The sequence below is a fragment of the Mariprofundus erugo genome (assembly GCF_005818865.1).
In the GTDB taxonomy this organism is placed as follows: Bacteria; Pseudomonadota; Zetaproteobacteria; order Mariprofundales; family Mariprofundaceae; genus Mariprofundus; species Mariprofundus erugo.
In genome coordinates, this window is record NZ_VBRY01000003.1 from 173,015 (window position 1) to 229,979 (window position 56,965).

Here is a 56,965-nt window from a genome sequence, read left to right on the forward strand (position 1 = left end):
GATCGGTACGTTCGGTTTCAGCTGCTGAATCCTGTGTGCGGTTTCAGGTCCGCTGATGCCCGGCATGACGACATCGAGAATAATCAGTGCAACCTCCCCGGCACGACTGCGAAAGAGGGTGAGCGCCTGCTCACTGTCGGTGGCCGTGATGATGCGGTAGCCCAGACGTTTAAGTACGTTGCCGGTGGCATGGCAGACACTCTCTTCATCATCCACCAGCAGAATCAGTTCCCCGTTGCCTCTCGGCGTTGAGTGAGGCCGGAATTGAGTCTGCGGAATCTCCAGCGGGTGGTGATCAATCAGTGGCAGGTAGACATGAAACCTGCTGCCATGGCCTGAAATACTCTCCACTTCGACGGTTCCGCCATGCCCCTGGACGATGCTGTACAGGGTGGAGAGGCCGAGCCCGGTACCTTTGCCGACCTCTTTGGTGGTAAAAAACGGGTCGAAGATGCGTTCGATATGGCTTGCCTCGATGCCACAGCCATTATCCTCCACAGACAGTTTGGCAAAGGCTTCGGCCCGCAGCTCCTGATGGGTCTGCATAAAGTGCCGGTCAGGAATAAACGGTTGCAGGCGTATCGTGATTTCGGGGTTGCTGCATCCCTGCAGTGCATCACGGGCATTGCCCAGCAGATTCATGGTAATTTGCTGCATTTGCGTGGTGTCCCCGAGAATCAATAGCGGCGTATCACAATATTCGCGTTGCAGGGTGATATTTTCGGGGATTGCCAGCAGGCGACTGGCAACCACCTGGCGCAGGAATGCGTTCAGCTCCAGCGGTTGCTTGTTCACATGCCCCTTGCGTGCGAAGGTCAGCAGTTGCGCCACCAGATCTGCCGCCCGCAGCCCCAGTTGCTCGGCCATCTCCAGATCTGTGGCCACCTCAGGTAGTTCGGTCACCTCTGTACGAGCCAGATAGATGCAGCCCAGGATGCCCGAAAGCAGATTATTGAAGTCGTGGGCAATGCCTCCGACCAGGGTGCCCAGTGCTTCTATTTTTTGCATCTGCCGCAGTTCAGCTTCGAGTTTCTTTTGTTCACTGACATCATCGAGAATAGCCAGAACCCATTGCTGCTCATCGCTGCCGGAGATCAGGTTGGAGGAGATCCTTAATGTGCGCAGCTGCCCCGATTTGGTGGTGATTTCGATTTCCGCACCGCGCAATGACCCTCCGGCAAGGATATTAAGCATTCTTTGATGGGCGCGCTCCTGCTGCTCCGGGTCGATATAGACACTTTGATACCAGCCATGGGTATTGATCTCCTCCAAGGTATAACCGGTGATCTCTTCGGCACGCCGGTTCCATATGGAGAATTCGGTGTAGGGAAAGGTTTCTGTTTTGCGCCAGAGGCAAATGCCCTCGCCGGCCGAGGCGATCAGGGTATGCTGGAATTCGATATGATTGCGCAGCGCCTGCTCGTTACGCTTGCGGCCACTGATATCGTGAAAGATGCCCTGCACATATTTTTTGCCGCCAATGGTGACCAGCGAACCACTGATGCTGACCGGAATGTCGTGGCCGTTACGGTGGCGGATGATGATGTCATCCTGAATCAGCCTGTCCTGATGCATGAACTCGAGGTATTTCTGCCGGTAGTGCTCGGCCAGTTCCGGCGGGTGCAGCTGTGACTGATGCATGCCGACCAGCTCGGGCAGGGGAATGCCGGTCAGCTTTTCCGCCTGCTTGTTGGCGGCAATAAACAGGCCCGTTTCTGCTTCCGCAATGATAATGGCGTCGATATGGGCATCAAACAAGGCCTCGACAAGTTCAGCGCCGACGATGTTATGTTCACTCGACTGATGCAGGCTCATCGTCAATCGACTCCTGATCCGGGCATGATTTCACCATCCAAGCATGCCATGATCGACAGGGCGTTGGCAACCGTCGCTCAGCCGGGCCGATGACCACTGAGCCTGTCGGGCAAGGTATGGATGGATGGCAGGTGGTAATCCCAGTAACCCCCGGTATCCTGTGTGATCCAGACGGTTTTGCAGCCGAGTTCGCGGGCGATTTTGAGGTTATCTTCCATATCATCGACCACCAGCGTTCGCTCCGGCCGGCAGCCTTCAGCCCGGATCAGCATGGCCAGCGTCTCCCGGTCGGGTTTAGGGATATAGTGGTTAAAACGGATGTCGTAAATCGCGGCAAAGTGGTGGGCAACGCCCAGGATGTCGAGTATGCGCTCGGCATGCTCAAGGATGCCGTTGGTGTGGATCACCTTGCGGCCGGGGAGCCTTGCCAGCGCAGCATCGAGCGCCGGATCGGGTTTCAGAATTTCATGCGCGTCAATGTCATGCACATCATGCAGAAAAGCCTCCGCCTCCATGCCATGGTGCAGCATCATGCCGCGCAGGGTGGTGCCGTACTCTTTCCAGTATTTCACCCGTAAGCGATCCGCCTCTTCGGGCTCCACCTCAAGCTCTTTGGCGACAAATGCCGTCATGCGCTTGTCCATGCGGGCAAAGACACCGTTATCAGCGGCATAGAGTGTATTGTCGAGGTCAATGACGGCGAGTTCAAATGGCATGCATCGATCCTATCAGAAAGATTCGTCTGAATATGCTTTTGATGCATGGGCTGAGTGGATGAAGTCCACATAATCACCCGATCCGATCCTGAGCAAACCGGCAACATCACGGTTGAACAGATAGACCCAGGCGGTCACCGGCGGGGCATCATGCAATATAACCGGAATCGCTTTTCTGATGTACTCACGGGGTTCCGCATGCGCGGGCGTGCACCCCTCATAGTCGTCGAGCAAGGCAAGCAGCTGAGGATCAGCCAGGCGATAGAGCTCACCATAAACGCGTTCATCACGATGTACCGACTCAATGGCGCCGGGGTAGTCGCCGAGATCATACAGGCGCCCTGTCATCGTACCTTCACCAACATAGTGGCAGTGCCGGGCCAGAAGATCATGCATCGGCGTCGCCAGCGCTTTGCGCAGTGTGCCGTAAACAAATATGTATTCGATGGCCATGGAACTCTCCTTTGCAGCGCCGCGTCCGGTGAGCCGGGCAGCATTGGTGGCCGTGGTGATGTTGTCAAATGATGAACCCCTTGCCTGTGTGGGGTGGCGGCGGGTCTGCTTCTTCTGCACCCTTGCGGTTATGCAAACGCTCCGATTTGATAATCGATTTACCCGCCTGTTGCCGGCGGATGCCGAAACGGAGAATGATCGCAGGCAGGTGTATCGTGCCTGTTATTCACGCGTGCAGCCGACAGCGGTTTCTGCGCCGGAACTGATTGCCTGGGCACCTGCTGTCGCCGCTCGCCTGGGCTTATCCGATGCGGATTGTATGTCGGATCTGTTTGTGCAGGTGTTTTCAGGTAATCGTCTGTTGCCGGGCATGGAGCCCCATGCCACCTGTTATGGCGGCCACCAGTTTGGCAGCTGGGCCGGCCAGCTGGGCGACGGGCGGGCGATTAATCTCGGTGAGCTGGTTAACGATGCCGGCGAGCACTGGATGTTGCAGTTGAAAGGGGCGGGCCCTACACCTTACTCACGCAATGCTGATGGTCTGGCGGTATTGCGCTCATCGATACGCGAGTTTCTCTGCAGCGAGGCGATGCATCATCTGGGCATACCGACGACCCGGGCTCTGAGCATGGTTGCGACCGGCGAACAGGTGATGCGGGATATGTTTTACGATGGTCGACCGGCGCTTGAACCGGGGGCTGTGGTATGCCGTGTGGCGCCTTCATTCTTACGCTTTGGCAGTCTGCAGATATTTGCTGCCCGCAAGGATCCGGAAACACTGAAGCAGCTGCTTGATTTTACCATCCGTCACGACTTTCCCCATCTGGGTGAGCCGGGCAAGGCATGCTATCTGCAGTGGTTTGCCGAGGTGTGTCAGCGTACGGCGGATCTGATCGTGGCATGGATGCGGGTCGGTTTTGTGCACGGGGTGATGAATACCGATAACATGTCGGTGCTGGGACTTACGATCGATTATGGCCCGTATGGCTGGCTGGAGGGGTTTGATCCGGACTGGACGCCCAATACCACAGATCGCCAGATGCACCGCTACTGTTTCGGCAAACAGGCGGCGATGGCCGGCTGGAACCTTGCCCGCCTGGGAGAGGCGATTCTGCCGCTGATCGGTGATGTCGGGCTGTTGCAGGCGCAGCTGGATCAGTACACCGCGTACTATCGCTCGCAATGGCAGGCGATGATGGCCGGCAAACTTGGTCTGATCGCATTTCGCGCGCCGGAGGATGATGCGCTGGTGGATGAATTACAGCGCATATTGCAGCTGACCGAGACCGATATGACGATCTTCTATCGCAAGCTGGCGGATCTGGATGACCATATAAATCCTGATGACTGCAGCGATACCATGCTGATGCAGCCGTTGCTGGATGCCTGGTATGCGCCGCAGCAGATCACGGCTGATATCAAAGGGCAGATTGGCAGCTGGCTGCGCCGTTATATCAGGCGACTGCAGCAGGACGGACGTAGTCATGAGCTCCGGCGTGCCGCCATGAACCGCTCGAATCCCAAATATGTGCTGCGAAACTATCTGGCCCAGGTGGCGATTGACCGGGCGGAGGCCGGCGATTACAGCGAGATTCACCGCCTGCAGGCTTTGCTGTTGCGGCCGTATGATGAGCAGCCTGAATGTGAAGCCTATGCCGCCAGACGACCGGAGTGGGCGAGAGAGCGGGCGGGCTGTTCGATGTTGTCCTGCAGCTCGTAAGCGAATAGCAATCCCCTTATGCCAGCCACCAGTACCGCACCGACTCCCTCCTATGTGACGCTGCCAAAGCAGGAGCGTCCCTATCCATCGTTGCTTGATTATCTCGACCGGCATTTCCCCTTTGTCGCGCGTGATGTCTGGCAGCATCGTCTGCAGAGCGGCAAAATCACCGATGAGACCGGAGCGGTGGTCGGGCTGGATACACCGTACCGCATCAATGCCCGCTTGCGATATTTCCGCGAAATCAGCCATGAGTATCCGATTCCGTTTCAGGAGAAGATCCTGTTTCAGAACGATGTCATTCTTGTCGCCGACAAACCCCATTTTTTGCCGGTGACGCCGTCGGGAAACTATGTCAACGAATGCCTTTTGCACCGGCTGAAACGGCGGACCGGGCTTGAGCATCTGGTGCCGGTGCACCGCCTGGATCGGGAGACGGCAGGCCTGGTGCTGTTTACCGTTGATGAAGCGCAGCGTCGGCCGTGGTTTGATCTCTTCCGTTACGGCGGGATTGAGAAAACGTATGAAGCGATTGCCGCGCGACCAGCCGTGGCCGGGCCGCGTGAGTGGCTGATCGAGAGCCGGATCGAGCGCGGCGAGCCCTGGCTGCGGTTCAGAAATGTGGAGGGTGAGATCAATGCACGCTCGCGGATTCGTCTGATTGAAGAGAGGGGGGAGCTGGCCAGATACGAGCTTGAGCCGATTACCGGCAAAACCCATCAGTTGCGCTTGCATATGGGGCTTCTCGGTGCGCATATGGTCGGAGATCGTTTCTACCCTGATTTTCAGCCGCCTGAGGATCCTCCGAACTATGAGAATCCGCTGCAGCTGTTGGCAAAACACCTGGCCTTTACTGATCCTGTGACCGGCGAGCCGATGTCATTTACCAGCGAGTTGCAGCTCAACTGGTAAACCACCCGACAGGGGCGTGTGTGTTTTGCGGCCGCGTTTAGTCGCGGTTTTGGGCTGCCGGCAGCGTGCGCTGCAGCAGCAGATAGCCGGTGATGCCGGAGAGAAGCGAGCCGAGAATAATGCCGAGGCGCTCATCAAAGATCTGACTGACTCCGGTCTCCTCAAAGGCGAGCGACCCGATAAACAGACTCATCGTGAAACCGATGCCGCACAGGACGGCTGTGGCATACAATGAAGGCCATGACATGCCTTTGGGAAGGGCGGTAATACCGCTTTTGATGGCCAGCCAGCAGAAGGTGAAAACACCGATCTGTTTGCCGAGAAACAGCCCCAGGGCAATGCCGAGCGGTACGCTGTGCAGCAGTTGCTCACTCCCTATGCCTGCAAAACTGATACCGGCATTGGCGAAAGCAAACAGGGGCAGAATGAAGAATGCGACAGCGGCATGCAGGTCGTGCTCCATATCTTTCAGCGGGGAATAGTCAGGGTTTTCTTTTGATCGCATGGGAATAAACATGGCCAGTACCACGCCGGCGAGGGTGGCATGTACACCTGATTTCAGCATGGCGACCCACATGATCATACCGACCATGATATATAACGCTTTGGATGTGACATTGAGCCGGTTCAGCACGGCAAGAACGGGAATGCAACAGGCAAACACTGTCAGGGCGATCATGGAAATATGGGCCGTATAGAAAATGGCGATGATGATGATGGCACCGATATCATCGAAAATAGCCAGTGAGGTCAGAAAAATCTTGATGGCTGTGGGGACCCGTGAGCCGAGCAGTGCGAGTACTCCCAGCGCAAAGGCAATATCTGTTGCCGCAGGTATTGCCCACCCCTGCAGGGCGACACTGTCATCGCGGTTGAACAGGATGTAGATCAGCGCCGGAATGGCCATGCCGCCAAGAGCTCCGGCGGCTGGTAGCAGAATGTTACGCCTGTCTGACAGCTCCCCTTCGATGAGCTCCCGTTTCAGCTCCAGTCCGACAAGGAAAAAGAAGATGGCCATCAGACCATCATTGATCCATAGCAGCAGTGGCTTGGCAATTTCCAGTGCGCCGAAGCGGATGCCCACGGGCAGATCCAGCAGCAGGGTGTACCAGCTTTGCAGGGGGGAGTTGGCAATCAGCAGTGCACATATGGCTGCAAACATCAGAATCATGCCGCCGGCCGCTTCAAGTTTCAGGAAACCGGCAAAAAAAGAGGGGAGGGTGGTGGGCTCGGATGGTCTGCTCATAGTAAAAACTATGGCGCGACCGGATGATAAAGTCACGGGTTAAGGAGATGCTGATTTATTGCCATCCTGGCAAAAATCAGTTCGCAAAGACAAAAGCGTGGTTTTGTCTTTGCTTACAAATCAGGCGCTTACGCGTCTGATTTGGCGAGCCGTCCATGGCTCGCTCGGAAACGCCGAATTAATCAGCGCTTCCTTAAGGGGGGGGCTGGCCGGTGGTTTGCGGATGCGTTGGCGGTGAGTATATCGCGGGGAGCTATGTTGAGGACTTTCGCCATCAGCCATAGCATGGCAAGAGGCAGCAGCAAGACCTGAATGACAAACATGGCAAGCCATGCCGTCATCAGCTGCAGCAGGGCGGTGATGATCCCTTCCGCCTGGGCTACAAGGTCGGCAAACAGTTGTCGGATTCTGTCGATGCTGTCGGCGGCACTGCTTGTCATGGATGAGAAAAATCCCTGCTGCTGTTGCGGGGGAAGTTGGCTGATCTCGTGGTAGCTTGCAGAAACGATGCCCAGTTTTCCAACGGCATCATCCATGATCGGTTGTAGCCAGCCTGTGTAGATGGCAGCGCTGATCAGCGCGGTGACGGGCAGCATAAAACGCAGTAGCAGCAACACCAGACAGATTTTTATCGCCGTCGCCATCAGTGAAGGGGGCGCCTTGATCCAGAGCAGGGGGATCATGATCAGCAGTACGGCGGCAATACCTTTGAGGGCGATGGCAGAGGCAATGGCGAAACCGATTTTTTGAATGCCGAGCGAGGCGATGGCTGCTACGAGCAATGAGGAGAGTCGCTCGGTCATGTCATCAATCGGATCAAGCAGCTGACCGGCGGCAATGCTGACCCCGACGCCCGCCGGGGCGAGCTCGAGCCGGGATTCCTTGGCGACCGAGACGACCGCATTGAGCCCCCGGGTTGTGGCATAGGCAATGGTGGCACTCTGCATGGCGGTGCTGAAATAGCTGTTGGCCATACGATCTGCGACAGGGATGCTGACCATCGAGGTGGCGAAGAACAGCCCGCTGAGCAGGGCCAACATCAGGCTGCGTATCAGTTTTGTCTGCAGCATCGGGGCTCTCCGCCTGGCAGTTTTTCTTCAGTGTTGGGGATGGGATCTGTCGGCTGCTGTTGCATCATAGATGTTGATAACGTTTTTTTGTCTGTGCCTGTTCAACCTCTGTCAGCGTTAGCAGATAGAGCGGTGAGTGAGGATCGATGGCGATGGCCTGTCTGATCATGGCGAGTGCATCGCTGTGACGGCCCTGATCAAGGTAGGTCTGGGCCAGGTTGTTGAATGCGCATGCCGCATCCGGGTGTGTTTTTGTCAGCTGCAGATAGGTGTTGGCAGCCTGTTCAAGCTCGCCCAGGGCATACAGGCAGTTGGCGCTGCCCATGCCGGCTCCCAGGCTCTCCGGCCACCGGCTGATTGCGGCCTGATACGAGCGCAGTGCGGCACGCAGGAATCCGTGCGCTTCAATGCCACTGACTGCGGTGAGATATGACTTTTCATCGGCCGTGGCAGGGAGATCACCGGCAGCGAGGACGACCATGGCCCAGCTTCCACCACGCTGCCAGGTTCGTTCGAAGGTCGACATCGGCATGCTGTAGTTTGCGATCTCCCCGGAGTGCAGAATGATGGTGTCCTGATCCGGTCGCAGGCCGGTGATCAGAGCGTAATGCCAGCGTGGTGCGATGGTCAGGCCGAGGTTCTGCAGGACGATGACCGGATGGCCTGCGGCTACCTCCTGCAATAAATCGTCAAGCTCAGGTTTGAGCTGATAAGCGAGCAGGCCAAAGCGGCGCGGTGTGGCAAGCATCTCCACCTGCAAACTCCCCTTCAGGCCGGGAGTAAACAGTGCAGATTCCAGCTGGTCTGGCGCGATTTCGACGCCGGCATGAACCATGGCCATCGCCATGGTAGCCGGGCCGCACTGATAGTTCTGCTGGCTGTAAAATGGTACATCGATGGTCGTGGATGAGATGGTGCTTGCCGACGCCGTTCGCGGGCTGTCGGCGATCTGTTTTGCACCGCACCCGCTGATCAGGAGGCCGAGCATACATACCGTTGTCAGCAGTCGAGCAGGATTGTTCGCCCATTCACGATGCTGGCCGCTTGTAACCTGCACCTTCCTGGCCAACACCAGCATCTGTCTAGTGGCGCACATGACTATGTACAAAAGGAAATACGTCGGTGAAGCCGAGGATGTCTGTGACCAGCAGGACGACAAAGATGAATACCGCTGCACCAATCACCGCACCGACGAAGCCACCGGCTGGCAGCGTATCAATTTTGCCAGCAAGCATGGCAACCTCGCGATCATCGAGTCGGGCGACGCGCGCTTTTGCGGCCTCCGCCTCAATGCCCTGCTGTTGAAGCTCCTGTTGTACCTCTGCCCGGTTCAGGAAGTCGATGACCTTTGCCCTGTTTGATGCAGCCTGACTGCTCTCAATGACACTTGCCGTCGGTACCATGGCGGCATATGCAGCCGGGATGCCGGTATTGACGCTGATGATGCTCAGCGCGAGCAGTGATATCAGTATCTTGTGAAAAAATTTTGTCATCACGTTCTCCTTGTCGCCACTGTTGATGTCGTTGTGCGATGCAGTGGATGCAGGACGGGATGCTGATGGTCATGGGTTGATCCGGCTGTGATGCAGGTAACATGGCGAGGAGTCCGTTCGGCCGCCGCTTGTCTCCTTGCCGGTTATGGATGGCGCTGCCGTTGCCAGGTGCGTTTGCGGTGCGTCACAGCAGTGCTTTTTTGTGTGCGGATCCCTGCAGATCACCCGCCGGGGGCGGGGAATGCGATTACAGCCAGAGCTCGTGGCTGCCGGTGGTTTCCTCTGGCGGCAGAGGGCCCTTGACCCCGTTGTGACGGGCCTGATTCCGGCGGCTCAGTTTGTAGGCGGAAATTTGATGAATATGTTTGCGTAACTCTGTTTCAAATTCATCGAGGACTCCCCCTCCCTGCTTGACCAGCTGGGCCTCATGGGCGAGCAGGGCGGAGAGTTCGGTAATGCTTTTCGCGACTGCCCCGGAGTTGTGGCCATGGTCGTGGGCTGCATACTGAATCTGGGCCACTGTTTCCGATACCAGCGCAAAGGCTTCAATGATATGATCCATGCTGGCACGGCATTGAGCCGCGACGACGCCGGCCTGATCGGCAAGGCCGACATGGCTGTTGATGGCATCGGCAACGGTTTTGGTTTCGCGTTGCAGGTGCAGGATTTTGCTGTTGATTTCCGTGGCGGCCTGAGAGGTCTGGGCCGACAGCTCCTTGACCTCCTGAGCGACAATGACGAAGCCAAGCCCTGCCTCGCCGGCACGGACTGCCTCAATGGTGGCATTCATTGCCAGCATTTGGGTTTTACGGGCAATGCGTTGAATGGAGTTAACGATTTTATCGATCTCGATTGAGAAGCCGGTCAGCCCTTCGGCTTCTGCCAGCGTTGCCAGTGCAGAGTGTTGCAATTCCTGCAGCAGCCGGACGGCGTCATTGACGCTGCTGACACCTTCGTTCTGGGCGATGTCGGATGTTTGCACGGCCAGCTCTGCGGCCCTGTCCGAGTTGGAAACGATTTGAGCGTTACCGTTAAGCATGGCATCGGTGGCCTCTTCGATGGCAACGGCACGCTTGTTGGCCTGTTGGATATCAACCGAGATGACAGAAAGGGCTTCGGTGACCTCATGTGTTGCTGCACCTGCGTGCTCTGCCCCTTCGAGGGCCTCATGCAGAATGTCCTCGATCAGTTCTCCCAGCAGATTAATGGACTCTGCCAGTTCACCTTTGGTTTGTACGCGGGCGGAGAAATCGCCACTGAGGAATTTTCTTATCACTCCGAGTACGGCCTGACTGTCTTCTGCAGTTTTTTCCATGCAAGCCCCCCCTGAGTGATCGATTGATTACCTTATAGCATTAAAAATGCCAGTTGGCATGTTGATTGTCATGCTTTCAACAATGTGTTGGCGGCTATCTGGTCTCAGACATTCGCCTCCTCCTGGTACATATCGGCATCATGCTGCTTTTGTTGAATGATGGCAATGAAGGTCGGGGCCGGCTGGTGGCGCAGGCGGCGGGGGCATTTTAGCCGGTGTCGGGGATGCTGATTTGATTGCACTGGCGTATTTCTCGCATAATCTTGTGGCATGTCTGCACATAATCTTCCTGAAGCTGTATTGCTGGATCGCGATGGCGTGATCAATTTTGATTCGCCTGATTATATTCTTTCTGCCGGGCAGTGGCAGCCGATTCCCGGTTCACTGGCAGCGATCTCCCGCCTGCATGCGGCAGGTATCAGGGTGGCCATTGTCAGCAATCAATCGGGGCTTGGCAGAGGGATGATGGATCAGGCTGCATTCAATGCCATTCATGCAAAGATGATGCTGGCGATCGAGCAGGCCGGCGGTTTTATTGCTCATGTTGCCTACTGTGTACACGGGCCTGATGACGATTGTATGTGTCGCAAGCCGCGTCCGGGTATGGTGCTGGACACACTTGCGGCATTGGGGCTCTCATCCCGGCCCGGGCATGCTCTTTTTATCGGTGACTCGATCCGTGATGTTGAAGCCGCCGATGCTGCCGGTGTGCCGGCCATGCTGGTGCGCAGTGGTTATGGCAACGCCGAAACCATTCTTGCCAAAGCACGCCTGCTGCAGCCGTTGATTGAAGATTACGCCAATCTGGCAGAGGCCGTGGATATGATGCTGGCAGGGAGAGCGTGATGCTGGTGATTCGTTCAGCCCTGTTCAATCTCTGTTTTATGACGCTGACGCCGCTGTTTTCACTGTTGGTCATTCTGTTTCGCCCGTTCGGTTTTTCGGCCGCATGGTTCTGGGCCCGAATGTGGTCGCAGTCGATATTCGCACTGCTCAGGCTTCTGTGCGGCATTCGCATCGAGATTGAAGGGCGGGAGCATTTTCCTGATCACCCCTGTGTGGTGGTGGCCAAGCATCAGTCGGCGGCGGAAACGGTGGCCATGCCGCTGCTCGTTCCTCCCTATACCTGGGTACTCAAGAGAGAGCTGTTCAATATTCCGTTTTTTGGCTGGGCGCTGGCTCTGATGGGAACGATCGGCATTCGCCGTGGCTCTCCGCGCGAGGCTATCAAACAGGTGATGCAGGATGGCGGCAAACGACTCGAGAGCGGTTTCTGGGTGGTGATTTTTCCTGAAGGTACCCGCTCCTCGGTTGGTACGACCGGTCAATATCAGCCTGGCGGGGTGATTCTGGCCCAGAAGGCCGGGGTGGGTATTTTGCCGATGGCGCATAATGCCGGTGCATTGTGGCCCAAGCGCGGCTTTATCAAAAAGCCGGGTACCATCACCTTTCGTTTTCTGCCCTATATTCCGGCTGACGAGGTGGTGGCGGCCCGGCGCAATGACCTGATGCAGCAGCTACAGACAGATATTGAGGCACACACACGCGAGCTTGGCGGCTAGGGAAGAAGCGCTGATGTGTCGGCGCTTCCGAGCGAGCCATGGACGTCAATAAATCAGCATCTCCCCGGGGAAGCGCTGATGAAGCTGGCTAGAAAACCTCAGCTCTTTACCGGCTTATCCTGCGCCTGGCTCTCTTCAATCCCTGTTTCGGAGCCTGTTTCAACCGCGGCATCATTGTTGGCGATGCTGTCATCAGCGGAGAGAGGCTCTGTTGCCGGTTCAGCCTCGATGCCGGTTTCCGAACCGCTGTCGATGCAATCATCAGCAGCCTCTGAGGTGGCTGTCACATCGTCAGGCATCTCCTCTTCAGTCGCTTCTTCCTTGCGGGCGCAGGTGCCGGGCTTCAGTTCTGCATCATCCGGCCAGTCGGCAAAGGGAAACGGGCGGGTTTCGCTGTTGAATGTAAGGTAGCGCAGAATCTGGTAGACAAATGTGGCCAGCTGTCCGCCGAAGGAGATCAGGCGCGGGTTGGTGCTGCCGGTGATCAGCAGCCAGAGGAACTGGGCGACAACAACGATCAGCAGTACAAAACGTGATACCGTATAGATGATGCCGAACAGAGCCATAAACAGCAGGCGCATCCAGACGCCGGTATTGGTCACATGTTCTTTAAGTTCTTCATTCATGATTTACTCTCCATCTCGTTAACGTCAGTCGCGGCATGCGCTGACATGCCGTGATGATTGCATGGATGATAGCAAGAAAAAAGGCGACCGGATGAACAGTCGCCTTTTTATCTTACCGGATCATCGTATGATCAGTCTTTGCCGTTGAAACGTGCGATCGACTCGGTGATCTCTTTCTTGGCCATTTCGGCATCGCCCCAGCCGGTGACCTTCACCCATTTGTTCTTCTCAAGATCTTTGTAGTGCTCGAAAAAGTGCTGGATCTGGTCGATCAGGAATTTCGGAAGATCTTCAGGACCTTTGACATTGCAGTAGACTGGTTTGAGCTTGGAAACAGGAACGGCCAGAACTTTTGCATCCATACCTGCTTCATCTTCCATCTGCAGTACGCCGATCGGACGGCACTTGATGACGCAGCCCGGGATCAGGGCGAACTGGGAAACGACCAGTACATCGACCGGGTCACCGTCGTCGGAAAGTGTGTTCGGTACAAAGCCGTAGTTGCACGGATAGTGCATGGCGGTGTGCATGAAGCGGTCAACAAAAATCGCCCCGGATTCCTTGTCCAGCTCGTATTTGATCGGGTCGCCGTGCTGCGGTACCTCGATCACAACATTGATATCCTCAGGCGCGTTATCGCCTGCCGGAATTTTACTAATATCCATTGATTCCCCCTGTTTAAGTTTGCGATCGACATTGTAGGCACGATCATTGCATGTACAAGCAACAAAAAAAATCGCCGCTGGTTGCCGGGTGATGCCCTGCAAACGGATGCAGGATTGCTTCTGTGGCAGCACAGGTTCAGGCTGCTGGAAGTAAAAGGGAGCTGCAATGGAATCGTTAATCTCAAACAGTTACGTCTTCTGGGGCTTGCTGGCGCTGCTGTTATTGCTGGCGGAAGCGGCGACGTTTACATCGGTCGCCTTTGTTTTCTCCATTGCTGCGGCGATTGTCTTTCTCTCTCTCTTTGTCGCGGATGCGCCGCAGTCGCTGGCCGGTCAGCTGTTGTTATTTGCCGTGGCCGGTGTGGTCCTGTTGTATCCGATTCGGCGTTTTCAGAAAAGAACGGCAACCGCCCCGACGACCGGTGATGTGGCGGCCTCCATTGAAGGGGCTCCCGGCGGTGTCATCAGACATGCCGATGAGGGAGGCTGCAGCGGGCGGGTGCTGCTCGATCATGCCTTTCTCGGCGGGCGTGAGTGGATGTTTGAATCAGAAACGGTTGTGCAGCCGGGGCAGCGTGTTCGTATTGCCGATGTGCATGGAAATATTTTGAAAGTAGATCTTCACAGAGGAGAATCATAATGGATGAAACCCTTTCTGCCGGCACACTCCTGATGCTGTTTATCGGAGCCATTCTTGCCATGGCTGTGGGCATGGGGGTGCGCATTGTCCCCCAGGGCAGCAACTATGTGGTGCAGCGGCTGGGCAAATACCTGAAGACGCTGCCGCCGGGGCTGAATTTTATTATTCCGTTTGTGGATGATGTGGCGGCAAGGGTGACGACTAAGGAGATTGTGCTGGATATTCCGGGGCAGGAGGTGATTACCCGTGATAATGCCGTGATTATTGCCAATGCCGTGGCCTTTATTCAGGTCACCAAGCCGGACCAGGCCATCTATGGTGTTGAAAACTATGAGCAGGCCATTGTGAATATCATTCAGACCACCCTGCGCAGCATTATTGGTGGCACAGCCCTTGATGATGCGCTCTCTTCACGGGAGGAGATTCGCGTCAAGCTCAAGGACGGTATCGCGGATAATATCACTGATTGGGGTATTACCCTGAAAAACGTCGAGATTCAGGATATCAAGCCGTCGGTGACGATGCAGCAGGCGATGGAGGCTCAGGCGGCAGCAGAGCGGTTGCGTCGTGCGACAGTCACCAAGGCGGAGGGTGAAAAAGCGGCCGCTATTCTTGAGGCGCAGGGGCGCATGGAGGCATCCAAGCTTGATGCCGAGGCTCAGGTGATACTTTCCAATGCCTCAAAAGTGGCGATCGAAAATGTGAGTGGTGCGATTCAGGGGCAGGAGCTGCCGGCCATGTATCTGCTGGGGCAGAAATATATCGAGGCGATCGGTGATGTGGCGGCATCGGATAATGCCAAAACCATGATTATACCGGCCGATCTTCCAGCGGCCATTCGCGGCATGCTGGGGAAATAGGTCCGGGCGGATGTCGTCCGTACAGGCGCGGCCATTCACGGCCGGCACGGAAGCGCCGGCTTAATCAGCGTTTCCATGGTTTTTCGCATTGGTTAAGGGCAGAAGAATATCTACGCGGGTTCCATGGCCCGGTGTGCTGTTGATGCTGATTTTTCCGGCCAGTGAGTGAACAACGCCGTGAACCAGTGATAAGCCGAGCCCGACGCCCTCTCCCTGTGGTTTGGTGGTGAAAAAGGGATCGAAAACAGAGGCGAGGTTCTCCGGCGAAATACCACAACCATTATCCTCGATGGTCAGGCTGGCGTATTGCAGGGTATCTGCCGTGGTCGCAGCAAGCGACAGGCGGATATTACCTGCAGTCTTGTCGGCTATGGCATCGATGGCATTGCTCAGCAGGTGCTGCAGCATGGCCTCAAGCTTGTTGTAATCGGCCTCCAGATACAGTGGCGCGGGAGTCACGTCGAGGCTAAGCGTGATGTTGTCAGGGCGGGGGATGGCGGTGGCCTGCCGATTGATCAGCTCATTAAGGATGAGGCCGCTTTTTTCGAAAATATCGACCTGGGCAAAGGTCATCAGATGTTTGACGAGCCCTGCTGCACGCTGGCATGAGTGGTCAATGGTATGAAGTCTTGCCTGCAGCTCCGGCCGGTCGGCCAGTTTACTGCGTATCAGGTAGGTCGCGCCGATGATGCCGGTGAGGATGTTGTTGAATTCGTGTCCGATGCCGCCGGCGATGGTAACCATGGCGGCGGTTTTTTCCTGCTCGGCTTTTGCTTCGAGCGAACGTATTTCAGCCAGACGGTGCAGCCTTGATTCTCTGATCAGCCGTTGCAAGCCGAGAATAATGATGGCGATGGCAATGCCGAAGGCGATGGCACCGCTCATCATCATGTGGTGCTCGCCGGCAACCCTGGCATCAATGTATGCGTCGCTATAGTAGGCGACAAGCTTCCACTCTCTTCTGGTCGGTCCGTTTACCCGCAGGCCGAAGTTGCTGAACAGATCCGCCGGGCTGATGGTGTCACTGATGTAGGTGCCGCCATGGTCGTGGCTGACGGATCTCTTTGTCCGGCTGATCGCCTGCCATGCCTGCGGCGCCTGGTTGGCCAGTGTGCGGTTTTCCCGTCCCGGAAACATAAAGGCCCACAAGTCCTGCTTCTCCGGTCCGGCCAGCCAGAATCCCTCTTCATTGAGCAGAGATACGTGTTGGGCTGAGCTGGCTGCCATTTCCATTTGCAGGTGAGTCAGAATGGCTGTGCCCAGCGCATTGATCACCAGCAGGCCGATTTTTTCGCCGCCCGGGGTGTAGACCGGTTGTAGCAGGCGAATCGTCGGCTTTTCCGGCTCTTCGATGTGACCATTCTCCATGTTCAGGTCGAATGGTGAAACATAGACCTCACCCCGCTTGAGTTTGAGCCCTTCGCGGAAGTAATAGCGATCCGACTTGTTCTGCAGCTCTGAGGCCAGTGCCGGGTGGCCGTTGTTGTAGTTGGCGCGCATCACCTCCTGGCCATCCATATTTAGCAGGCGTATCTGATCAAAGAGTGTCGATGTGCGAAGGAAAGAGAGAAAGTCCTCTGAAAGTGTGCCGGTTGACTGTATGTCCTGAATAGGGTTGTGCAGATTGATCTGATCGACAAGAAAGGCCAGTGCATTGGACATGTGGCCCAGCTCCAGTCCCAGGTCGCTCTTTAACATGGTGAGCTGGTTGCTGATATCGTGGTTGGTCTGCTCCTTGATGGAGGTGATGGTGCGTGCGCTGACCCAGTAACCGGCGGCGGCGGATATGCAGAGGCAGAGCAGGGTGATCAGGGCTGTGCGCAATGTCGCGATCATGATGTGTTATCCTCCATGGATGCGGCCTGACAGGAGGCTGCTGCGCTTCATGCGCTCTGGTTTTCAGGGCAGCTCTGCTGCTCGCGGGATCAGGGTGATTTTTTCATGCAGCAGTATTTGGTTTTTTTGCCACTGCCGCAGGGGCAGCGGCTGTTTCGTGCAGCTTCACTGACATCACAGACACCGTCAAGGTAGCGCCAGTGTCCATCGACTTGCGCGAAGCGGCTGGTTTCATGCAGCGTCATCACGCGCGCACCCTCCATGAAGCCGGCAATGAACTCGACCGTGTCGGTACCGCTTTTGAGAATGGTGAGGCCAAGCCAGTCGGTATTTGTTGGCGACACTCGCGACGGGCGGGTGTCCGGATGCCAGCTTTCACGCAGGTAGGCCCATGCCCCGGTGACATATGCACTGTAGCGTGAGCGCATCAGTGCTTCAGCGGAAGGGGCGGTGGCACCATGGATGACCGGTTCGCAGCAGCTGGCAAATGGCCGGTCGCTGCCACAGGGGCAGGTGTCCGTATTGTCAGGCATCCGGGTCAATAATATGATCCATGATGTCATCCTCGCTGAGGTTGTCGCCGCAGACGGTTTTCTTGCGGACTGAAATGCCGGCCTTGTGTACGGAGTCCTTGTCGCCGGTGATCAGCGGGTGCCAGTCGAACAGGGGTTTGCCCTCGTGCAGCAGGCGGTAGGCACATGTGTCCGGCAGCCATGAGTACTGTTTGTCGGTCAGTGTGCGGGTGTCCATGCAATCGGGAATCAGTGTTGTGCGGTTCTGATAGTCGGTGCAGCGGCAGGTGTTATCATTGAACAGGCGGCAGCGGATATCAGTGTAGAGTATTTCACCGCTGTCCTCATCTTCAAACTTCCATACACAGCAGCGGCCACAGCCATCGCACAGGCTGTCCCACTCTTCGTTGGTCATCTCTTTCAGTGATTTTTCTTCCCAGAACATGGCATCTCCTGTTTTCGCTGCCCATGCTACCCACAATTTCCCACCTGAAACCAGTTTTGTCGTTTTATCGGCCGGATGAGCCACGGCTGTGGCCTCTTTCTGTTTCGATGTGGCACGTGTTTTTCCTTTTAAAATAAACGTCTTTCTGATTCGGTGAAAGTTAATTCCCGTTCCGTAAAAAAATCCTTTGTCTGCAGGGAGTTCGATGCGGTTGTCAGGAGGGCGTCCCGTGGCTGTGGCGAAATGGTCCGAGCCTCAAAAAATACGAGGTGACAGGGGTTGACAAGGGTTGTCAGGTGGACACTATTGGCATTTGGTGGGGATTTGTGGGTAAGTTGCCCACGTGATGATGCGGAGAGGGTCGGAAACAGATGTTTCAAGGCGAATTCAGCAATAACATGGATGACAAGGGACGCGTCAGCATCCCTGCTGCGTTCCGTGATGCCCTGAATTCCTGTCATGCCGACAACACACTGATCGTGGCCCGTTCGCATAACTCCCCCAATCTGGTGGCTTATCCGATGCGTGAGTGGAAGCGTCTGCTGGCGCGGGTCAATGCCATGCAGCCCAGCAAGCAGGTGGCTGCTTTCAGGCGTGCCGTGATTGGTGCTGCCCAGGAGTGCATCCCGGACCGTCAGGGCAGGGTGCTGCTCTCTCCTGTTTTGCGTGAGCACGCATCACTCTCTCGTGCGGTTCATTTCGCCGGAACCGGCGAGCTTTTTGAAATCTGGGATAGTGAGGCCTGGTCCAGGCAGCTGGATGCTGATCTGGCTCTGCTCCAGGATTTCGAGCTCGGTCTTTAATGCCGGTGGCGCAGGATGAAATATACTCCGAGCATATCCCGGTACTCCGCGATGCTTTTGTCGGTGCCCTGTTCGACGACCCGGACGGATACTATGTCGATTGCACCTTCGGACGAGGCGGGCATAGCCGGCAGCTGCTTGAGCGACTCTCGGCAGACGGCCGGTTGCTTGCGCTCGACCGGGATCCTGATGCTGTTGCTGCAGGAGAAGCGCTGGCGCAGTGCGACCCGCGTTTTGCCATTGCGCATGCCGATTTCGCCAGGCTTGGTGAGGTTCTCGCCGAAAAAGGATGGGACAAGGTGAGCGCCATCGGTTTCGATCTGGGCGTTTCGTCGCCGCAGGTGGATCAGGCAGAGCGTGGCTTCTCTTTCCGTCAGGCCGGGCCGCTGGATATGCGGATGGATGTCTCATCCGGGCAGCCGCTTTCCCGTATGCTGGAACATGTATCCGAGCGCGAGCTGACGGATGTGCTGCGCCGCTTCGGTGATGAGCGTTATGCCCAGCGCATTGCCCGGGCCATCCTGACGGCACTGCGCGAGCAGAAACTGAACTCAACGGCCGATCTCGAAAATGTCTGCTTTCATGCGGTTCCCAAACAGGCCCGTTATGGATCCACCCACCCGGCAACCCGTACCTTTCAGGCACTGCGTATCTGGGTCAATGGTGAAATGGATCAGATTGATGCGGGTATCACGGCTGCAATCGAGCACTTGCGACCCGGTGGACGTCTGGCCGTCATCTCATTTCACTCCGGTGAAGATCGGCGTGTTCGTGACCTGATTGAGGCGCATGTGCACCCATGCGTATGCCCTCCCCAGATGCCGCTCTGTGTGTGCGGTAAAAAGCCGACCATGCGCTGGTTGCACAAGAAGCCGCTGCGTCCGGATGAGCAGGAGGTTGCCGTGAATCCGCGCAGCCGCTCCTCCATGTTGCGGGTGGCACAGCGATTGAGTGAAGAAGAATCCGTTCGTCTGGCTGGTTATGTCGGAGGGCTGCAGTAATGGAAGCCCTGAATTTGCGTCCGTGGATGGTGCTGCCGCTGCTGGTGATTGCAACGCTTGCCGGTGAGCAGGTCTGGCTTTCCCATTTGCGCTATGAAATGTCGCTGGATTCACAGCGCCTGATGGCTGAAAAAGAGGCGATCAAGCTTGAGTCGAGCAAGCTGCGTCTTGAGATCGCCAGCCTTACCCGGCCGGATCGTCTGCGTGAATATGCCCGCAGCAAGCTTGGTATGGCACCGCCCAGACCGATGCAGGTATTGCGGCCATGATCAATAAAGAACAGATATTCATTCGTCGTCGCATTGAGTTCGTGGCAGGCCTGATGGCCCTCGGGCTGCTTTTGCTGGTGGTGCGGGCGGTTGATCTGCAGTGGTTGCAGTCCGATCGTCTGAGTACGATGGCTGAAAAACAGCGTTATCGTGAATATGTGACACTGGCTCCGCGCGGGCCGATCCTTGATCGCAAGGGGCGCGTGCTGGCCGAAAGTGTCGAGATCCCGTCGATCGCTGCGATTGCAGACGAAGTGCCCGAGGCTCGTATCAACGAGCTGGCAAAGGCGCTGGGCTATTCGCCACGCCGGCTGCAGAAAAAGCTGCATGGTCGTAAAGGCTTTGTCTGGCTTGCCCGTCAGGTCGACCCGGTACAGGCCGAAAAGATTATGGCGCTGGATATTGCCGGTGTCCGTATGGAGAAAGAGTGGCGTCGTTATCAGCCGCTTGGTCCGGTGACCGGCCATCTGCTTGGCTTTGTCGGCATCGATGGCAAGGGGCTTGAGGGGATTGAGCGGCGCTGGAACAGCCAGTTGAGTGGCGAGCCCGGCGTACGTCAGGTGCGTCGCGATGCTCGCGGTCACTCTCTGCCGGACGGGGTCTGGTTGCGTGAACCGACACCGGGCAAGGGTTTTACCCTGACGCTGGATGCGACGATTCAGAGTATTGCCTATGCGGCGCTGGCTGAAGGTGTGCATGAACAGCAGGCCAAGGGTGGCTCGGTTGTGGTGATGCGTCCGGCTGACGGGGCGATTCTGGCGATGGTGAACTGGCCGGGCTACAACCCCAACGACTTCCGTCATTATAATCCGAGTGAGTGGCGTAACCGTGCCATTACCGATGTGTTTGAGCCCGGCTCGACGATGAAGCCGTTTACCATTGCGGCCGCGCTGGAGTCGGGCCGCTGGCAGCCGGATTCACAGGTGTTCTGTGAGAATGGGGCTTTCAGAGTGGCCGATTATACCATCCACGATGATCATAAGGCCGGCTGGCTTGATATCTCGGGTATTCTTGCGCACTCCAGCAATATCGGTTCTGCCAAACTGGCGATGGATGTTGGCTCGACCCCGATGTTTGACATGCTTTCCAACGTCGGCTTCGGCAACCGGAGTGGCATCGGTTTAAGCGGGGAGTCGCCGGGCATTGTGCTACCCCCCGAACGATGGGGGCCTGTTGAGACAGCCAATATCGCGTTTGGACAGGGAATCGCCGTGACGCCGTTGCAACTTGCAGCGGCATTTTCCGTTTTTGCCAACAAGGGTGAATTTGTCGCTCCGCGCCTGTTCTCCGATCAGGTTGAGCAACGTCGGCGTGTGATGCCGGAGAAAATCGCATCAGAAGTGCTGACGATGCTCGAGTATGCCACCAGTGAAGACGGTACCGGTAAATACGCGGTGCCCGAGGGTTATCGCATTGGCGGCAAAACAGGCACGGCACAAAAGCCGAATGCCAGGGGCGGTTACAGCAAGGGGCGCTATATGGCGGTGTTTGCAGGCATTGCGCCGGTCAATGATCCACAGCTGGTCATTGTGGTCGTGGTGGATGAGCCGGAAAAGAGTATCTACGGCGGTCAGGTTGCAGCCCCGATTTTTCGTCACATCGCAGAGAGTACACTGCCTTATCTCGGCGTTTCCGCCCGGGTGGATGAGCAGGCTGGCTGGCGCAATATGGCGATAGCCGCCGAGGCGCCGGCGCTGAACGGGGAGTCGCTGGTCGGGCTGTCGATGCGTGAGGTAAGGCGCTATGCAGCCAGCCGCGGGCTGCGATTGAGTGTGCATGGGTCCGGCTGGGTGCGCCGTTATAAACCGTCGATGCCACTTGCTCTGCATGAAGGTGATGTACTGGAGGTATGGCTCAATGACTAATGCTCAGACACGTGCTGCTGAACTGGAAGAGGGATTTTCGCTGCGGGCGCTTGCCGACGGGCTCGGTGAGCTCACTGCTGCGGCCGATGATGATGTGCTGATTATGGGAATTTGCGATGACTCCAGGTACGCAAGGCCCGGTTATGCCATGCTTTGCCTGCCACGCAGTCGGGCGCATGCGGCGGAGTATGCGGAAGCCGCGTGCCGTCAGGGGGCGACCGCGATTATTGCAGTGGGTGTGAATGTGACATCGGAGCTGCCGGTGTTGAAGCTGAAGACGATGCAGCAGGCCGGCCAGTTGTTACGGCGGCTGTTTCGCACCGAGCATGCACGTACCCATTTTTATGGCATTACCGGAACCGATGGCAAAACCAGTGTCGCCTGGATGCTGCGCGAGGCACTGACTCGCTATCAGTCGCAGCCGGTGTGGAGTTGCGGAACCCTTGGCTGGCTTCGTGCCCCGGATGATATTCTCGATATCGGTAATACCACGCCGTCGATGCTGACGATGCATGCCATGCTTTCATCGGCAAGGCTTGAAGGTGTGCACGGCGTTGCCTGCGAGATTTCATCGCACGGCATTGCCCAGGAGCGGATTGCCGGCATCGATTTCCACACTGCGATCTGGACGAATATGGGCCATGACCACCTGCAGGATCATGGTGGCTATCAGGGATACCTGCAGACCAAGGCAGCCTTTGTGCAGGCAACGGCTGCGCACGGCGGCAATGTGGTCGCCAATGCGGATCAGCCGGATATTCGTGAGCATGCACCTGATAACACATGCTGGTATGGCCATGGTCTCTACCGCAAGGACGTGGATCTGGCGTGGGAACAGGAACTGCCGGGTGTGTTGCGGCTGAAGAGCGGCGATGAGGAAGTGGTCATTGAAGATATTCCGCTGGGTGATTTCCATGCGGAAAATGTTGCCTGTGTTGCACTGACGCTGATGGTTTCCATGGCTGTACCTGTGACCGAGCTGCCGGCACTGCTTGAGCATATCAGCGCCCCTCCCGGGCGTATGCAGGAAGTGACCGCCGGTTACGGTCAGGTTTACATCGATTATGCCCATACGCCGGAGGCCCTGGAGCGCTGTCTGCATGCGGCACGCAAACTGACTCGCAAACGACTGCTGGTCGTATTTGGTTGCGGTGGTGAACGGGATCGTGAAAAGCGGCCGCAGATGGGAGCAATCGCCTCGGAGCTGGCCGATCTGGTATGGATTACCTCGGATAACCCGCGTGGTGAGATGCCGGCGGTGATTGCCTCCGAGATTGAGCAGGGTATGCGTCAGCCTTATGTCGCAGAAATACACCTGCAGCTGGACCGGGACAAGGCGATCGGTGAAGCCGTTGCAGCACTGGCCGATGGTGATCTGCTGATTGTGGCCGGCAAAGGGCATGAAGCATATATGGATGTGTGCGGGCAGCGCCTGCCATGGAGTGATGAGGCAGTGGCGAGTCGTCACCTGCATTGCAAACATGGACTGGAGATCGTGGCATAATGTATTTAACCGGGGCAGATCTTCAGCGTGCCACCGCCGGCCAATGGCTGGGTGGGATGCCTGATGCGGTAACGCAGGTGGTGACCGATACGCGCGGCTTTACAGCTGGCAGCGCTTTTCTTGCCCTGCGTGGACCGCACTATGACGGGCATCTGTTTGCCGGCCAGATCGCTGAGCGGGCATCGCTGCTGATTGGTGATCATGAGGGGATCAAACGCTGGAGTGAGCTGAGCTGCCCTCAGTTGCAGGTGAACAATACGCTGCAGGCGCTGGGCGATATTGCCCATGCATGGCGTATGCAGCTTGCCAATACCACGGTTGTGGCCATCTCCGGTTCATACGGAAAAACAAGTTTGCGTTCATTGTTGCAGCATGGCTTGTCAGCACTCGGTATGCATGTGGCGGCGACCACAGGCAATCTGAATAACCTCGTCGGTGTGCCGAAAACATTGATGGCAGTGCCGAAAGAGGCCGGGATCGCCCTGATCGAGTGCGGTATCAGTGAGTGCGGTGAAATGGTGCGTCTGTCTGCCATGGTTCAGCCGGATGTGGCAGTGCTTACCGGCATCACGGCGGCACATGGTGAGGGGCTTGGCGGTATGGCCGGTGTGGTGCGGGAAAAGTCGGCTCTGTTTGACCACCTCAATGAGGGGGGCTGGTGCATGCTGGGTGAGGGCGTCGGCTCTTGTCTTGATCAGTATGGCGTGGCCAGGCCGGCAGGGGCCATTGATATTGAACAACAACCACTGCAGTGGCAGCTGGAAGGAAAAAAACTGCGCCTCGATCATGGTACGGAGCATGCCACCATTGAATTACAGCTGCCGGCACGCCACTGGGCTGCCAATATGACACTGGCTGCATCACTGATACTGCGTTTGATGGCCAACCGGGGTGTGGCTGTTTCACTGGCGGAGGTGGCCGGTGCACTGGCTTCCTGGCAGCCGGAGCCCGGCAGGATGCAGATCTGTACCGGTATTGAAGGTTGTACCGTGCTGGATGATTGCTACAACGCCAACCCTGTCTCCATGCAGGCCGCGATCAATACGCTGGCCGTGATGCAGGGTAATCGTGTGGCCGTGCTGGGTGACATGGCTGAGCTGGGGGCTGCCAGTGATGCGGCCCATGCCGGCCTTGATGTCAGTGAAATTGATCAGCTGTATCTGGTAGGGGCGAAAATGGAGGCGCTGGCTATCAGGTCACCGAAGGCCCGCTGGTATCCGGACAGTCGCGCCGCAGCTGCATCGCTGAGCCGTGAAAACTTCGGGCCAACGGATACCGTGCTGGTCAAGGGCTCGCGCAGTATGACGCTGGAGGCCGTGGTGAATGTACTCTGTTCGGGTGGTCAGCAGGAGGTGCGTCATGCTCTATAACCTGCTCTACCCGCTGGCTGACCAGTATTCATTCTTCAATCTTTTCCAGTATATCACCTTTCGAACGGTGTATGCCCTGATTACGTCACTGGCGATCTGCTGGTTGCTTGGCCCGCGCTTTATTCTCTGGATGAAGTCAGTGCAGGGGAAAGGGCAGCCGATTCGTGATGATGGTCCACAGACCCATCTTGTCAAACAGGGAACCCCGACCATGGGGGGATTGTTGATTCTGCTGTCGCTGACGGTTGCAACGTTGCTGTGGGCGGATCTGACCAGTGGCTTTATCTGGCTGGCGCTGCTGGTCACACTGGGCTATGGATTGATCGGCTGGCTTGATGATTACCTGAAAATTATGCGGCGTAATCCCAAGGGGCTGGCCGGTCGCTGGAAGCTGTTGTTGCAAACGCTGTTTGGCGGTATGGCTGCAGCCGGGCTGATGATGATGACCGATCCGGTTGTGGATATTCCGTTTTTCAAGACACAGTGGCATATGGGCTGGGTCTACCCGCTGTTTGTGCTGTTTGTGCTGGTGGGCACCTCCAATGCGGTGAATCTGACCGATGGTCTCGACGGTTTGGCGGTTGCACCGACCTTTATGGTCGCGGCGGCCCTTGCAGTGGTTGTCTATCTGGCAGGCCATGCCAAGTTTTCGGCTTACCTGATGATTCCGTTTGTTCCTGGAGCGGGTGAGCTGACTATTTTTTGCGGTGCTCTGGTTGGCGGCTGCCTCGGCTTTCTCTGGTTCAACAGCTATCCTGCTCAGGTATTTATGGGTGATGTCGGAGCCCTGGCACTGGGCGGAGCACTCGGCTTTGTCGCCTGTGCCGTGCATCAGCAGCTGTTGCTGGCGATTGCCGGCGGCCTGTTTGTGCTCGAGGCGGTTTCGGTGATGGTGCAGGTTGCCAGCTTCAAACTGACCGGCAAGCGGGTATTCCGCATGGCTCCGATTCACCACCATTATGAGCTGAAGGGCTGGGCCGAGCCCAAGGTCATCGTCCGTTTCTGGATTATCTCCATTATTCTTGCGCTGGTGGCGCTCTCCACCCTGAAGATCCGGTAATGGATATGTTGCAGTCATCCGCGATGCGGACCGCGATCATCGGAATGGGCCGAACCGGTCTCTCCGTTGCCCGCTTCCTGTTGAGCAGAGGCGTTGCCTGTGAATGCTTCGATGAAGCGCCGCTGGTGCTGCCGGCCGATCTGCCACTGCCTTTCCATGCAGGCCCGTTGAACGGTGATATTCTGGCCGGATTTGAGCGTATTATTGTCAGCCCCGGTATTCACTGGCAGCACCCGGCACTTTGTCAGGCGCGTGCGGCAGGTGCATTGATTTATGGTGATCTGCAGCTGTTCAATGAGTTCTATCGCGGCGATATCGTTGCCGTGACCGGCACCAATGGCAAAACCACCACGGTGACCCTGATCAATACGATGCTGGATATTCTTCCCGGTGGCATTGAGGCGGGGGGGAATATCGGGCGGCCGATGCTTGAGCTGATCGATACCGATGAGCCACCGTGCCGTGTGGTGCTGGAATTATCCAGTTTCCAGCTGGAGCGGGCTGAGCCTGTGCATCCACGCTGGGCGGCGCTGCTGAATATTCAGCCGGACCATGCCGACATGCATGCAGATATGGAGGCATACCGCGCGGCGAAGTTGAGATTGTTTGCCCGTCAGGGTGAGGGCGACAAGGCCATGTTGCCTGCCGGAGCCGAGTGGGATGAACTGGCTGCGGAACTGGGCGGGCGTGGTGTCTATATACGCCGCTTCGGAGTGGGCTCAAGCGGTGCGCTCGACTGCGGTGTGGAGATGACCGGTGATTCACACTGGCAGCTGTTCTGGCATCACTACGACAAGGCATACACGATCGACAGCAGTGAGCTGCAGACGATGGGCATGCATCAGCACCTGAATCTGGCTGTGGCCGGTCAGGCCGCTGCGGATTTCGGCCTCTCTCCCGCCGTGATTCGTCAATCGCTGAGTACATTTCGCGGGCTGCCGCATCGCTTGCAGTTTCTCGGTACCGTGCAGGGGCATGGCTGGTATAACGATTCCAAGGCGACCAACCCCGATTCCGCCCGGGCTGCCCTGCTCTCATTTCCGAAGGTGATCTGGATTTGCGGCGGCTTGCGCAAGGGGCTGGATGTCAGCCAGTTGAAAGATGTGGTGGCAGGCCATGTCGCACTGATGCTGGTCACCGGTACAGATACCCGTGCATTTATTGAACTGGGCGCCATGGCCGGTGTCGAGGTGCATGCAGTCAATAGCATCGGGCAGGCAGTGAAGCATGCGGCAGCGGTTGCCTCCGGCCTGCCTGTGCTGCTATCGCCGGCGGCAGCCAGTCAGGATCAGTTCCGTGATTATGCCGAGCGCGGGCGCTGCTTTGCCGAAGCAGTTGCCGCTCTTGAGGTGAGATCATGAGTGTGAAAAGCACCAATCGCCTGGCGCCGCCTGATCCGGTGATGGTCGGTTGCATTCTGCTGTTGCTGTCATTCAGCATCCTGATGGTGTACAGCACCAGCATCAGTGTGGCTGAGGTTCGTTACCATGATCCGTTCCGAATTGTCGGGCACTGGCTGCTCTATATTCCTGCCGGCCTTGTGGTGATGTGGATACTTTCATGCGTGGATGCCAACTGGTGGCGCGCGATCGCACTGCCTGTGCTTGGCGTGGGGATTTTGATGATGGTGGCCGTGCTGGTGCCGGGGCTGGGGCGTGAAATCAATGGTGCCCAGCGCTGGTTCTCGCTGTTTGGCCTGACGCTGCAGCCGGTTGAGCTGCTCAAGCCAGCCGTCATTGTCTATATGGCTTACTATATGGGCTCATTCCCGGAGCGGCTGAGCCAGTTTACCACTGGTCTGGCGCCCATGCTGGTGGTGCTGACCATTTCATTGCTACTGCTGATGGTGCAGCCGGACTTCGGCAGCTCTGTACTGCTCTCTGCCACCTGCTTCTGCATGTGGTTTGTCGGTGGCGTGCCAATCAAACATCTGGCGCTGATGCTTTCGAGCTTTATCCCTCTGGCCGGGCTGGCAATGATTGCCGAGCCCTATCGTGTACAGCGTCTGACCAGTTTTATGGAGCCATGGCAGGATCCGTATGGCAGCGGTTATCAGCTGATTCAGTCCATGATTGCATTTGGCAGCGGCGGCATCTTTGGTGCAGGTCTCGGGCAGGGCGTACAGAAGCTGTTTTATCTGCCGGAAGTGTTTACCGACTTCATTTCAGCCAGTATCGGTGAAGAGCTTGGTTTGATCGGCATCCTTGTACTGTTGTCGATCTTTGCCGTACTGCTCACTCGTGGTATTCAGCTGGCTCTGATGCAGCAGGAGATGTTCTACCGTCTGGTGATTCTTGGCTGCATGCTCTGCCTTGCTGTTGCGCTGATGATTAATCTCGGTGCTGCAATGGGGCTGTTACCCACCAAAGGCATGCCCATGCCGTTTGTCTCTTATGGTGGCAGTGCATTGATCGGTGAATGCATGCTGATGGGGCTGGTGTTGTCGATTCAGCGTCATAACAAGGGCAATATGCGCATCGAGAAAAAGAGCGGGCGCCGGGATGCCGTCGGTACCACCGCCGATGACCGGGCGCACCATCAGACGCCGCCACGGGCACAGACCGAGCCCGACGGGCTGGAGCACCTGTTTTGAAACGTATGCCAAGACTCTGCATAGCCGGTGGCGGTACCGGTGGCCACGTCATGCCTGCATTGGCACTGGCGGATGCCGCCCGTGAGCGCTGGCCGGAGCTGGAGGTCAGCTTTATTGGCGCGGAGCGGGGGCTTGAAGCAAGGCTGTTACCTGAGCGGGGCGAGTCGGTGCTGTTGCTGAAGATGCATGGCATCAAGGGCGCCGGCTGGTTGCAGCGCTTGCGGGTGCTGTTGTGGGAGTTGCCCCGATCGGTGATGACGATTCGCCGTTCATGGCAGGAGAGTCGCCCGGATCTGCTCGTAGGCGTAGGAGGCTATGCCAGTATTTCAGGGGTGGCTGCCGCACTGCTGGCACGTATTCCGGTGGTATTGTATGAGCAGAACGCCATGCCAGGTCTGGTGAACCGGACGCTGGGGCGTTTTTGCAAGCGTGTGATGTTGGGCTTTGCTGCCGCCGGCAGCCATATCGGCAGTGGCGTTCATACCGTTGTGACCGGAAATATTGTCCGTCAGGCCATTATGCGGACGCAGTGGCAGGCGCATCAGCCGCCTCGGCTGTTGGTCCTGGGGGGCTCGCAGGGGGCCCGCGTGCTCAATCAGACGGTGCCGGAGGCCTGTATGATGCTGGCAAGAGAGGGGCGTGTGTTCACCGTCACCCACATTGCCGGTAAAGATGAGGCTGCCATTACTGCAGCCAAAGCCTGTTATGATGAGGCGGGTATCACAGCAGACGTACTTCCTTTTTGTGATGATATGCCCTCTTTTTATCGGGGGGGAGATTTGATGGTGGCCCGTTCCGGTGCGATGACGGTCAGCGAGGCTGCGGTCAGCGGCATGCCCTGTCTGTTTGTGCCATTGCCACATGCTGCTGATGATCATCAGCGCCACAACGCACTGGCACTGGCCGGGAGTGGCGGGGCGATGGTGCTGGAGCAGACTCAGTTGACCGGTGAGGCGCTGGCGGCAGCCATTGAGGCGTGTCTGTTTGATCCTGCTCGCCTTGCTGCTATGAGCCGCTCAACACTGGCTGCTGCACCGGTGGATGCGCGCGACCGGCAACTGGATGTGCTGGCCGAGTTCCTGCCGCTGAATGACTCCGGGGAGGTATGTGCATGAAGGCGCGTGTTGATCGTATTCACCTGGTGGGTATTGGCGGTATCGGTATGAGCGGTATTGCCGAGGTGCTGCATAACCAGGGCTTTACTGTGGCCGGCAGTGACATGGCCGAGAGTCAGAATGTGATGCGCCTGCGCAGCCTGGGTATCCAGGTGGCCATTGGTCATGCGGCTGAAAACATTGCCGATGCCCAGGTTGTGGTCGTATCGTCGGCGATTAATCCTGCCAACCCTGAAGTGGCAGCGGCGCAGCAGCGTGGTATTCCGGTGATTCCGCGGGCAGAAATGCTGGCTGAGCTGATGCGTATCAAGCAGGGCGTGGCCGTGGCCGGTAGTCACGGTAAAACAACCATGACCTCACTGATTGCGCATGGCATGGAAGCGGCCGGACTTGATCCCACCTATATTATCGGTGGTCGTCTGATTGCAACCGGCAGCAATGCCCGTCTGGGGGCAAGCCCGTGGCTGGTGGCGGAAGCGGATGAGAGCGATGGCTCATTTCTTCGTCTCTCTCCGATGATCGCCGTGGTCAGCAATATCGATCCTGAGCATCTCGATCATTACGGCGATTTTGACACGCTGCAGGAAGCCTTCAGAAGCTTTGTCAATCTGGTGCCATTTTACGGCCGGGTGGTGTTGCATCATGAGCATCCGCACGTGGCGGCATTGCGGGTTGGTCTGCATCGCCCGCTCACCACCTATGGCAGCTCACCGCAGGCGGATCTGCATCTGATTGACTCCGTCGCTGACGGGGTCGGCCAGCTGTTTCATGCCGCCAGTCGCAGCAGCGGTGATCTCGGTGCGTTCCGCCTGCCGATGCCCGGGCGTCATAATGCTGAAAATGCACTGGCGGCCATTGCCGTGTTACTTGATCTGGGTATTGATATCGAGACCATTCGCAGTTCTCTGGCCTCCTTTGAAGGAATTCAGCGCCGCTTTCAGCGTACAGCTGTCGGGGAAGGTGTGCTGGTAGATGACTATGCCCATCATCCCCGTGAAGTGATGGCCACACTGGCTGCAGCACGGGAGTGCTGGCCGGATCGTTATATCAGTGTGATTTTCCAGCCGCATCGCTATACCCGTACCCGGGATCTGATGGACGAATTTATGGGCGCATTTGATGTCGCCAACGAAGTTGCACTGCTGCCTGTATATGCAGCCAGTGAATCGCCCATCGATGGCGTAAGCAGTCAGCGTCTGGGCGAGGGGATGAGTGAGCGCGGGCATCGCCGGGTCGTGTTGCTGGATGATCTGGCGGCTGCACGTGCGGCAGCCTGTGAGCAGCTGGCGGCAGGCCATATTGTCATTTTGATGGGAGCCGGTTCAGTCGGAGTGCTGGCGAGTCAGTTACGTGAGGAGTTGGCATGAGTGATGGCATGAATCTCTCCGACTGGTCGCGTCAGCTCGCCGAGCTGGGCATGCTGCGTGAATATGAGCCGATGGCGCGCCATACCACGCTCTGTGTCGGTGGTCCTGCCCGCTGGTACTTCCGCCCTGCGGATCGCGAGGCTCTGGCTCGTGCTGTTCGCCTTTGCCCTGCGGATATGTCGATTCTGCCGCTGGGACGTGGCAGCAACATGCTGGTGCCGGATGGCGGCCTGGATACGCTGGTGATTGATGTCAGTGAGCTTAACACGCTGATTTTTGATGGTTGCCATGTGCATGCAGGTGCCGGAGTGCGCATGAGTCGCTTTGCCCGCCAGTGTGCCGAGCATGGTCTGAGCGGTTGTGAGTTTCTGGCGACCGTACCCGGAGCCATGGGGGGCGGCGTGGCGATGAATGCCGGGGCGTTTGCGCAGCAGCTTTCCGATACGCTGGTGACGGCAGAGGTGCTGTTGCGCAATGGTGAGTTTCTGACGCTGGATGCCGAACAGCTGTGCATGAGCTATCGCCACAGCGAACTGCCCGGGCAGTGTGTGGTGGTGGAGGCTGAGTTCCGCCTGACACCGGATCATCCGGATCAGATCCGTGAACGTATGCGTACGATGCGCAGTCGTCGCGGTGGTACGCAGCCGTTGTCGCTGCCCAATTGCGGCTCGGTCTTCAAAAATCCGCCGGGCGATCATGCCGCTCGCCTGATTGAGGCGGCAGGGCTTAAGGGATTTGCGATCGGTGGTGCGCGTATTTCAGAGCAGCATGCCAATTTTATTGTCAATGCCAGTGAGGCCAGCAGTGCCGATATCGTGGCATTGATCGAACGGGCAAAACGGGAAGTGAAGCTTCAATTTGATATCGACCTGGAGCCTGAAGTGCGCATGGTCGGGGAGTGGTTATGAGTGCGGTCGATGTGAAACGTTTCGGGCGCACCGGCGTATTGATGGGTGGTACCTCTGCCGAGCGCGATGTATCGCTGCGTTCGGGCGCTGCTGTGCTGCGGGCTCTGACTGCCGCAGGTGTCGATGCTGTCGGCATCGACCTGCAGGATGACTGGGCGGCGCAGTTGCGTGCGGCCTCAATCGATACGGCATTCATCGCCTTGCATGGTACGCTGGGAGAAGACGGGTGTGTGCAGGGCCTGCTTGAAATTATGGGGATCCCCTATACCGGTTCGCGTGTGATGGCTTCGGCACTGTGCATGAACAAGCGTCTGTGCAAGCAGGTGCTGGATCAGGCCGGACTGACAACCCCGGTGGAGATCCGGATCGCTGAAGGCGGGCCGGAAAGATATCCGGTATTTATCAAGCCGGTGGCGGAAGGCTCCAGTATTGGTCTGCACTATGTGGAGTCGGTTGAGGCCTGGCAGCAACTTGATCTTGATGCGGACATGCAATGGATTGCCGAAATGCCGGTTAAAGGCGTTGAAATTGCTGTGTCAGTGCTGGCTGGTGAGGCGCTGATGCCGGTTGAGGTGGCCCCGAAATCGGGGGTTTATGATTATACCTCCAAATATACGGCAGGTGCCACGGCCTACTTCTGCCCGGCCCGATTGCCGGCAGAGACATTGCGTTACTGCATGGAGCAGGCAGAAAAAGCAGTGGCTGCGGCCGGCTGCAGTGGGGCGCCGCGTGTGGATATGATCGTCGGCAGTGGTGGTGAGGCAGCCATTCTCGAGATTAATACCATCCCGGGCATGACTGAAACCAGCCTTCTGCCGAAGGCTGCTGCTGCAGCCGGTATTGATTTTCAGCAGCTCTGCCTGCGTATCCTTGCAACAGCAGGGCTGGATTACGGACAGGAGGGCAAGCGTTGACCCGCAATAATCAGCATCGCGTAGATCCTGCTGTGAAGCGGGCGGCACGTTTGCAGCTGCTGGCCAGAGTGGCGCGCATGGTGGCTGTCGTGGTTGTCACCGCCGGAGCGGCTCAGGGCGTCGTGTGGCTGAACGGGACGCTGAGCGTGAGTGAGTGGAATGTCACGGCACCGGAGTCAATCCGGCATGAGATTGAGAGCCGTCTGCAGGCGATGGATCAGCGTGACTTTCTCTCGACCCGCCCGGAGCTGCTGCGCCAGCGCTGGCTTGAGCAGATTCCGGATATGGAAGAGGTCCAGATCAGTCGTGTGCTGCCGCACCGTCTGCAGGTGACGGCGATTGCCAGAACACCGGAGGCACTGTGGCAGGATGAGCAGGATCGGGTTCACCTGCTGGATAGCCACGGCTATGCCTACCGTTTACTGGCACGGGGGGAGTCGCCGGATCTGCCGCTGTTGCGTGTGCGCGAGGAGCAGCTGCCTGCCGCGCACCGGTTGCTGGCTGTTTTGTCCCGTGATTCGGCCGAGAGGCTTGCTGCGTTGAGCGAGATCCATGCCGGCGGCAACCACTGGAAGCTCTATTTTGCGCGGGGCGCCGCATGGCTGCTGCCGCAGAAACAGGAAGAAAAATATATCACGGCCGTTGCGGCCCAGCTGGCTCAGCCACGCTGGCGTACGGGACAATGGTCCGTGGATGCGAGAATTCAGTCCCGCTGGTTTATCAGGCCGGCCGGACATGAAGGGGTAATCTGATGGCGAAACATGATCAGTTGCTGGTCGGGCTGGATATAGGCACAAGCAAAATTGCCTGTATCGTTGCCGAAGCGTCGCCTGACGGCAAGGTGGATGTCATCGGTATCGGTACACATCCGTCGAGAGGTCTGCGCAAGGGCGTCGTGGTGAATATTGAGTCGACTGTCGAGTCGATACGGCTGGCTGTTGAAGAGGCTGAGCTGATGGCTGGCGTGAATATCCAGTCGGTCTTTACCGGCATTGCCGGCTCACATATCCGTGGTTATAACAGTCACGGCGTTGTTGCCACCAAAGACCATGAGGTCACTCAGGAAGATGTGGATCGCGTGATTGATGCGGCGCGGGCGATGAATATTCCTGCCGATCAGAAGGTGCTGCACATCCTGCCGCAGGAGTACATCATCGATAGCCAGGATGGTATCCGTGAGCCGATCGGTATGAGCGGTGTCCGTCTGGAGGCCAAGGTGCACGTGGTGACCGGTGCCGTTTCATCGGCCCAGAATATCGTCAAGTGCTGTAACCGCTGTGATCTGGATGTCTCTGATATGGTGCTGGAGCAGGTTGCCTCGGCTGAGGCGGTCCTGATGCAGGATGAGAAGGATATTGGCTCGGTGCTGGTTGATATTGGCGGAGGCACGACCGACATCGCCGTTTTTCTGAATGGATCCATCCGTCATACGCATGTGATTCCAATCGGTGGTGATCACCTGACCAACGATCTTGTGATAGGATTGCGCACCTCTGCTCGCGAGGCGGACCAGCTCAAGCGTCAGTATGGCGCCTGTATGACTTCGCTGGTTTCACCTGAGGAGCAGATCGAGATTCCCAGTGTCGGCGGCAGAGCACCGCGGCCGATGCCGCGTCAGGTGATGGCTCAGATTCTGGAGCCGCGTGTGGAAGAGTTGTTTGAAATGATCCGTGATGAGTTGCAGCGCTCCGGATATCAGGAGCTGGTGGCTGCAGGCATGATTTTAACCGGCGGTTCCTCCCTGCTTGAAGGCATGGTGGAGCTGGCGGAAGAGATCTTTGATATGCCTGTACGTCTGGGACGTCCGCAGGGCGTTGGCGGGCTGGATGTGATTGCCAGCCCCATGTATGCGACAGGGGTGGGGCTGATTTTGTATGGCCATCGCTATCGCCAGACACCGGTCAAACGGATGAAGGTGGCCGACAGGAATTTGTTTGCACGCGTATGGACGCGCATGCGCGGCTGGTTTGGAGATACAACCTAGCCATGACGATACAGGAAACAGTTATGAACAACAGAGATATAGATATTGATAAACATACAGAATCGGGGCTAGTGGAGGAAAAGGTTATGACTGCATTATATACACTTGAAGATACAGCAGCGCTTTCAGCAAGAATCAAGGTCATCGGTGTCGGTGGCGGCGGTGGTAATGCGCTGAACAACATGATTGATCAGAAGCTGCGTGGCGTTGAATTTATTGTTGCCAACACCGATGCACAGGCTATCGATCGCAATCATGCCGAAATCAAGCTTCAGCTTGGTGCCGATATCACCCGTGGTCTGGGTGCAGGTGCCAATCCCGGTATCGGGCGTGAGGCGGCAGAGGCCGAGCGGGATCGCATCCGTGAGTTTATGCAGGACACCGAGATGGTCTTTATTACTGCCGGTATGGGTGGTGGTACAGGTACCGGTGCGGCACCTGTGATTGCCGAAGTCGCGCGTGAAATGGGCGTGCTGACGGTCGCCGTTGTGACCAAGCCGTTCAGCTTTGAAGGCAAGCGCCGTATGCGTCAGGCTGAGGCCGGCATTGCCGAGCTGCGCAAATATGTGGATACGCTGATCACCATTCCGAATCAGAAACTGATCGGTGCGGTTGGCAAGAATACCAGTATGCTGGAGGCGTTCCGCAAGGCGGACGACGTGCTGCTGCAGGCTGTTCGCGGTATTGCCGAGCTGATTACCCACACCGGCTATATGAACGTCGACTTTGCCGATGTGAAGGCAGTGATGAGTGAGACGCGCGGCGTGGCGATGATGGGATCCGGTGTCGCTTCCGGTGAGAGCCGTGCGATCGAGGCTGCAGAGCGCGCTATTTCTTCGCCGCTGCTGGAGGATATCGATATCCACGGTGCACAGGGCATTCTGGTGAACGTAACCGGTAACGAGGATATGACCCTGGCCGAGTACGATGAGGCGGTTTCGATTATCTATAATATGGCCGATGAGGATGCCAATATCATTTGCGGTATGGTCTATGATCAGGATGCCGGAGATGAAATCCGCGTGACGGTTGTGGCGACAGGTCTTTCCGGTGAGTCATCGTTGCGTCTTGCTGCTGAAGCACGTGAAAAAGAGGTGGTAAAACCTGCGGCCGCCCGTGTTCCGAGTGTGCCAATGGGGACGATTCCAATGCAGAAGACCGCCAACCAGCAGCCGGCCAAGCCACAGCCAATGCCGTTTGAACAGCCTGGTTTTAATGATGATGAATTTGCCGTGCCGACCTTCCTGCGCCGGCAGGCAGACTGATTGCGGTGATGGCGGAGCATGCGGTTTATACAGGTGATGAACGCTCTGTATAACCCGCATGCAGGCCTCACAACGGGGTGAAATGTTGTGCTGCGGCTATTTTATGGCAGTCTGCGCATGGATTTTAACCTGTGAATGATGCCAAGGCAGGTTACAAGTGATACAGCTCATAGTCGTGGAACGTAAGTTTTCCGATCATTGGCACCCGCGTTGTAGCTTTGCCCGTAACGGAAGGAGGCATACATGATTGCACAGAGAACACTGGATCATTCGATTCGATGTAGCGGTATCGGGCTGCATTCCGGTCGCAAGATTCAACTGGTGTTACACCCTGCTGCTGAAAACAGCGGTATTACGTTTGTGCGCTCCGATCTTGGTGTCGAGATTCCGGCGCGTGCTGATCAGGTGACGGATACACGCCTGTGCACCACGATTGGTCAGGGCAATGCCTGTATTTCTACGGTGGAGCATCTTCTCTCCGCCTTTGCCGGTCTTGGTGTGGACAATGCCCGTATTGAGGTCAGTGGTCCTGAAGTGCCGATTATGGATGGCTCCTCGGCGCCGTTTGTGTTTCTGATCCAGTGCGCCGGCATCCGCGAACAGTCGCGCGCCAAAAAAGTGATGCGTATTCTCAAGCGCGTCGAGGTGGAAGAGGGTAACAAGCGTTGCGCCCTTTATCCTGCGGCCGGATTCAGTATTTCCTATCTGCTGGATTATGATCACCCGCTGCTTCGTCGTCGTCGCGTTAAAATCGACTTTTCACGTCAGGCTTATACCCGTGAAATCAGTCGTGCCCGTACCTTCGGTTTCCTGCATGAGGTTGAGGCGCTGCAGAAGGCGGGACTCGCTCTCGGCGGCTCTCTGGAAAATGCCGTTGTGCTTGATACGCACCGGGTGGTGAATGAAGGTGGCTTGCGTTACGAGGATGAGTGCGTGCGCCACAAGATTCTCGATACCCTGGGCGATCTTTCCCTATCCGGTTACCCGATTGTCGGTGCCTTTGAGGGGGAATTGACCGGCCATGATATGAACCACAAGCTGGTGATGACGTTACTGGCCGACCCTTCAAGCTACCGGATCGAAGAGCTGGAGGCGGAAAAACAGTCTGCGGCGGTGATGCTCGGTCGTCCGCAACAAGCGTAACAGCACCTTCACGATGATTTTCAGGCCGGCTTTGTCCGGCCTGTTTTCTTTTATCACACAGAATCTGATGGACGGTTGAGCTTCTGCGCGATCAGCTGACTGATGGCTTCAATGGTAAATGGTTTGCTGATGATCGTTTCATCGCCCATGCCGGCTAGAATGCTTTTATCATAACCGGTGGCAAAGATGATCCGCGCATGCGGATTGATGGTGCGGATGGCGATGGCCGCTTCGTGGCCGCCCATGACGGGCATGACCAGATCGAAAATACATAGTGCGATGGTTGATGCATGGGCTGAATAGAGTTCGACTGCCTCCCGACCGTGCGCGGCAATCATCACCCGGTAGCCCATCTCCTCCAGCACCTCCTTGCCCGTTTCACGAATATGCTGCTCATCATCCGCCAGCAGAATCCATGCGCCCTCGCCATCGCATGGCGGTGCGCTTTGCCACTCACCTGGCTCTGTGGTGCCGGTTGCCTCGCTTAACGGGAGATAGATGTGGAATGTGGTACCTTTGTCGGCTGCACTTTCCACTTCGATAAAACCGCCGTGGGTCTGGATGGCACCGAACACCATGGCCAGTCCGAGGCCGGTTCCCTTGCCCTGCTCCTTGGTGGTAAAAAATGGCTCATACAGATGCTTCATCTGCTCAGCCGGAATGCCACAGCCATTATCGCTGACGCTCAGCAGCGCATAACGGCCGGGGGGAATATGTGGCCGGCTGCGGAGAAACGGTTCATCCGTGGAGAATGGGGCAAGACGTATCTCTATGTGCGGCTGGGCAATGCCGTCAAGGGCATCGCGGGCGTTATTGACCAGGTTCAGCATCACCTGATGCAGCTGCCCCTTGTCTCCGAGAATGGTCATCTCTTCACTGCAGATCTCTTCTGTCATGACGATGTTTTCAGGCACCGCCGTGTGTATGAAGCTGGAAAGCTCACGGATAAACGGGACCAGCGCCACCGGTTTCATGCTGACCACACCTTTGCGGGCAAACGTCAGCAGCTGCTGAATCATCTCAGCAGCACGGAAGGAGAGCAGCTCAACATTTGCCAGCTTTTCCATGGCTGCGGATTCAGCCGGGATCTTTCGTTTGGCCAGGTAGAGGTTGCCGGTCATGCCTGCGAGCATATTATTGAAATCATGGGCGATGCCGCCGACCAGTGTGCCGATCGCCTCCATCTTCTGCGACTGGCGCAACTGCTCCTCCAGCATGTTCTGTCTGCTCATATCCTGTTGTACGGCGACAAAGTGGGTGATGCGGTCATGGTGATGGATGGCTGCAATACTCATCAGTACAGGGTAGAGGGAGCCATCCTTTTTGCGGTTGGTCAGGGTGCCATGCCAGGTCTGGCCGGTGAGAATGGTCTGCCACAGCTCCTGATAAAAGGTTTCGGATTGCTGTCGGCTGTTCAGCAACCGGGGGGATTTTCCGATGACTTCGGTGGCGGTGAAGCCGGTGTTACGGGTAAATGCACTGTTTACATATTCAATGATGCCATTGTGATCGGTAATGATGATCGCTTCACCCAGCTGCTCCATGGCCAGGGTCATCTTTTCCAGGGCAGACTGACGCTGTTCGATGGCATGAATCATACGGTTGAACGAGCGACCGAGCGTATCGATTTCACGGTAGCGGGAGGGGGCCATGGTACCGGTATAGTCACCATCGGCGGCCTCTTTCATGACCTGTGTCAATTGGCTGACCGGTGCCAGCAGGCGCCGGATCCAGAGCAGGCCGACGATGGCAAACAGCATATGCAGAAAGATGACGATAGTGACCAGTATGTGCTGGGCCCGGGTGATCTCGGCATCGATGCTGGCTGCCGGTATTTCCGAGATGATGCCCCATTCGAGTGTATGTACGAGGGTGCCGATACCGAAGACGGCTTGTCCGTTGATGCCTGGAAAAATGGTGTGGCGGTGCCACTCCTCTCTGGCCAGCAGTGCACGTACGATCGGTTTTTCTGATAGCAGCGCTCCCTGTTGCAGGGCATGGTCAGCCAGTCTGGTGAGGAGGGAGCCTCGTCCGTCGGTCAGGTAGGTTCTGGAGTGATGGGCGGGAAGCCTTGATTGAATGCTCTGCCAGAACTCATCCATATGAATGGCACCGATCATCACGCCCAAGCTCTTGTCACCGGCTATGAGCGGAATCGCGATGAGAAAGCCAAGCTGGTTGTCCGCCAGCCTCCGCGGCGAGCCGATAAAGATACGTCCGTGCATCGGAACAGCGAAGGCCGGGGTTGAGCGACTCATCCGGTCAGCTGAAAAAGCGGCCATGTTGGCGGTTGCGATGACCTGAGCAGAGGGACCAAGGATGACGATGGATGAGATTTCCGCATCGCGCCGGTTGAGTGTGGCGATCAGCTCACGAACCGCGTCGGTGCTACCCTGATGGCCCAATATATAGGCGACGGTGTCGGATTTGCTCTGTAACACAGCCGTGAGGCGGTCCATTTCAAGATAGAGCGTGGTGGCCAGCTCTTTATGATAGAGCTCTTCACTGAGCATGGCCCGATCAAGCAGCAGGCTGTGGGCCTGGCTGGAGAGCCAGGGGGCAAGTACAGCTGCAGGCAACAGCGATGCCAGAATAATCAGGCTGTACCAGAGGCGGCTCAGCGGAATACTAGTGAACAGGGACACGCAATCTCTGTGCTTGACGACTCAACGCGCAGTCTCTGCGGTTGCTTTCAGAATGAAGCGCTGGTCGGTGTAATCGGCAAGGTTTTCAGGCAGCTCTTTCCATAGCCCCATGTCAACCATGACCTCTGCCAGTGCCCTGATCCGATCGTCACTCGGGATCATATCGGAGTAGTCAATCCAGTCAGCCGGCTGTGTTAGCACCTGCTCAAATACAGCGGCACTGGAGCCGGTATAATCCTCGCCCATGACAGCAGCCTGATGCGGATTTTTTTCAATGAACAGACCGCCTTTTTTGAGGGCAGTGATAAGCTGTTGCAGCTGATCCGGGTGTTCGCTGATAAAGCGGTCCGAGGCTAGAAAAACATGGTCCGGGTGGTTGTGCCAGATCGTTGGCGAGATCGCCGCCATCCAGCCGATACCAAGGGTGACAGATTTGTTCCCCTCCGGTTCGCCAACGACAAAGCCGTCGATCTCTCCCCGTTTGAGTGAGGTAATCATATCCCGCGGCGGCATGCCGACGACGGTGACATCGCTGTAGGGCACATGGTGTTGTTTCAATGCCAGGTAGAGCAGCAGATGGTGCTGCGAGAAGATATGGGGTACGGCAATAATCGCTTTTTTTCCTTTCAGGGCATCGATGCTTTTATACTGCTTCGACAGCACAAAACCATTGCCATTACGGTCTGCCAGCATCACGATCTTTGCCGGCAGCCCCTCTCTGATCATCTGCATTGCCAGCGGAGACAAAATAAATGTACCGGCCAGCTCACCGCTTTTCATCTGCCGGATCACATCATTCCAGTCATGGTTCTGGACTGTTTTAAGGTGAAAGGTGGTCAGCTCCTGTTGCATCCTGTTTTCAACGATGGCGAGTGAGAGGTGGCCGCCACAGATCAGCCGGCCGATTTTTACTTCACTACCGTTCTGGCTGTCATGCTGCGGCGGCTGACTGCTGGGCTCGTTACTACAGCCAGCCGGTAGCAGTGTGGCAAGCAGCAGGAGCAGAACTGTTTTTATCATCTGACTCGGTTGCACGGGGTTAAACCTCCTTCCGGCGAGAGGGCACGGTAGCGGTACGGAATCGTATTTGTAAACGATTCATACATTCAAAATTGTGATGGATGGTGTGTTTTTGATCGGGTCCTGATGAAACCACCTGACCAGCAGAATTCGATCACCCGGCTGCACCAGCCCGTATGTCCGTGCCCAGAAGCGGGCCAGTGAAACCTTGTTACTTAACTCTTCGGGCTTGATCAGCACCGGCTGAACCCCCCATAGCAGGCACATCTGGCGGAATGTGGCCGGTATGGCTGTAATGGCGATGACGGGGGCGGCAGGGCGGGCGCTGCTGACCGCCGTGGCCGATGTGCCGCTTTCCGAGATAACAATGATGCATTTGACCTGCAGATCTCTTGACAGCTGGGCCGTCGACACCGCCAGCGCATCGGTGACCGGCATACCCTGCCTGGATGTTTTTTCCATATCGAAGGATCCGAATGTCCCGCCATACCAGAGGCTGCTTTCGGTATAGCGGGCCACCCGGTCCATCATTTCGACAGCCTCAACCGGGTGGAGGCCGGCTGCAGTTTCCGCCGATAACATGATGGCATCAGCACCGGAGGTGACGGCATGGGAGACATCGCTGACTTCTGCCCGGGTCGGTCTGATCTGATCAATCATCGATTCCAGCATCTGGGTCGCAATGATCACCGGTTTGTTGGCCTCTCTGGCCCGCGTGATCAGTGCCTGCTGTATCATGGGGACTTTTTCCGGGGGCAGTTCGACACCAAGATCGCCGCGAGCCACCATGATTGCATCTGCCGCAGCAAGAATATCCTCAATATGCTGCAGCGCTTCGGCGCGCTCGATTTTTGCCACCAGCCCGGTGGATGTGCCGGCTTTGTTGATCAAGGCCCTGAGCGCCTTGACGTCAAAGGCTGTGCGCACGAATGAGAGGGCGAGAAAATCGACGCCGCAGCCAAGGGCAAACTCGGCATCCAGCCGGTCCTTGTCGGTCAGTGATGCCGCCGTCACATGCGTATCGGGCAGGTTCATCCCCTTGTGATCACTCAGTTGCCCCCCCTGCAGGACGACGCAGTGCACTTCTGTACCTTCAATGGCCTCGACCTTCAGCTCCATCAATCCGTCGGCAAGCAGGATGTGCTGTCCGACCGCGATATCCGCGGCAAGCTTTGGATACTGCGAAGGAATCAATCCGCTTTTACCGATGACATCACGGGTGGTGATGATCACTTTTTCATCGTTGTTCAGGGTGATGCTGCCGCCGGCAAATGTGCCAACCCTGATCTTCGGGCCGCACAGGTCAGCAAGAATGGCCACCGGCTTTTCCACCTCCGCAGAGAGGCGGCGAATGAGCCTGATCATGTCGCCATGCTCGTGATGATTGCCGTGCGACATATTCACTCTGAACAGATTCACACCGGCCATGAGCAGGCGACAGATGGTCATGGCATTGGCGGAGGCCGGCCCAAGGGTCGCGATGATTTTGGTGCGGCGATCAGCCAGCCACTGAATATCGGTATGGATTGTCATGATTGCGTTGCCTCTCCCAGCGATGTTTCGCCCGGCCGGGCAGAACAAGAGTGGATTCAGCATATCCGGTGCCAGTTTTGACTCCGGGTGGCCCCTGATTTGCTACTTATGCGGTATGCCGGCCACCTTCAGGCTCGCAGGCTGGAGGTGATGTTCCGGTGAAGTACTATCGTACGTCTGTTCGCATACATGTGATACTTGTGGTTGCACTGATGGTGACTGCCATCCTGGCCAGTGGCTACTGGGTGACCCGCCAGCATATCAACCGGCAGATGCAGGAGCTCTCCTACCGCCAGCTCAGCATGATGGGGGATAGTTTCAGGACGGCGATCTTCGGCATGATGAGTGCAGGCGCGAGTGATGAAATGCTGGATGAAAGCTACAAGCGCATTGTCGATCGCGAGCCCCGGATTATGGATCTGCGTGTGTTGCATGGTGCACCGCTGGATCGCCAGTTCGGTATTCACCGGCATGAGTTGCCAAAGACGCTGCTCGAGAAAGAGGGGCTGCGCAGTGCCCAGCCTCTGATTGATCAGCGACAGGAAAATGGCCGTGATATCATTGAGTTTGTCTACCCGCTGTTTGCCGAGCAGCAATGCCTGAAATGCCATCAGGCGAGTCTGGATGAATCGCTGGGAGCGCTCTCTCTGCGGATCGATCAGAGTGAGTTTCAGCAGAGTATTCGCAAGGAGCGTGCTGAGCTGTGGCTGCTGAATATCGGTGAGCTTGTGTTGCTGTTGCTGTTGCTGCTGTGGGTGCTTAACCGGCTGGTGTTCACCCCTCTTTTTCGTTTGGGCGATGCGGCCGATCATATGGCTCAGGGTGATTTAAGCAGCGATATCGGCGGTGAAGGTGAGAGCGAGCTGGGGCGCGTGATCAGGGCATTCAACCGTATGGCGGCAAAGATCCGTGAGCTTCTGGGGGATCAGGAAAAGGTGATCCGGGAACAGACGCTTGAGCTGAGTCATCTGATGGAGACCAGTCAGCATATCGGGTCGGGTGAGCCACAGGAGGAGGTACTGGCCAAATTCTCGCGTACGCTGGTGGAGGTGCTCAGCGTGACCAGTTGCAGGGTGTTGATGCTGAATGAGCAGGATGAGATGGAGGTGGCGCTTGAGTATCCGATCCGGCCGTTGTCAGAGCAGTTGCCGGTTAAAGGGACAAGGGATAATTGTCCGGATATCTGGAGTGCAATTCAGCTCAATGACTATATCCTGTTGAATCATGAGGCGGAGATCAGTGAGGCAGAGCGTAAGCTGTTGCGGCTGGACCAGGCAGAGGCCGCGATCTGCATGCCGTTCGGGCATAAGGGGAAGGTGTTTGGCGTGGTCGTGCTCAGTGAGTTCCGCGCGCGTGAGCGCGAGCCGATTGATGCCCGCAAGATTCAGGTCTGTCGTGCACTGATCGGTCAGATGGGCGCAGCCATCGAGATGAGTCGCTTGTATGAGCAGCTGGTTGAGCAGTTGATGGAGACCGTGCTGGCGATGGCTGAGTCGGTTGAAAAGAAATCACCGTGGACGGCCGGTCACTCCCGCCGGGTAACCGGCTATGCGATGGCGCTGGCTGAGCAGATCGGCTGGCACGGTGAGCAGCTTGAAGAGTTGCGTATTGCCGGGCTGTTGCATGATCTGGGCAAGATCGGTGTGCCGGGGGCGATTCTGAACAAGCAGGGACGCCTGAGCGAAGAGGAGTACGCCATCATTCAGCGTCACCCGGAGGATGGCGCCCAGATCCTGGGTAAAATTAAGATGCTGCACCCTTATATCCCGATGATTCGACATCACCACGAATGGTTCAACGGGGCCGGCTATCCGGATGGCATTGGCGGGGAGGAGATTCCGATCGGAGCGAGAATCATGGCGGTTGCCGATGCGTTCGATGCGATGACTGCGGATCGCCCTTATCGTCGTGGTTTGCCGGCAGAGCAGGCGATTGAGCGGCTGGAGCAGGGGGCGGGCACACAGTTTGATCCTGAGCTGGTTGCGGCATTTAAACGTGCGCGTATCACGGTGTGCTGAGCGCGACAGGGCGGTGCTGAAAATGAAAAAGCCCCGGCCTTGAGGGTCGGGGCTTTTTGCGGTGTGACAGGTGTCAGCGGTTGTGTGGAATCAGGCAATCTCTGCATTGTGATAGACATTCTGCACGTCATCACAGTCATTGAGCATGTCGACAAGCTTTTCAAACACGGCCGCATCCTCACCACTGATGGTGCAGCTGTTCTGCGGTACAAAGGCGATCTCTTCGGTCTCAAAATCAATATCAGGGAATGCTTCGGCAAGCGCGTTGCGGGTGTTGAAAAACTCGCTGCTGGGGGCAAATACAGTGATTTGGCCATCTTCGCTTTCAACATCGGTGACGTCGATATCGGCCATCATCAGGGCCTCAAGCACAGCATCTTCATCGCTACCCTTGAAGGAGAAAATCGCCAGGTGATCAAACATATGGGCAACAGCGCCCGGACCACCCAGTTTGGCGTCATTCTTGGTGAAGCAGAGGCGGACATCATTGAATGTGCGGGTATTATTGTCGGTCAGGCAGTCAATAATCAGCATGGTTCCGGCCGGTCCGAAGCCCTCGAAACGCGAGCTGGAGTAGTCTTCGCCGCCGGCGCCATTGGCCTTGTCCAGAGCCTTGTCGATGATATGGCTGGGTACCTGGTCTTTTTTTGCCTTCTCCAGCAGTCGGCGCAGGCTCAGGTTGGTCGATGGGTCACTGCCGCCACTTTTGGCGCTGACATAGATTTCACGGCCATATTTTGAATATACCTTGGTTTTTGCCGCAGCCGTTTTGGCCATCGATGCTTTACGAACTTCAAACGCTCTTCCCATATCTGCTCACTCTCATTCTGATACTGATAAACTTTTATCACGCCCGCTGTGAACGGGCGATATGTCGGCGCAATGGTAGTCGGGAATTGATCAGGATGGTACCCGCAGAATTCTCAGCTTCGGCCCCAGTCATCCTCGATGCGGATAATATCCTCTTCCAGACAGATGCCCATCTGCGTTTCAATGACGACGAGAAACTCCTCGCCGGTATTCTCCAGCCGGTGCAGATCACCCACGCCGATGAAGACCCGATCACCGGCGGTGATCACTCTGGTCTCATCGTTGATGGTGACCTTGCCTGTCCCTCGCACGATGACCCAGTGCTCACTGCGCTTTTTATGTCGCTGCAGTGAAAAACGTTTGCCGACATGAATGATCAGCCGTTTGACCCGATAGCCGGGTTCGTTCAGGTACTCTTCCCATCGCCCCCATGGACGGTTATCTGCTTCCAGCATGATAGCCCCCTTATGCCCGCATGGGAGGGTACCACAAATCGGGTCAAAGGTCAGGTGTTGCTGATTCCTGCCAGGCGGTTGCATGCGGTTGCCGGCAGCGCTGTTGAACGAAGTCGATCGCCGCATCAAGGTGGCCGCCCGCCTGCCGGCTCAGTGATTCGCCCAGTTCAAACTGATAGCCGCGTATGCGTAGCAGAAATGCCGGCGGCGGCTCCTGGTGATACACCTGTTGGAAGGCGTGCAGCAGTGCATGCGGGGTCATGGCATGGGATGTATAGCTGTCATCCTTTTCACCCCGGATGGCGGAAAAATGGAACGGTGGCTGGCAGGAGGCATCGGCATCGACAAAGAGCAGCAGCTGACGCCCCTGCAGATCGGTGACATGCTCCACCTGCAGTTGCATGTCATTCTGGCACTCCACCTCTGCCAGTGCCTCCGACTCGATGGCTGCAACCAGCTCCGGCCCCAGCGCGTCATCGCCGCGACCGGGGTTACCGTAACCGAAGATCAGGATGGCTGCTGTGGTCAACGTGTGCGGGTGATGGTGCCGCTGGCTGCTTTGGCCACGCGATCAACCATCTCTCCCTTTGCCCCGATCAACTCAATCTCCAGTGGCATCTTGCCGAGTGCATGGGTGGCGCATGAAAGGCACGGGTCATAGGCACGAATCGCTACCTCAAGGTGGTTGAGCAACCCTTCGGTAATTTCGTGGCCATCCAGGTATTCGTTGGCGACCGAGCGCACCGATTCATTCATTGCCTGGTTATTGCTGGTGGTTGAAACAATGAGGTTGGCCTTTTTGATGGTGCCGTCCTCATTGATCTTATAGTGGTGAAACAGGGTGCCGCGAGGTGCTTCAATGACGCCGATGCCCTCTTCGCGCTTCTCGCCGGTGGTGATCAGCTCCGTCCCCATGATGTCCCGATCCAGCAGCAGATCCCGGATCGATTCGGCACAGTGCAGTACCTCGATCATGCGTGCCCAGTGATAGGCGAGTGTGTCATGGACAAAGCCGCCATCGGCAAAGGCGCGGAAGCGCTGGCGTGCCGCCTCGGCCAGAGGGGTTGTGATGAAGTTACAGTTGTTGATGCGGGCAAGCGGGCCGACGCGATACCAGCCGTCATCACGCCCAAGTTCGGTCAGATAAGGGAACTTCATATAGCTCCACGAACGCACCTCTTCGCGGATGGCATTGAAATAACCGCGATAGTCAAACTGGTCAAAGATGGCGCTGCCATCGGCCCGGTTGGCACGAAGGCCGCCATGATAGAGCTCAAGCTCGCCACGAGGACCGACCATGCTCAGGTAATTGCTGTTCAGACGGCCGAAGCCGTGATTTTCCGGGTGTTCGGTATGGATCTTCTCATTCAGGGCGACGGCATCCTGGGCCCAGCCGAGCACATCGTTGAGATCAACCAGCAGGCGATCACGCTCCTCGAGCGTCAGCGATTTGTTCATGCCTCCTGCGACTGTCGCTGCACCATGAATACGTTTGCCGGCAATCACCTCAATGACCTGCTGGCCGTATTTGCGCAGCCTGACCCCTTTCAGGGCCAGATCCGGGTAATCCTCAATGACGCCTACAATATTGCGGTGCTGAAGATTCGAGCCGAAGCCGAAGAGAAGGTCGGGAGAGGAGAGGTGAAAAAAGTGCAGGGCATGGGACTGCAGCGTCTGGCCGAAGTGAAGCAGCTGCCGCAGCTTGGTCGCGGTCGGGGTGAGGGTATCGACGCCGACCAGCTGATCGACGGCTTTTGCCGCCGCCAGATGATGAGATACAGGGCAGATGCCGCACAGTCGCTGCACAAAGTAGGGCACCTCCCAGTAGGGGCGCCCCTGAATGAATTTCTCAAAGCCGCGAAACTCGACAATATGGAAACGCGCTTCGCGTACATGGTTTGCCTCATCCAGAAGCAGGGTGATTTTTCCATGTCCCTCAACGCGGCTGACCGGGTCGACAGCAATACGTCTCAGCTTTTCATTGTTGCTCATGTAAACTCCTTAAAGGCAGGGCGGGTTCACCGCGGCAGGCCGGGTCAATCAGCACCTGGGTCGATGCTGATTGATTGCAGCCTGGCAAATATCAGTCTGCAAAGGCCGGAACGTCTCTTGTTCGTTGCTTTGGCAGGCCATTGATGGCCGGCGCGGAAGCGCTGATCAGGCCTTCTCTAGTCATAGTGCAGCATGTTTTTCGGCAGGGCCGGCTCACGCCCCTCAAGAAGGTCGGTGAGAATCTTCACAAAGGCATCGGCCGGAGGCGGACAACCGGGCAGGTAGTAGTCGACCTTCACCACCTCATGCAGCGGATGGACCTTCGATAGCAGCAGCGGAATCTCGACATCATTCGGGATGTGCGGGTTATCCACGCCGATTTCATCGAGAAAGGCCTCTTCAAGACACTCCTGCAGGCTGAAGTGGTTGCGCATGGCCGGCACGCCGCCATTGATGGCGCAGGCGCCGACGGCAATCAGGATTTTGCAGTTTTCGCGAAACTCCCTGAGCACATGCACGTTATCCGCATTGCACAGGGCTCCTTCGACAAGACCGATATCGCACGGCTCGCAGTGCTTGATATCATTGATCGGGGAGCGGCTGAATTCCACATGCTCGAGCAGCCCGACAATACGCTCATCCATGTCGAGGAATGACATATGACAGCCGAAACAGCCGGCCAGTGAAGTGGTGGCTACGCGTACCTTACTCATCGTGATGCCTCGTTTTGGTCAGTTTAACTTCGCCCAGGTCGGTTTCGGCAACACTGTGCAGGTCGAAGGTGCGCCGTCCGATCGGCACTTCATAGCCATGATCCTTGATCAGAATGGCTCCGACCGGACAGATATGGGCGGCCAGATCATCGGTGGTAATATCGGAGTCGGCCAGCTTGCCAGTGGCCGAGTTGACAATCAGGTGACGCCCGGTGCCGCGGCCGCCAATGGCAAAAACATCTTTGCCGTCAACCTCGCGGCTGGCACGAACACACAGCTCGCACATGATGCAGCGATCCCGGTCCAGTACCAGCGAGGGGTGCGATGCATCCACCTCGCGGCGAGGATAGAACTGCGGATAGTGGCCATCGAGCATACCAAGATGATAGCCAACCGCCTGCAGGGTGCAGTCGCCGGTTTTTTCGCAGGATGGGCAAAGGTGGTTACCCTCGATGAACAGCATCTGGGTAATTGATTTGCGTACTTCATTCAGTGCCGGCGTGTTATTTTCGATCTTTTGCCCTTCGGCTGCCGCCATCGTGCAGGCGGAAACGGCACGTCCATTGACATCGACCGTGCAGAGCTTGCAGCTGCCGTGCGGGGAGATGCCCGGTTTGTGGCACAGGTGTGGAATGTAGACACCGGCGGCAAGGGCCGCATCCATAATGGTCTGTCCCGGCTCAAACGGTACATCGGTGCCGTCAATATTAATGCTGCTCATAGGTGTGCCTCCGCGTCGTCGCGACGGGTCAGTTTGCGTGCTTCGGCCAGCGATGCATCAAGGTTGAACTCAGGCTCCATCTCCTGATGTAATAACCGGGCTTCGAAGAGTTGCGGAAAGTGTTTCAGGCCATCCCGAATCGGATTGGCGGCGGTGATGCCCAGGCCGCAGTGCGAGCGTCGGGATACCAGTGCTGCGGTGCGGGCCAGCTCATCGACGTCATGGGCCGTTCCATGACCACTGCAGATTTTCTGCATGCCATTGTTCAGCAGCGTGGTCCCCACCCGGCAAGGGGTGCAGAAGCCGCAGCTCTCATGAGCAAAAAAGCGGGTGAACTTGCCGATGATGTCGAGCAGGTCGCGCGTATGGTTGAAGATCATGAATGAGCCGCCGGTGGCGATATCCTCGAATGCGATGCAGTGGCTGAATTTGTCGGGGCCGACCAGAGAGCCGGAGGGGCCACCGACCTGGACCGCCTGTACATCGGTGGCGCCGCAATCGTGCAGGATATCCTCAATGGTCACGCCGAAGGCGACTTCGTAAATGCCGGGGCGGGCACAGTCACCGGATACCGATAGCAGTTTGCTGCCTCTGGATTGCCATGTGCCACGTGTTTCAAACCACTCATGGCCGCGCAGAATGATATTGGCTGCCGCCGCCAGTGTTTCGACATTATTGACCACTGTCGGTTGATTGCGGAAGCCGCAGGTGACCGGGAAGGGCGGGCGGATGCGCGGAATTCCAGGTTTTTGCTCCATCGACTCGATCAGGGCGGATTCCTCGCCACAGATGTAGGCACCGGCTCCGACCACGATGGCAATATCAAAATCGATACCTTCACCGAGAATGTTGGCCCCCAGCAAGCCTGCATCACGTCTGCGTTGCAGCGTGGTATTGAGGGCATCCAGCAGATAACGGTATTCACCGCGCAGGTAGAGGTAACCTTGTGTGGCGCCAATGATATGGCCGCAAATGGTCATGCCCTCGAAGACCTCATCGGCATGACTGTTGAGCAGGATTCGGTCCTTGAATGTGCCCGGCTCACCCTCGTCGGCATTACAGACCACATAGCGGGTGGTGCTTTCGGCATCGCGGCAGAATTGCCACTTCATGCCGGTGGAAAAGCCGGCGCCGCCGCGCCCTTTCAGGCCGGAAGCCGTAATGGCTTCGAGCAGCTGGTCACGATTGCGGCCGCGCATGGACTTCAGGGCGGAGCCCGGTTCAAATGATTCACTCAGCAGCAATCCCTCCTTGCGGATATGATTGCCGACCCGGAACCAGTTTTCAGGCCAGCTGGCAACAGGCGTATCCGATTCAATAAGTGCTGCCATCTGCTCAATCAGTTCGGCCGTGATCGATGTCAGCGGGATACCGTTGACGAGCGCGGAGGGGCCATGATCACACATGCCGATACAGGAGGCCTGACCAATGGAGATGCGGCCATCTGCACGGGTCTGTTCCGGTTCAACCTGCAGCCGGTCGCAGAGCTGTTGCATCAGGGCGAGATCGCCGCAGCTGGTACAGTTACTGAACAGGATATCAGTCTGGCCGCGTGGCTGGCGGTGAAAAAACGCGTAAAAATCGATGACGGCCTCCACCTGCGTGATCGGAAGTTGCAGCTCCTCAGCCAGTTCGGCAATCGATGGTTGCGGGATGTGGCGAAAGCGGGTTTGCAGATCATGAAGACGGTGAAGCAGGTGGTCGTTGAGCTGTGGTTGCGTCAGAAAGCCGGGCTGGCTCTCCTGCCCGTGATGTACGTGCATGGGAAACTCCTTTTGCGTGCTCGCATTGTATCGGGATATGGCCATTTAAAAAAGGGGTTAAGGTGTTGTTGCCGTGCCTGGCGTGCGCCTAAAACGGACCGTTTGAGGCGATCTCAAACATGATGTTGGCACCGAGAAGTAGCGTGATGCTGCCGATAGCCAGTTGAAGGTATTGATGTAACGGGCCAAAACGACGGGCCGAGTGGCGAAGCGGAAACATGATCGCTACCGACAGTGCCGCCATACCGGCGATAGAACCCAGGCCAAAGAGAGCGATATAGATCATGCCCGTGGCAAGGGAGTGCACCGATTGCAGGGTGAGGGCGATCAGCGCGGCGGACCCGGCCATACCATGCATCATGCCGATCAGCAGGGCGCGCAGAGGAAACGGGGCGGGGTGCGTATGCGCGTGGCTGTCGCCTGCAAGTTTACTCCCTTCCTCATGGTGCATGTGGGCATGCCAGTGGCGTGAACCATCGGCATGACGGTGGAGATGAAAGTGGATACCTGTTTTGATCAGCCGGCGGAGCACATCGATGCCAAGCAGAACCAGCATGGCACCGACCGCGAACTCCAGCATCATCGCCAGCCGTTCCGGGATGATTTGATCAAGCAGTATGACGGAGCTGCCGAAGATCAACAGGGTTGTCGTGTGCCCCAGTCCCCATATGGAGCCCAGCCGGATTGACTCGCGCACCGAGGGGGAGCGGCTGACCAGTGTGGCGACTGCGGCGATGTGGTCGGACTCCATCGCATGGCGGATACCAAGGAAAAATCCGAGCAGAAGAATTTCAATCATGTTGTGTGCCCTTTGTCCATTGTGTGGCAGCAGCGATGGCGGCCTGTCCCAGTGCCAGCCCGCCATCATTCAGCGGTGTTTGCCCGGCGATCAGCAGTTGCGGTGTTTTGTCGGCTAAATCAGCAGTCACAGCTTCCAATAGCAGACGATTCTGAAAAGCGCCACCGCATAGTACCACAATGGCAGTGGCATGGCTGTGACATAGCTGCTGTGCCAGTGCAGTGATGGCATGGCTGAGGGTGCGATGAAAGCGCGCCGCAATCTCTGCCGTCGGCAGCTGCTGCTGCAGATCGTCCAGCAATGCCTGCCACATCGGTTGCCAGTGAATGATCTGCAGCGTATCGGCGCGCCTCTCCAGGCGGTATGGATAGGCTGGTGTGTGCCTGCTCCAGGCTGAGCGGGCAAGATTTTCCAGCTCGATGGCCGCCTGTCCTTCATAGCTGACCTGATGACGGCAGATAGCGAGCGCTGCTGCAACGGCATCAAACAGTCTCCCGCAGGAGGAGCTGGCCGGGGTATTGATTCCCTGTTCAATCATGCGATGCAGGACGGGCAGCGGCCTGGTATGCAGAAAGCGGATGATGTCGGTATCGGCAAAACGGCGGCTGATATCATCCCAACCGGCCGCATGCAGGTGGGCAAAGCAGTTGCGCCATGGCTCTCTGATGGCCTGCGTGCCTCCCGGCATGGGCACTGGCTGGAAGCAGGCGAGCCGTTTGTAGTGGCAATAGTCGGCCAGCAGAAATTCGCCCCCCCACAGTGTGCCATCACTGCCGAAGCCAAGTCCGTCAAGCGCAATTCCCAGCACCGGCTTGCCATCGAGTGGCAGCTGGTTTTCGGCCATGACGGCAGCGATATGAGCATGGTGATGCTGGATCGGTAGCAGGGGAATGCGCTCCTGTCCGGCCATATCGGTGCCGATGCGGCCGGACAGGTAGTCGGGATGCTGATCAATGGCGATGCATGCCGGGTTGAAGGCAAACAGCTGCCGGTAGAGCTCAAGCGCATGGTGATAGTCGTGACGGGTTGCCGCATGCTCCAGATCACCGGTGTGCTGGGAGAGGATGGCCTCTCGCCCGGAAAGCTGGCAGAAGGTGTTTTTCATCTCGCTGCCCATGGCCAGTATATGACCACAACGTGCAAAGCTGTGATGCAACAGAAGAGGCGACGGGGCATAGCCGCGTGCGCGGCGAAGCAGTCGGGGGGCCTCCGCCATGAAGGTGACCACCGAATCATCCAGCCGGTTAACGATGTCCCGGTTATGCAGCAGGAAATGATCAGCGATGCCGGCAAGGCGGTCGCGGGCATCGCTGTTATCGATACATTGCGGTTCATCCGAGCGGTTACCGGATGTCAGTACAATCGGGTGTTGCAGCCGTGCCATCAGCAGGCTGTGCAACGGGCTGTTGGGCAGCATAAAGCCAAGACGCGACTGGCCGGGGGCAATGGCCGTGGCCAGTGGTCTGGGAGTGTCCTTGCTTTGTTGCGGATGAGGTGCAAGCAGCACAATGGGGGCCGCCGCTGAGCTCAGCAGCTCTGCCTCAGCGGGTGTCACGCTGGCATGGCAGGCGATGGCGGCGATATCCCGCCCCATCAGTGCGAAGGGTTTGTCATAGCGCTGCTTGCGACGGCGCAAACGGGTAACGGCGGCATGATTCGTGGCATCGACAGCCAGCTGAATGCCGCCGGTTCCCTTGATGGCAATGATCAGCCCCTGGCTGAGCAGTGCGGCCGTACGGTCAAGGATTGCAGTCGCTGTTGCGGTATCGCTGCGCCGGCCGCTTGCATCCTCCAGCCAGATAGATGGCCCGCATGCCGGACAGGTGTGGGCCTGGGCATGAAAGCGCCGGTTGGCCGGATCATCATATTCACGCTGGCATGATGCACACATCGGGAAGGGCGCCATGCTGGTGTTGGCTCGATCGTAGGGGGTGGCCCGTACAATGGAAAGGCGGGGGCCGCAGTGTGTGCAGCTGGTGAACGGGTAGTCAAAAAAACGGCTGGATGGCGTGTGAATTTCCGCCATGCAGGCAGGGCAGAGGGCCGCATCGGGGGTGACGGGGGTGGCGTGTATGCTTGTGCTGCAATCGCTTGCTGCAATCACGAATTGATCGGGCCGCGCAGCCATGTCGCCGGCCATCTGCTCGAGCGCATCGATCCGGGCCAGTGGCGGCGGTTGCGCCGTGATCAGCAGCCGGAAGCGCTCAAGGGTTTCGCTCTCCCCCCATGCGTCAATGCGTACACCTTCGCCGTCATTGCGGACGGAACCGGTGATGCCGAGCTCCGTCGCCAGGTGCCAGATGAAAGGGCGAAAGCCGACCCCCTGCACCAGTCCGCGAATACGAATGGTTATGGCTGTCATGTGCTTTTCCGGATCAGCAGATGCGAGGCAGCTGTTCTCCGGCCAGCCAGTCGACCACGCGCATGCCACCGAAGCCTGTTTGCATGACGACCAGGTTTCTCTCATCGCTGGTGACATGCCCGATGATGGCGGCCTGCCTGGCCAGCGGGTGATGGTGCATGCGTGCCAGCAGCCTCCCGGCTGATTGCTGTGGTACGATGCAGACCAGCTTCCCTTCATTGGCCATATAGAGCGGATCAAGACCAAGCAGCTCGCAGGCCCCCCTGACCTCCGCCCTGAGCGGAATGGCCGCCTCTTCAATATGCATGCCGACACCCGACTGACGGGCCAGCTCATTGAGGGTGGTGGCAAGGCCGCCCCGGGTCGGATCGCGCAGGCAACGGATATCCGGCGCAACCTCAATCATGGCGGCCACCAGGGTGTGCAGAGCGGCAGAGTCGGAAGTGATGGTGGTGCCGAACTCAAGCCCTTCACGGCTGGACAGAATGGCGGTGCCATGATCGCCGATATAGCCGGATAGAATAATCGCATCACCCGGTCGGGCCAGATGACCGGAGATATGAATGCCGTCAGGGATCACGCCGATGCCGGTGGTGGTGATAAAGACGCCGTCGCCTTTGCCGCGCTCCACCACTTTGGTATCACCGGTGACAACCGGTATGCCCGTTTCGCGACTGGCTCTGGCCATGCTGATGACAATGCGTTCGAGCTCGGCCAGCGGAAATCCCTCCTCGAGAATAAAGGCGGCGGAGAGGTAGAGCGGTTGTGCGCCGGCCATGGCGACATCATTGATGGTGCCGTGCACGGAGAGTGAGCCGATATCGCCACCCGGAAAAAAGAGGGGGGACACAACATGGGCATCGGTGGTGATGACCATGCGGCCGGATGTGACCGCAAATGCAGCCTGATCATTGCCCTGTTGCAGCAGCGGGTTATCGAAGTGACGGACAAACAGTGACTCGATCAGCGTGGCGGATGTTCTGCCGCCGCTGCCGTGGGCCATTTCAATGACCCCGTGTTTGAAGTCGGGATTGTTCATGAGGTGACCTCTGCACGGAAGCGTCCGTAGCTGTAATAGGCGGCACAAGCCCCTTCGGAGGAGACCATGCAGGCCCCTTTGGGCTCTTCCGGAGTGCAGACCGTACCGAAGAGCTTGCACTCATCCGGGTTGCTCACCCCGCGCAGGACGGCAGGGCAGATGCAGCCCTTGATATCGGTTGTGGTGACAGGGGCCATATGAAAACGTTTTTCCGCATCGAATGCGGCGTAGGTGTGGCGAATGGCGAGGGCACTGTCGGGCAGCTCGCCAAGACCGCGCCACTCAAACCGTGGCCGCAGTTCGAAGATCTCATCCATCAGTGCCTTTGCCTTGCGGTTGCCGGATGCGCTGACTGCGCGGGTATACTGGTTCTCCACGCGATGGATGCCTTCATTGATCTGGCGAATCAGCAGCAGGGTGGACTGGATAACATCCACCGGCTCAAAGCCGGCAATCACCAGTGGCATGCGGTATTGCGCGCAGCAGTCGGCATAGGCCTGGCTGCCGATGATGGTGCTGACATGTGAGGGGCCGAGAATGCCGTCAATGCTTGCCTCGCCGCTGGCAAGGATGTGGGCCATGGCCGGGGGTGTCAGTACATGGTTGCAGAATACCGTAAAGTTGGTCAGCGCCATGGCTGCGGCAATCCTGATCACCGCAGCAGTTGGTGGCGTGGTGGTTTCAAAACCGATGGCAAAAAAGACCACCTGCCGTTCCGGGTTGGCCTGGGCAATAGCCAGTGCATCGGTAGCCGAATAGATCATGCGTATATCGGCACCACGGGCTCTGGCCTTGTGCAGGCTGTCCTTTTTTCCGGCCGGTACGCGCATCAGATCGGCATAGGTACAGAGGATGATATCGCTGCTTTCAGCCAGTCTGATCGCCGCTTCAATGCGACCTGCCGGCAATACGCATACAGGACAACCGGGGCCGTGTACGAAGCGGACATTTTCAGGCATCAGATCCACGATGCCGAAACGGAAAATGGCATGGGTATGACCGCCGCAGAACTCCATCAGGCGGTAATTGCGATCGGGGCTGACCTCTTTATGAATCAGGCCGGCAAGCAGGCGGGCGGTGTCACCATCGCGGAATTCATCGATATATTTCATGCGTTACCGTCCATGGCCCGCAGCTCGGCAAACAGCGCCAGCGTTTTGGCCGCCTCGACCGGATCGATGCGCTCAAGAGCAAAGCCGACATGGATCAGCACATAATCACCGATGGCAACCTGCTCCAGCAGTTGCGTCGAGACCTCCTTGCGGATGCCATCAAGGCTGACGACGGCCATCGCGGTTGCCTCATCCAGCGCCTCAACCCTGGCCGGTACTGCCAGACACATCAGGACTCTCCACTGTGGGTGCGGGACTCTTCCGTGGCCGGTGCGGCGATGCCGATCCGGGCAATGGCATGATGGGCCCGCAGCCAGTTCAGCCATGGCTCCATGCCCTCGCCCGTGGTGGCTGAGAGCTGCAGGATACGGATACCGGGGTTGATGCGCCGGGCATGATTGCAGCATGCATCCACATCGAAATCGACATAGGGAAGCAGGTCGGTTTTGTGGATGATCATCAGGCTGGCGGCATGGAACATATCCGGATATTTGAGCGGTTTATCCGCTCCTTCCGTCACCGATAAAATGACCACCTTGGCCGCCTCACCCAGGTCAAATGCCGCCGGGCAGACCAGGTTGCCGACATTTTCAATGAACAGCAGGCTGGCCGGTTCCGGATTCAGATCACCGATGGCGTGGCCGACCATATGGCCATCGAGGTGGCAGCCCTTGCCGGTATTGATCTGGATAGCGGTAACACCGGTGGCGCGAATGCGCTCGGCGTCGTTGGCGGTCTGCTGATCGCCCTCGATGACGGCGACGGGGATGGTGCCGGCCAGAGCCTCAATGGTTTTTGTCAGCAGAGTGGTTTTTCCGGCTCCGGGGCTTGAGACAAGATTCAGGGCCAGAATGCCTCGCTCGTTCAGCCAGCGGCGGTTGGCATCGGCATAGCGATTGTTCTTGCTCAGAATATCCTGCTCGATGCTGATCAGTC

53 protein-coding genes (2 of these 53 cut by a window edge) are annotated in these 56,965 nt (G+C 57.3%); 24 read left to right on the forward strand and 29 right to left on the reverse strand.

The annotated features are described in order from the left end of the window. The 3 genes from FEF65_RS04340 to FEF65_RS04350 all read right to left on the reverse strand — a co-directional run. Positions 1-1,815, reverse strand: the 5' portion of a protein-coding gene (locus FEF65_RS04340; protein ID WP_138238564.1) for a hybrid sensor histidine kinase/response regulator. 135 nt of this gene lie to the left of the window's left edge; 1,815 of the gene's 1,950 nt are visible here — the first part of the coding sequence; it begins with the start codon at positions 1,813-1,815; its stop codon lies off the left edge, out of view. Positions 1,816-1,892: 77 nt separating this feature from the next. Continuing rightward, complete coding sequence (locus FEF65_RS04345) at positions 1,893-2,531, reverse strand: pyrimidine 5'-nucleotidase (RefSeq protein WP_138238565.1); 639 nt, start codon at positions 2,529-2,531, stop codon at positions 1,893-1,895. 12 nt (positions 2,532-2,543) lie between these two features. Next, positions 2,544-3,104, reverse strand: coding sequence for a gamma-glutamylcyclotransferase family protein (locus tag FEF65_RS04350; RefSeq protein ID WP_161595173.1), 561 nt, complete (start codon positions 3,102-3,104; stop codon positions 2,544-2,546). A gap of 10 nt (positions 3,105-3,114) precedes the next feature. Between FEF65_RS04350 and FEF65_RS04355 the strand changes: the two genes are divergently transcribed. Next, complete coding sequence (locus tag FEF65_RS04355; RefSeq protein ID WP_138238567.1) at positions 3,115-4,704, forward strand: protein adenylyltransferase SelO; 1,590 nt, start codon at positions 3,115-3,117, stop codon at positions 4,702-4,704. An 18-nt stretch (positions 4,705-4,722) separates the two neighbouring features. Continuing rightward, entirely contained in the window at positions 4,723-5,616 is an 894-nt protein-coding gene (locus tag FEF65_RS04360; RefSeq protein ID WP_138238568.1) for a pseudouridine synthase, read from the forward strand. A gap of 37 nt (positions 5,617-5,653) precedes the next feature. Here FEF65_RS04360 and nhaA read toward each other — a convergent pair whose 3' ends face one another. From nhaA to FEF65_RS04385, 5 genes are all read right to left on the reverse strand, one after another. After that, entirely contained in the window at positions 5,654-6,862 is a 1,209-nt protein-coding gene (gene nhaA / locus FEF65_RS04365) for a Na+/H+ antiporter NhaA (RefSeq protein ID WP_138238569.1), read from the reverse strand. Between the two features lie 182 nt (positions 6,863-7,044). Continuing rightward, positions 7,045-7,932, reverse strand: a complete 888-nt coding sequence (locus FEF65_RS04370; RefSeq protein ID WP_138238570.1) for a hypothetical protein — start codon at positions 7,930-7,932, stop codon at positions 7,045-7,047. A gap of 64 nt (positions 7,933-7,996) precedes the next feature. After that, the gene (locus FEF65_RS04375; protein ID WP_238701179.1) at positions 7,997-9,028 is read right to left on the reverse strand and encodes a PA2778 family cysteine peptidase; all 1,032 of its coding nucleotides are present in this window, start codon (positions 9,026-9,028) and stop codon (positions 7,997-7,999) included. Then, on the reverse strand, positions 9,015-9,425 hold the full coding sequence (locus FEF65_RS04380; RefSeq protein WP_138238571.1) for a PA2779 family protein: 411 nt from the start codon (positions 9,423-9,425) through the stop codon (positions 9,015-9,017). Before FEF65_RS04380 ends, FEF65_RS04375 begins: the two co-directional genes overlap by 14 nt. Before the next feature lie 247 nt (positions 9,426-9,672). After that, positions 9,673-10,740, reverse strand: a complete 1,068-nt coding sequence (locus FEF65_RS04385) for a methyl-accepting chemotaxis protein (protein WP_138238572.1) — start codon at positions 10,738-10,740, stop codon at positions 9,673-9,675. Between the two features lie 270 nt (positions 10,741-11,010). On the opposite strand from FEF65_RS04385, the gene FEF65_RS04390 reads away from it, so the two are divergent. Both FEF65_RS04390 and FEF65_RS04395 read left to right on the forward strand, forming a co-directional pair. Next, positions 11,011-11,586, forward strand: coding sequence for a D-glycero-alpha-D-manno-heptose-1,7-bisphosphate 7-phosphatase (locus FEF65_RS04390; protein ID WP_138238573.1), 576 nt, complete (start codon positions 11,011-11,013; stop codon positions 11,584-11,586). Further along, positions 11,586-12,302, forward strand: coding sequence for a lysophospholipid acyltransferase family protein (locus tag FEF65_RS04395; RefSeq protein WP_138238574.1), 717 nt, complete (start codon positions 11,586-11,588; stop codon positions 12,300-12,302). The genes FEF65_RS04390 and FEF65_RS04395 overlap by 1 nt, the downstream gene beginning before the upstream one ends. A 98-nt stretch (positions 12,303-12,400) precedes the next feature. Here FEF65_RS04395 and FEF65_RS04400 read toward each other — a convergent pair whose 3' ends face one another. Together FEF65_RS04400 and ppa are read right to left on the reverse strand one after the other, a co-directional pair. Beyond that, complete coding sequence (locus tag FEF65_RS04400) at positions 12,401-12,928, reverse strand: DUF4389 domain-containing protein (RefSeq protein ID WP_138238575.1); 528 nt, start codon at positions 12,926-12,928, stop codon at positions 12,401-12,403. A gap of 131 nt (positions 12,929-13,059) precedes the next feature. Further along, a complete protein-coding gene (gene ppa / locus FEF65_RS04405; protein WP_138238686.1) occupies positions 13,060-13,593 on the reverse strand; it encodes an inorganic diphosphatase in 534 nt (177 codons plus the stop codon). A gap of 166 nt (positions 13,594-13,759) precedes the next feature. On the opposite strand from ppa, the gene FEF65_RS04410 reads away from it, so the two are divergent. Beyond that, positions 13,760-14,233 (forward strand): NfeD family protein, encoded by a 474-nt coding sequence (locus FEF65_RS04410; protein ID WP_138238576.1) that lies wholly within the window; start codon positions 13,760-13,762, stop codon positions 14,231-14,233. Continuing rightward, positions 14,233-15,093, forward strand: coding sequence for an SPFH domain-containing protein (locus tag FEF65_RS04415; protein ID WP_138238577.1), 861 nt, complete (start codon positions 14,233-14,235; stop codon positions 15,091-15,093). Before FEF65_RS04410 ends, FEF65_RS04415 begins: the two co-directional genes overlap by 1 nt. A gap of 60 nt (positions 15,094-15,153) precedes the next feature. Here FEF65_RS04415 and FEF65_RS04420 read toward each other — a convergent pair whose 3' ends face one another. The 3 genes from FEF65_RS04420 to FEF65_RS04430 form a co-directional block, all read right to left on the reverse strand. Continuing rightward, entirely contained in the window at positions 15,154-16,929 is a 1,776-nt protein-coding gene (locus FEF65_RS04420) for a sensor histidine kinase (protein WP_138238578.1), read from the reverse strand. An 89-nt stretch (positions 16,930-17,018) separates the two neighbouring features. Further along, positions 17,019-17,462, reverse strand: coding sequence for a YchJ family protein (locus tag FEF65_RS04425; RefSeq protein ID WP_138238579.1), 444 nt, complete (start codon positions 17,460-17,462; stop codon positions 17,019-17,021). Next, complete coding sequence (locus FEF65_RS04430; RefSeq protein ID WP_138238580.1) at positions 17,455-17,886, reverse strand: YcgN family cysteine cluster protein; 432 nt, start codon at positions 17,884-17,886, stop codon at positions 17,455-17,457. Before FEF65_RS04430 ends, FEF65_RS04425 begins: the two co-directional genes overlap by 8 nt. Before the next feature lie 371 nt (positions 17,887-18,257). Between FEF65_RS04430 and FEF65_RS04435 the strand changes: the two genes are divergently transcribed. From FEF65_RS04435 to lpxC, 17 genes are all read left to right on the forward strand, one after another. Further along, a complete protein-coding gene (locus FEF65_RS04435; protein WP_138238581.1) occupies positions 18,258-18,689 on the forward strand; it encodes a division/cell wall cluster transcriptional repressor MraZ in 432 nt (143 codons plus the stop codon). 5 nt (positions 18,690-18,694) lie between these two features. Then, a complete protein-coding gene (gene rsmH, locus FEF65_RS04440; protein WP_138238582.1) occupies positions 18,695-19,690 on the forward strand; it encodes a 16S rRNA (cytosine(1402)-N(4))-methyltransferase RsmH in 996 nt (331 codons plus the stop codon). Continuing rightward, positions 19,690-19,959, forward strand: a complete 270-nt coding sequence (gene ftsL, locus FEF65_RS04445; RefSeq protein WP_138238583.1) for a cell division protein FtsL — start codon at positions 19,690-19,692, stop codon at positions 19,957-19,959. The genes rsmH and ftsL overlap by 1 nt, the downstream gene beginning before the upstream one ends. Beyond that, complete coding sequence (locus FEF65_RS04450; protein WP_138238584.1) at positions 19,956-21,824, forward strand: penicillin-binding transpeptidase domain-containing protein; 1,869 nt, start codon at positions 19,956-19,958, stop codon at positions 21,822-21,824. Before ftsL ends, FEF65_RS04450 begins: the two co-directional genes overlap by 4 nt. Further along, complete coding sequence (locus tag FEF65_RS04455; protein ID WP_138238585.1) at positions 21,817-23,328, forward strand: Mur ligase family protein; 1,512 nt, start codon at positions 21,817-21,819, stop codon at positions 23,326-23,328. The genes FEF65_RS04450 and FEF65_RS04455 overlap by 8 nt, the downstream gene beginning before the upstream one ends. Then, positions 23,328-24,698: a UDP-N-acetylmuramoyl-tripeptide--D-alanyl-D-alanine ligase gene (locus tag FEF65_RS04460; protein WP_138238586.1), complete on the forward strand. Its 1,371-nt coding sequence runs from the start codon at positions 23,328-23,330 to the stop codon at positions 24,696-24,698. Before FEF65_RS04455 ends, FEF65_RS04460 begins: the two co-directional genes overlap by 1 nt. Continuing rightward, a complete protein-coding gene (mraY, locus tag FEF65_RS04465) occupies positions 24,688-25,758 on the forward strand; it encodes a phospho-N-acetylmuramoyl-pentapeptide-transferase (protein ID WP_138238587.1) in 1,071 nt (356 codons plus the stop codon). The genes FEF65_RS04460 and mraY overlap by 11 nt, the downstream gene beginning before the upstream one ends. Next, positions 25,758-27,119: a UDP-N-acetylmuramoyl-L-alanine--D-glutamate ligase gene (gene murD, locus FEF65_RS04470; RefSeq protein WP_202978107.1), complete on the forward strand. Its 1,362-nt coding sequence runs from the start codon at positions 25,758-25,760 to the stop codon at positions 27,117-27,119. The genes mraY and murD overlap by 1 nt, the downstream gene beginning before the upstream one ends. Further along, the gene (gene ftsW, locus FEF65_RS04475; RefSeq protein ID WP_138238589.1) at positions 27,116-28,351 is read left to right on the forward strand and encodes a putative lipid II flippase FtsW; all 1,236 of its coding nucleotides are present in this window, start codon (positions 27,116-27,118) and stop codon (positions 28,349-28,351) included. Before murD ends, ftsW begins: the two co-directional genes overlap by 4 nt. A 5-nt stretch (positions 28,352-28,356) precedes the next feature. After that, complete coding sequence (murG, locus tag FEF65_RS04480) at positions 28,357-29,466, forward strand: undecaprenyldiphospho-muramoylpentapeptide beta-N-acetylglucosaminyltransferase (RefSeq protein ID WP_238701190.1); 1,110 nt, start codon at positions 28,357-28,359, stop codon at positions 29,464-29,466. Further along, a complete protein-coding gene (murC, locus tag FEF65_RS04485; RefSeq protein WP_138238591.1) occupies positions 29,463-30,833 on the forward strand; it encodes a UDP-N-acetylmuramate--L-alanine ligase in 1,371 nt (456 codons plus the stop codon). Before murG ends, murC begins: the two co-directional genes overlap by 4 nt. Beyond that, the gene (murB, locus tag FEF65_RS04490; RefSeq protein ID WP_138238592.1) at positions 30,830-31,741 is read left to right on the forward strand and encodes a UDP-N-acetylmuramate dehydrogenase; all 912 of its coding nucleotides are present in this window, start codon (positions 30,830-30,832) and stop codon (positions 31,739-31,741) included. The genes murC and murB overlap by 4 nt, the downstream gene beginning before the upstream one ends. Further along, positions 31,738-32,655: a D-alanine--D-alanine ligase gene (locus FEF65_RS04495; protein WP_170304417.1), complete on the forward strand. Its 918-nt coding sequence runs from the start codon at positions 31,738-31,740 to the stop codon at positions 32,653-32,655. The genes murB and FEF65_RS04495 overlap by 4 nt, the downstream gene beginning before the upstream one ends. Beyond that, positions 32,652-33,407: a cell division protein FtsQ/DivIB gene (locus tag FEF65_RS04500; protein WP_138238594.1), complete on the forward strand. Its 756-nt coding sequence runs from the start codon at positions 32,652-32,654 to the stop codon at positions 33,405-33,407. Before FEF65_RS04495 ends, FEF65_RS04500 begins: the two co-directional genes overlap by 4 nt. Beyond that, entirely contained in the window at positions 33,407-34,639 is a 1,233-nt protein-coding gene (gene ftsA, locus FEF65_RS04505) for a cell division protein FtsA (RefSeq protein ID WP_138238595.1), read from the forward strand. Before FEF65_RS04500 ends, ftsA begins: the two co-directional genes overlap by 1 nt. Positions 34,640-34,725: 86 nt before the next feature. Continuing rightward, complete coding sequence (gene ftsZ, locus FEF65_RS04510) at positions 34,726-35,904, forward strand: cell division protein FtsZ (protein WP_138238596.1); 1,179 nt, start codon at positions 34,726-34,728, stop codon at positions 35,902-35,904. Between the two features lie 243 nt (positions 35,905-36,147). Next, positions 36,148-37,047, forward strand: a complete 900-nt coding sequence (lpxC, locus tag FEF65_RS04515) for a UDP-3-O-acyl-N-acetylglucosamine deacetylase (RefSeq protein ID WP_138238597.1) — start codon at positions 36,148-36,150, stop codon at positions 37,045-37,047. A 53-nt stretch (positions 37,048-37,100) separates the two neighbouring features. On the opposite strand, the gene FEF65_RS04520 is transcribed toward lpxC, so the two are convergent. The 3 genes from FEF65_RS04520 to pyk all read right to left on the reverse strand — a co-directional run bounded on the left by FEF65_RS04520 (position 37,101) and on the right by pyk (position 42,245). Further along, positions 37,101-39,692 carry a hybrid sensor histidine kinase/response regulator gene (locus FEF65_RS04520; protein ID WP_138238598.1) on the reverse strand — a complete coding sequence of 864 codons (2,592 nt, stop codon included), beginning with the start codon at positions 39,690-39,692 and terminating at the stop codon, positions 37,101-37,103. A 21-nt stretch (positions 39,693-39,713) separates the two neighbouring features. Next, entirely contained in the window at positions 39,714-40,727 is a 1,014-nt protein-coding gene (locus tag FEF65_RS04525) for an ABC transporter substrate-binding protein (RefSeq protein ID WP_161595174.1), read from the reverse strand. Positions 40,728-40,790: 63 nt separating this feature from the next. Next, a complete protein-coding gene (gene pyk, locus FEF65_RS04530; RefSeq protein ID WP_161595175.1) occupies positions 40,791-42,245 on the reverse strand; it encodes a pyruvate kinase in 1,455 nt (484 codons plus the stop codon). Positions 42,246-42,403: 158 nt separating this feature from the next. Here pyk and FEF65_RS04535 point away from each other — a divergent pair, with 158 nt between their 5' ends. Further along, entirely contained in the window at positions 42,404-44,263 is a 1,860-nt protein-coding gene (locus FEF65_RS04535) for an HD domain-containing phosphohydrolase (RefSeq protein WP_238701180.1), read from the forward strand. A 90-nt stretch (positions 44,264-44,353) separates the two neighbouring features. Here FEF65_RS04535 and FEF65_RS04540 read toward each other — a convergent pair whose 3' ends face one another. The 13 genes from FEF65_RS04540 to hypB all read right to left on the reverse strand — a co-directional run. Beyond that, complete coding sequence (locus tag FEF65_RS04540; RefSeq protein WP_138238601.1) at positions 44,354-45,073, reverse strand: YebC/PmpR family DNA-binding transcriptional regulator; 720 nt, start codon at positions 45,071-45,073, stop codon at positions 44,354-44,356. Between the two features lie 113 nt (positions 45,074-45,186). Then, on the reverse strand, positions 45,187-45,528 hold the full coding sequence (locus FEF65_RS04545) for a phosphomannose isomerase type II C-terminal cupin domain (protein WP_161595176.1): 342 nt from the start codon (positions 45,526-45,528) through the stop codon (positions 45,187-45,189). A gap of 43 nt (positions 45,529-45,571) precedes the next feature. Further along, positions 45,572-46,057: a hydrogenase maturation protease gene (locus tag FEF65_RS04550; RefSeq protein WP_138238603.1), complete on the reverse strand. Its 486-nt coding sequence runs from the start codon at positions 46,055-46,057 to the stop codon at positions 45,572-45,574. Beyond that, complete coding sequence (locus FEF65_RS04555; protein WP_138238604.1) at positions 46,054-47,520, reverse strand: Ni/Fe hydrogenase subunit alpha; 1,467 nt, start codon at positions 47,518-47,520, stop codon at positions 46,054-46,056. The genes FEF65_RS04550 and FEF65_RS04555 overlap by 4 nt, the downstream gene beginning before the upstream one ends. Before the next feature lie 176 nt (positions 47,521-47,696). Further along, complete coding sequence (locus FEF65_RS04560) at positions 47,697-48,233, reverse strand: NADH-quinone oxidoreductase subunit B family protein (RefSeq protein ID WP_138238605.1); 537 nt, start codon at positions 48,231-48,233, stop codon at positions 47,697-47,699. Further along, positions 48,226-48,954: a 2Fe-2S iron-sulfur cluster-binding protein gene (locus FEF65_RS04565; RefSeq protein WP_138238606.1), complete on the reverse strand. Its 729-nt coding sequence runs from the start codon at positions 48,952-48,954 to the stop codon at positions 48,226-48,228. Before FEF65_RS04565 ends, FEF65_RS04560 begins: the two co-directional genes overlap by 8 nt. Continuing rightward, positions 48,951-50,717, reverse strand: coding sequence for an NADH-ubiquinone oxidoreductase-F iron-sulfur binding region domain-containing protein (locus FEF65_RS04570; RefSeq protein ID WP_138238607.1), 1,767 nt, complete (start codon positions 50,715-50,717; stop codon positions 48,951-48,953). The genes FEF65_RS04565 and FEF65_RS04570 overlap by 4 nt, the downstream gene beginning before the upstream one ends. A gap of 88 nt (positions 50,718-50,805) precedes the next feature. Next, on the reverse strand, positions 50,806-51,516 hold the full coding sequence (locus tag FEF65_RS04575; RefSeq protein ID WP_138238608.1) for an urease accessory protein: 711 nt from the start codon (positions 51,514-51,516) through the stop codon (positions 50,806-50,808). Further along, a complete protein-coding gene (gene hypF / locus FEF65_RS04580) occupies positions 51,509-53,878 on the reverse strand; it encodes a carbamoyltransferase HypF (RefSeq protein WP_138238609.1) in 2,370 nt (789 codons plus the stop codon). Before hypF ends, FEF65_RS04575 begins: the two co-directional genes overlap by 8 nt. A 13-nt stretch (positions 53,879-53,891) precedes the next feature. Beyond that, a complete protein-coding gene (gene hypE, locus FEF65_RS04585; RefSeq protein WP_138238610.1) occupies positions 53,892-54,917 on the reverse strand; it encodes a hydrogenase expression/formation protein HypE in 1,026 nt (341 codons plus the stop codon). Continuing rightward, a complete protein-coding gene (gene hypD / locus FEF65_RS04590) occupies positions 54,914-56,029 on the reverse strand; it encodes a hydrogenase formation protein HypD (RefSeq protein WP_138238611.1) in 1,116 nt (371 codons plus the stop codon). The genes hypE and hypD overlap by 4 nt, the downstream gene beginning before the upstream one ends. Further along, on the reverse strand, positions 56,026-56,259 hold the full coding sequence (locus tag FEF65_RS04595) for a HypC/HybG/HupF family hydrogenase formation chaperone (protein WP_138238612.1): 234 nt from the start codon (positions 56,257-56,259) through the stop codon (positions 56,026-56,028). The genes hypD and FEF65_RS04595 overlap by 4 nt, the downstream gene beginning before the upstream one ends. Next, a protein-coding gene (gene hypB / locus FEF65_RS04600) for a hydrogenase nickel incorporation protein HypB (RefSeq protein WP_138238613.1) crosses the window boundary here: on the reverse strand, positions 56,259-56,965 show its 3' portion. 211 nt of this gene lie beyond the right edge of the window; only the last 707 of its 918 coding nucleotides appear in the window; the start codon falls outside the window, past its right edge; it ends in the stop codon at positions 56,259-56,261. The genes FEF65_RS04595 and hypB overlap by 1 nt, the downstream gene beginning before the upstream one ends.

What these genes read in the sequence shown, in the direction of transcription:
- FEF65_RS04595 (WP_138238612.1), bottom strand. Translation starts at nt 56,259, where the DNA reads ATGTGTCTGGCAGTACCGGCCAGGGTTGAGGCGCTGGATGAGGCAACC.
- FEF65_RS04430 (WP_138238580.1), bottom strand. Translation starts at nt 17,886, where the DNA reads ATGTTCTGGGAAGAAAAATCACTGAAAGAGATGACCAACGAAGAGTGG.
- FEF65_RS04385 (WP_138238572.1), bottom strand. Translation starts at nt 10,740, where the DNA reads ATGGAAAAAACTGCAGAAGACAGTCAGGCCGTACTCGGAGTGATAAGA.
- FEF65_RS04570 (WP_138238607.1), bottom strand. Translation starts at nt 50,717, where the DNA reads ATGCACGTACATCACGGGCAGGAGAGCCAGCCCGGCTTTCTGACGCAA.
- hypE (WP_138238610.1), bottom strand. Translation starts at nt 54,917, where the DNA reads ATGAACAATCCCGACTTCAAACACGGGGTCATTGAAATGGCCCACGGC.
- ftsW (WP_138238589.1), top strand. Translation starts at nt 27,116, where the DNA reads ATGAGTGTGAAAAGCACCAATCGCCTGGCGCCGCCTGATCCGGTGATG.
- FEF65_RS04575 (WP_138238608.1), bottom strand. Translation starts at nt 51,516, where the DNA reads ATGATTGAAATTCTTCTGCTCGGATTTTTCCTTGGTATCCGCCATGCG.
- FEF65_RS04390 (WP_138238573.1), top strand. Translation starts at nt 11,011, where the DNA reads ATGTCTGCACATAATCTTCCTGAAGCTGTATTGCTGGATCGCGATGGC.
- nhaA (WP_138238569.1), bottom strand. Translation starts at nt 6,862, where the DNA reads ATGAGCAGACCATCCGAGCCCACCACCCTCCCCTCTTTTTTTGCCGGT.
- FEF65_RS04345 (WP_138238565.1), bottom strand. Translation starts at nt 2,531, where the DNA reads ATGCCATTTGAACTCGCCGTCATTGACCTCGACAATACACTCTATGCC.
- FEF65_RS04460 (WP_138238586.1), top strand. Translation starts at nt 23,328, where the DNA reads ATGTATTTAACCGGGGCAGATCTTCAGCGTGCCACCGCCGGCCAATGG.
- FEF65_RS04370 (WP_138238570.1), bottom strand. Translation starts at nt 7,932, where the DNA reads ATGCTGCAGACAAAACTGATACGCAGCCTGATGTTGGCCCTGCTCAGC.
- FEF65_RS04560 (WP_138238605.1), bottom strand. Translation starts at nt 48,233, where the DNA reads ATGAGTAAGGTACGCGTAGCCACCACTTCACTGGCCGGCTGTTTCGGC.
- FEF65_RS04400 (WP_138238575.1), bottom strand. Translation starts at nt 12,928, where the DNA reads ATGAATGAAGAACTTAAAGAACATGTGACCAATACCGGCGTCTGGATG.
- ftsA (WP_138238595.1), top strand. Translation starts at nt 33,407, where the DNA reads ATGGCGAAACATGATCAGTTGCTGGTCGGGCTGGATATAGGCACAAGC.
- FEF65_RS04435 (WP_138238581.1), top strand. Translation starts at nt 18,258, where the DNA reads ATGTTTCAAGGCGAATTCAGCAATAACATGGATGACAAGGGACGCGTC.
- ftsL (WP_138238583.1), top strand. Translation starts at nt 19,690, where the DNA reads ATGGAAGCCCTGAATTTGCGTCCGTGGATGGTGCTGCCGCTGCTGGTG.
- FEF65_RS04495 (WP_170304417.1), top strand. Translation starts at nt 31,738, where the DNA reads ATGAGTGCGGTCGATGTGAAACGTTTCGGGCGCACCGGCGTATTGATG.
- murD (WP_202978107.1), top strand. Translation starts at nt 25,758, where the DNA reads ATGGATATGTTGCAGTCATCCGCGATGCGGACCGCGATCATCGGAATG.
- FEF65_RS04540 (WP_138238601.1), bottom strand. Translation starts at nt 45,073, where the DNA reads ATGGGAAGAGCGTTTGAAGTTCGTAAAGCATCGATGGCCAAAACGGCT.
- FEF65_RS04450 (WP_138238584.1), top strand. Translation starts at nt 19,956, where the DNA reads ATGATCAATAAAGAACAGATATTCATTCGTCGTCGCATTGAGTTCGTG.
- FEF65_RS04415 (WP_138238577.1), top strand. Translation starts at nt 14,233, where the DNA reads ATGGATGAAACCCTTTCTGCCGGCACACTCCTGATGCTGTTTATCGGA.
- FEF65_RS04355 (WP_138238567.1), top strand. Translation starts at nt 3,115, where the DNA reads ATGCAAACGCTCCGATTTGATAATCGATTTACCCGCCTGTTGCCGGCG.
- FEF65_RS04565 (WP_138238606.1), bottom strand. Translation starts at nt 48,954, where the DNA reads ATGAGCAGCATTAATATTGACGGCACCGATGTACCGTTTGAGCCGGGA.
- ftsZ (WP_138238596.1), top strand. Translation starts at nt 34,726, where the DNA reads ATGACTGCATTATATACACTTGAAGATACAGCAGCGCTTTCAGCAAGA.
- hypF (WP_138238609.1), bottom strand. Translation starts at nt 53,878, where the DNA reads ATGACAGCCATAACCATTCGTATTCGCGGACTGGTGCAGGGGGTCGGC.
- FEF65_RS04455 (WP_138238585.1), top strand. Translation starts at nt 21,817, where the DNA reads ATGACTAATGCTCAGACACGTGCTGCTGAACTGGAAGAGGGATTTTCG.
- ppa (WP_138238686.1), bottom strand. Translation starts at nt 13,593, where the DNA reads ATGGATATTAGTAAAATTCCGGCAGGCGATAACGCGCCTGAGGATATC.
- FEF65_RS04360 (WP_138238568.1), top strand. Translation starts at nt 4,723, where the DNA reads ATGCCAGCCACCAGTACCGCACCGACTCCCTCCTATGTGACGCTGCCA.
- murC (WP_138238591.1), top strand. Translation starts at nt 29,463, where the DNA reads ATGAAGGCGCGTGTTGATCGTATTCACCTGGTGGGTATTGGCGGTATC.
- FEF65_RS04410 (WP_138238576.1), top strand. Translation starts at nt 13,760, where the DNA reads ATGGAATCGTTAATCTCAAACAGTTACGTCTTCTGGGGCTTGCTGGCG.
- FEF65_RS04555 (WP_138238604.1), bottom strand. Translation starts at nt 47,520, where the DNA reads ATGAGCAACAATGAAAAGCTGAGACGTATTGCTGTCGACCCGGTCAGC.
- murB (WP_138238592.1), top strand. Translation starts at nt 30,830, where the DNA reads ATGAGTGATGGCATGAATCTCTCCGACTGGTCGCGTCAGCTCGCCGAG.
- hypD (WP_138238611.1), bottom strand. Translation starts at nt 56,029, where the DNA reads ATGAAATATATCGATGAATTCCGCGATGGTGACACCGCCCGCCTGCTT.
- FEF65_RS04380 (WP_138238571.1), bottom strand. Translation starts at nt 9,425, where the DNA reads ATGACAAAATTTTTTCACAAGATACTGATATCACTGCTCGCGCTGAGC.
- FEF65_RS04545 (WP_161595176.1), bottom strand. Translation starts at nt 45,528, where the DNA reads ATGCTGGAAGCAGATAACCGTCCATGGGGGCGATGGGAAGAGTACCTG.
- FEF65_RS04395 (WP_138238574.1), top strand. Translation starts at nt 11,586, where the DNA reads ATGCTGGTGATTCGTTCAGCCCTGTTCAATCTCTGTTTTATGACGCTG.
- lpxC (WP_138238597.1), top strand. Translation starts at nt 36,148, where the DNA reads ATGATTGCACAGAGAACACTGGATCATTCGATTCGATGTAGCGGTATC.
- mraY (WP_138238587.1), top strand. Translation starts at nt 24,688, where the DNA reads ATGCTCTATAACCTGCTCTACCCGCTGGCTGACCAGTATTCATTCTTC.
- pyk (WP_161595175.1), bottom strand. Translation starts at nt 42,245, where the DNA reads ATGACAATCCATACCGATATTCAGTGGCTGGCTGATCGCCGCACCAAA.
- FEF65_RS04425 (WP_138238579.1), bottom strand. Translation starts at nt 17,462, where the DNA reads ATGCCTGACAATACGGACACCTGCCCCTGTGGCAGCGACCGGCCATTT.
- FEF65_RS04420 (WP_138238578.1), bottom strand. Translation starts at nt 16,929, where the DNA reads ATGATCGCGACATTGCGCACAGCCCTGATCACCCTGCTCTGCCTCTGC.
- FEF65_RS04375 (WP_238701179.1), bottom strand. Translation starts at nt 9,028, where the DNA reads ATGTGCGCCACTAGACAGATGCTGGTGTTGGCCAGGAAGGTGCAGGTT.
- murG (WP_238701190.1), top strand. Translation starts at nt 28,357, where the DNA reads ATGCCAAGACTCTGCATAGCCGGTGGCGGTACCGGTGGCCACGTCATG.